Origin of the sequence: Brevibacillus fluminis (assembly GCF_003710825.1) — a bacterium.
In the GTDB taxonomy this organism is placed as follows: domain Bacteria; phylum Bacillota; class Bacilli; order Brevibacillales; family Brevibacillaceae; genus Brevibacillus_D; species Brevibacillus_D fluminis.
The window spans coordinates 57,672-114,170 of sequence record NZ_RHHQ01000022.1 but is presented as its reverse complement, the minus strand read 5'-3'; the positions used below and the strand labels follow the sequence as shown (position 1 = coordinate 114,170).

The following is a 56,499-nucleotide window of genomic DNA, read 5'->3' as shown; positions in this document are numbered from 1 at the left end:
ATGACAGCTACGGCCCAGATCCCGTACTTAAAGTTGGTGATTCCGGCTAGTGCCTCTAACAATGGTACGTGTCGTCCAATGATGTAAGTAAGGATAACCAAAGTAAATAGACCGCTTCCTGTCGGGCTATCTGGCACAAATATCCGAAATATGGCCGGTTCCGTTGCTTCCAATTGGGCTTTATACCAAATAAAGCCGTAAATGGTTCCGCCTAGATTGATGAAAAAGAGAATCCACAGGAACCATGATTTCCCCAACGAATCCGAAAACCACTCCCACATCCATCTCATCTGAATCGTCTCCCATGTTGAAGATATGTATTCTTCTGAAAAAAGGCTATTAGAAAGACAGGAAAGCAAAAGCTGACCGATTTGATCAGGCCAGCTTTTGCTTGATGAGCCTATTTTAAAGAAGCAAGGTATTCGGCAAGTTTTTTGCGGTCTTCATCGCTACCTTTGAACATGCCTGGTGGCATTCCGCCCTTACCATTTTTAATTACTTCTTCAATTTGGGAAGCATCCAGTTGGGCACCGATCTTTTGCAAGTTCGGACCCATCATGCCTTCCATGTTTTGCCCATGGCAACCCTTACAACTTTGCTGAGCGGTCCACAGTTGATCCGGTTTGAAGCTTGGATCAGCTTTGGCAGCTGGCGCTGCAGCAGAGCCTCCGCCGGAATGGCTGGCTGCCGGTGCGTGTTTGTTGTGCTCATCCATCGCAGCCCATGTCAAGTAGAACAGGCCCACCAAGGAGACCAACATGATTCCTGTCGCAACCGGGCGACGGGAAGGACGGCGTTCTTTACCTCCATCCAACCAAGGAGCAAGCAACAAGCCACCGAAAGCAACGAGTGGTACACCGATGATACCGATCATTACCCAGTCACCGGAAGCCCACGGATATTTCAAAAGCTGGTACAGAAACAGGAAGTACCAGTCAGGCAACGGAACGAACGACGTATCGTTCGGATTCGCCTTATCCGTCAGCGGCGATGGATGAGATACGGTCAAGATCAGGTACGCGACCAGACCAACCGCAGCAACCATCCACTCTTTCAACAGGAAGTTCGGCATAAATGGTTCCGATTTTCCTGGGAAATCCGCATAAGACGGGGAAATGTTTGGGATGCGCTTCGCTCTCACACGTGAGTCTCCAACGAAGGTAGCATCTTTATCGACTTTTGCCATGCTATTTCCTCCTTAATGTCGAAGACACATTATAGCGGTCCGGAAATACCTTGTACCCGGATCATCACGAAGTGCGCACCTAGCAAACCAAGCAAAGCGCCTGGCAGGAAGAATACGTGAATCGCAAAGAAGCGAGCCAGCGTTTGCGCACCTACGATATCGCCGCCGGTGAGTAACACTTTAAGATAAGGACCAATTAGTGGTACCGTGTCAGCGATTTGCAGACCTACTTTGGTTGCAAAATACGCTGTGTTGTCCCAAGGCAAGAGATAGCCTGTGAAACCAAGGCCCAACATGATGAAGAAAATCAGCATACCGACAACCCAGTTCATTTCACGCGGACGTTTGAACGAACCGGTGAAGAACACGCGCAGCGTATGTAAGAACATCATAACAATGACCAAGCTCGCTCCCCAGTGATGCATGCCGCGCACGATTACACCGAAAGCAACCTCGTTTTGAAGATATTTGACGGATTCATAAGCATTAATAATGTCTGGAACATAATACATGGTCAAGAACATACCAGACAGGATTTGGATTACTGTGATGAAGAACGTCAATCCGCCAAAGCAGTATACGAACGCGGAGAAATGGTGCGCCGGGTTCACGTGCTCTGGTACTTCATGGTCAGCAATATCACGCCACATCGGGGTAATATTGAGCCGTTCATCCACCCAGTCATAAACTTTCTGGATCATGTTAGCCGTTCACCCCCGGTCGAGGATTTGGAATGATTTTACCTAAATAGAGCTTGCCGTCTTTCACTTCCGACTCGTATTCGTCTAGCGATTTCAGAGGCGGGGTGTTCAAAATGTGTTCGCCTTTCACGGAGTAACGACCCATATGGCATGGGCAGAAATACTCGTTTGGGTGCTCTGGGCTCGTATTCCAGTCTACGGTACAGCCCAAATGCTTACAGACTGGAGACAGAGCCAGAATTTGACCCTTTTCATCCTTGGTGACCCAAGCCGTCATTGTTGTTTCCGTTTCATACCAACCGTCCTTGGTGTGAACCTTGAATTCAACACGCTTCGGATCTGCTCCGAATTCATCAGGGCTTCCAACTGCCACTCTATCTCCACCAGCTGAATGCTTCAGCACTGGGTCGATCGCAAAACGGATCATTGGCGTAATCATGCCAGCAGCAAGAAAGCCGCCCGTTCCCATGAGAGCATAGTTCAAGAACGTGCGTCTTGAAATTTCGCGTTTTCCACTTCCACTCATCCTATTTTCCCTCCTTATCCTGTAAAGTTACGCAACGAAGGATTCCACATACACAAGCAAAATTCATATACTAGGTCAGTTCCAATAATAGCTAACGCCCTAGTCGTATGTCAAGAATATCAGGGAACAAGACCCTTCATATATATGGCTTAGATTAATTTTGTTGAGAAATTGTCAAAATTACCCTCACCATATAATGCTAGTTGGATTGATTTCTTTTGTAGTATGACCCAAAACTGAAAACGCTATCGATTTCCCTGCCAATTTTTTAAGATCGTTTGGCACAATACATCGACAGTGATGTCAAAACGCACGCTTGATTCAAGATCTTCGTCGCCCACCGTTAAGATCTCTACTTTTGCTTCTGCATCGGTCGCTTCTGGCAGCAGTGAATGCCCGGTGAATCGCAGGATAAAATAGTAACCGAACGAACCTGGCACCTTCCATGCGCCGCCCTTTTCCCCCGTTTGGTACGTAAGCGGATACAAGAGCACGCGGCCTTTTAAGCGTTGCTCGACCGCAACTGCAAGCTTCATTAAATACCCCATGCGTAGGACATGCTCTGGTATGTCCACATTCTCGTCGTAATAATAAGAAGGGAGCAGTGCGGTATCCACATATGGCCGCAACTCCTCCCACTTTTCTACATCATCCCATATCCATTGCATCAAGCTCTCCTCATTTCATGAAAATCTGCAGTTAGATTAACATGAATTGGAGTGGCAAGCAATCATCCTGAAACAGATTGTTCATACGCAAGAATCGTGCGCAGCTCGTTGGTGAGGGTAAGAAAATGCTCCCGATTCCGTTTTTCCAGAGCCAGATCGATTTCATCGTAGAGCGATCTCTTACGGAACTGTCTGACCTGCTCATCGATAATCATTTCCGATAACAATCCTGACACCAAATTACTTCTCAGGTAATGCGAGCTCTCCATTGCAATCCCTCATTTCAACAAAATAATCGTTTCAGTAAAGCCGTTATATGTCTGTAACCAAGTTAGTGACGATTCTGTGCTTGCATACACCCATTCCTCATCCGCGCGCTGCCCTACCTTCAGAAGCCCAAGGTGAACCATCATTTTAAGCACGCGCTGCACGAGAATGGCTTCTGGCTCGTCATAGTAAAACGGTTTGAGCCATGGCAGCAAGATTTGTTTCAAGCTCTCCTGTGATACCCACTTTCCACCTGACATCCACGGAATGAGCTGGATGAGCATCGGCAAGTTCGGCACCGCCCGCTTGTACACCCGCTGCCAGAAGCGGATGGCATCATCATAGAGTGTTGGCGACGGCGGCTGACCAAGCAGCGATGCGCCTTGCTCCGTGAGCTGTACGGTCCCAGCTTCTTCCTTGATCCAGCGGTGATAGTAGCAAAAGTCATAGAGTAAAGAAAAGCGATCGGGATACTGGTCAAAATGGAGTCCATAGCCAAAGCGCCATTTTTGCGGTGCCAACGGCTCCTCCTTGACGGATAAAAACGAGAGGAGCTGCGTCTGATAACGCTTGTACATGCCCCCGTCACCTGTCAACGGCACAGGCTCTTTACTGAGAAACGAAAGTAACCTGTAGCAATCATCGACCAGCGCATGGCCTTCATCTCGATACGCCAACACTTCCGGCTCCTCATCTGGCTGCGTCAGCTTCCATCTTGAAATCCACTCACGGATGTATGGCTCACGAATGTCTGTAGGCACTTGATACTGGCCGATCGGTTTGTTTTTCGCAGGAAAAATCCACCCGCGCCGTAACGCATTCGCAATCAACTTGCGTCCCTGCTCCTGTTTCTTCTCCTTCAGGTGATGGAGTACAACTCCCGTTTTCGCCATCAAGTCTTCCAGTGAAACGACAATTCTTTTGTCCAAAAAAAGCAGGAAGAGAAAATGCGCCTCATCTGGAGCCAATCGTTCCACCTCATCGGCGACTGTTTGCCTGCGCCGAAGGTTCTGAAGCAGCGAGGTGATCAATTCATTTTTGGAATGAGGGTTGCACTCGCAGCCGTAATGTACGGCCATCTGATGGAGCTGTCTGATATCCGTAAATACCAATATCTCAGCCAAATTCATCGCAAATCCCTTCCCTCCATTTCGGATATACTCCCATTCTTACCAGTTTTATACATCCTAAACAAAAAGAGAGCATGCATCCCGTAAGATGCACGCTCTCTATACTTGTTCCTCTTCCTCTGCCGCGTTCCAGGAATCGAACAACTGCTGATATTGTTTCGCCTCTTCATAGCGACCCGCTTGTGTCAAAAGAGCGACCAACCGCTTGACATGGTCCAGATCAAAGCCCGACAGCTCGACATATTGCTTCAACGCCTCGATCGCCGCTTCCGTTTTGCCAGCCGACAAATAAATGTCGCTCAACAGCGGATAAGCCGTCACATACTCTTCATCGAGCGCAAGCAGCTGCTCTACATGCTGGCGCGCTTCCTCAAGCCTACCGATATGAAACGACATCAGTCCCGCGCCATACAGCGCTTCTGCTGTCGGATCGAATGCAACCGCCTGTACGTATGCTTCATACGCCTGCTCAAACTGGCCCAATTGCGCCAAGGTTCTTCCGTGGAATAACAGCGAAGCTGCGTTCGGTTCATCAAGCTGCTGTAAGTATTGCCCCGCCAAACTGAATTGTCCGGCACGTATGTACATTTCGCTCAAAGCTGCTTTGATTTCTTGGTTATCCGGATCTTTGGACAATGCCGTCTCCAAGTGTTTGGCAGCGACTTCATCCAGATCCTGCATCGCATATAAGTCCGCGAGCAGCAAATACAGCTCGACACCATCGTAGCCTCCCTCGCGCAACGGGAACAGCATGTCTTCAGCCAGTTCAAAGTTCCCTTCATCCAACGCGATCTCTGCCTGCATCAGCGAAAATTCCGCTCTCATCTCGGCATTCAGCTTCGGGTGCTCCAGCATATTCCCTATCAGATCGCTTGCTTCCTGTAAATGGCCCAGCTGGTACCACACATCAGCCAAGTACAGCATGACCTCTGGAATTTCTTTGCCGTGCTCCTGTACTTTTTGCAAGACTTGGATTCCCAGCTCGATCTCGTCGCTCTCGATCTTTTTCACTGCCTCGTCAATGACTTGTAACCATTTTTTCGGCATTTGTCTCTCACCTCCGTCAGTTCGCCTTTGCAACATCTTCGCTGCTGGCGGAAAAGACCGTCAGTCGACGGTCTTTTCATCAATGTGTATATTCAGGCCCTGTTTAACCAGCTCATGGACAACACGGTAATCAGTATACCAAAAAAACTGAGGATTAGACCATGGTTTCCCTTTGACGATTCTGTGTCTTCGTTCGTTGATAACAGTTGCGGGGATGTTGTTTCAAAATCGTTTGGGTTGATCGCCTTCACTGCTTGTGCTTCTGGCTCTACCACATATGTACCATCATCCGTCTGCATGGAAGCTGAGACGACCGGTGCTTTTGCAGAAGCGACCATCGTCAGCGTATCGCCAACCGGCAGCAATGAGCCACTCGCCAAATCCCCCTGGTCACCAGACTGGTGAATGAGCGTGAACGAACAGATCATCAACAAAATAACGGCAGCGCTCGCACTAAGCCAACGCATTCTCGCTGTCAGGGTAAACACTTTTTTACCAATTGGGATCGCCCATTTTTCTTCCGATAAAATCCGCGCCATAACGGCGTCTACGATCGATGGGGCTGACACGGTGGCATAATGATCCTTTTCCACCTTGATCCAATCATTGCTTTCTTGCCAAATCGAATATTCCGCGCGACAAGCAGAGCATCTGCCCAAATGATTGTCAACGCGCCGACGTGTCACCTCTGGCAGTTGATCATCGAGGTATTCAGTTAGCAGCTCCTGTGCTTCATCGCATTTCATGTCTTGTTCATCCCTTCGGCTTCATCCAATCGGTTGTCTAAGAAATAAGATTCCAGCTCTCCCTTGATGCTCTGTCGCGCCCGGAACAAAAGTGACTTCACGGAGCTAACGGTCAGATCAAGGATCGTGGCGATCTCATTGTAATCCATTTGTTCATATTCACGTAAGATCAAAGCCGAACGCTGTTTTTCAGGAAGGCTGTTAATCGCTTGGCGAACCAAAACCTCCCGTTCGTTTTTCAAGATTTGCTGCTCTGGCAAGCGTTCATACGCAACTGCCGGGACTTGCAGCGTATCTTCCAGATACATATCGGAATTGCGGCTTTTGCGTAGCTCGCTCAAAACGGTATTGCGCGCAATGGTGTAAAGCCATGTGGAAAAGGTAGCCTCAACATCACGAAACGATTCAATGCTTTTGTAAGCTTTGTAGAACGTTTCCTGGCAAAGGTCTTCGGCAATATGCTCCAAATGGGCTTGCCGCAGCATATGACTGACGAACGCATGAATTTTTTTCTCGTAGCGGCGAATGATTTCCGCGTAGCTTTCAACGTTACCTTCTTTTATAACACGGATTAACTGGGAATCGGTCATTCTCAGGTATACCCCCTAGGCGATTCCAATCCCCTGTTCGATCTTACTTAATTAGACCAGCAGGGTTTAGAAAAGTTGCGCTTGGTTTAAAAGATTTTTCTAAAAAGCTATGACGATGCATGTAGGTGAAATGTTTCGACATAATACTTGGCAGATGCTAACTATTTTACTATGGCTGATGGGCGAAGAAAAAGCCCCAAATGGGGTTATAGCACGTAGGAAAATGGCTTCAAGCCGCGGAGTAGCTTTCCAGACCCTGGGGTCGCTTGGTGGACTCCATCCTGGTACACCCATCTTCCACGGGACATCACGCGCGCAGGAAGACAGTTTTCGCTAAAATTCAAGTTAGTTGATAAATCAAAATTTGTCAACCATTCATCTTTATGTAAAAAAAATAAATCTGCGTCTGCCCCAGGCAAGATCGCCCCTTTTTGCGGATAGCAGCCCGCCGCTTTCGCTGCATTGGCGCTCGCGAGCCGTGCAATGAGTGGCAGCACATCATCAGGATTCCACGCCCTTCGTTTCGGCGGAAGAACGATTTGTTCCGGACCGCACATGACGGGCAGATAATGATGCCAATGGGCGATCAAATAGGCGAACACCGCGTGGCACTGTTTGACGTCCAGATGGGTGTTTGCATAATAAGGTGCGTTTAAGGATAGATCAAACGGATTGGCATGTCCGATCAAGGAATGGATTCTTCCACGTTGTGTATGATGAAGCCAGCGCCCAATGATCTCTCGGCGCTGTTCGTGTGTGAGTTCCTCCCGGTTGATTATGTTAAGCTCCAGCGAGAGACGGTAAAAGTGCAAAACGGAAGCAAGCTTGTCCCAATTCAGCTTGTCCAGCTCTGCCGCATCTCTCACGCGAACCTGCACCAGCCGGACGCCACCCACACCTGCCAGCTCGCGAACGCGCTTTGGCGTGCATTGCCCGGCTTCCAGGGAGAACTGGCATGCATAATCTAACGGACTATTAAAATGTGTCGCCAGTTGATAGGCTGATTGCTTGTGATCCATCCATGGCTCGAGCGCTATCGTGTCGATCAGCATGGTAATTCCTTTTTGGATGAAGCCGAATATCGTTGCCATATAGTGATCCGCATCGCGAAGCTGGCGAGCTTGCATGCGTGTGAATGACACAAACCCAGGCATGATATAATAATTGCTCGCATCGATTGTTTCTACATACGAAGCATAACGTGGTACCACCGGCTCCGGCGTTTCACAAGAAATCCGCTTCACTTTGCCATCTTGTACCCAAAGGTCGGCCACACGCATTCCATAAGCGGAAACAATCGTTCCGCCTCGTATTTGCAAGATGTCTTGTCCCATTTTTATCCCTCCGCTATGCCTATCACACCTATCATGGTACAAGCATATGAAGGAGATAAAAAAAAAGAACCGCCGTTTATATGTAAGCGCATTCAAACGGCGGCAGCACACCCGTGCTAATTATATTGGATAGGAGTGGAGAGAAACCATACTGTACTTTTAATTATATTCAAATCTTATCAACTGTCAAATATTTTTTTAAAGGACAACCCCGAAAGGTTGTCCTTTATTTTAGGCAGCTTTTATGCCCGCTTCTTATTTGCTTGAAATCGAATCGAGCAAAGCCGCGAAACCAGGGAATGACACATTGATCGCCTCTGCGTTTGCGATCTGCGTCACCCCTTCTGCCGACAAACCGGCGATCGCCATCGCCATCCCGATCCGGTGGTCACCCATGCTATCGATTGAGGCGGCTTTCAGCGATGTTTTACCCTTGATGATCATGCCGTCATCCGTTGGCGTGATGTTCGCCCCGAACTTGGACAACTCGGATACAACCGTCGCAATGCGGTCTGTCTCCTTCACCTTCAATTCTTCGGCATCGCGGATCAGTGTCGTTCCGCTCGCTTGCGAAGCCAATACCGCAATCACTGGGATTTCGTCGATCAACCGCGGAATGATTTCTCCTTCAACGACCGTGCCTGTCAGCTCAGAATGGAATACGTGCAGGTCGGCAACCGGCTCTTCGTTGACCACTCGCTCGTTCACGAGATCGATGCGTCCACCCATCGCGCGAACGACATCGACGATGCCTGTGCGGGTCGGATTCATGCCCACGTTTTCAATGACTAGCGAGCTGCCTGGCACCATCATGACCGCAGCGATCAAGAACGCTGCAGAAGAAATATCCCCTGGGACAGAAATTTCGCGTCCTACCAAACGTTGTCCGCCTTCGACGGAAACCGTGAGCCCGTCGCGAACCACTTGGACGCCGAAAGCAGCGAGCATCCGCTCCGTATGGTCACGGGAAAGATGAGGCTCGTTCACGCTCGTCACACCTTTTGCCTGCAAGCCTGCAAGCAGGATCGCTGATTTGACCTGCGCACTCGCAACTGGAGAATCATACTGTATGCCGCTGAGCTCTGTGCCGCGAATCGCGAGCGGCGTAAACTCGCCGTTTTTGCGGCCGTCGATTTTCGCCCCCATTTGTCGCAGTGGACCTACTACTCGGCGCATCGGACGCTTGGCAATCGATTCATCGCCTTCGAGTACGACATGAAACGGCTGGGTCGACAGGATTCCAGAAATGAGGCGGATCGTGGTCCCTGAATTGCCTACATCCAGCTTCTCTTTCGGCTCCTCAAGCCCAAACCATCCTTTTCCGTGCACGACCACTTGATCGTCCTGCTGTTCAATTTGAATACCCATACGGCGGAAACAGCTGATCGTGCTCAAACAGTCTGCACCAGGCAAAAAGCCGCTGATGGTGGTTGTCCCCTCTGCCAATGCGCCAAACATGACGGCACGGTGTGAAATCGATTTATCCCCAGGGACACGCACGGTCCCTTGAATGCTCTTCACTTTTTGTATGCGTAACAAAAATTCCACGTCCCCTATCGTCTATTCTCTGCGGTACACATTGTACTCGAAGAAGCGCAGCATCGCTTCCCCTTTTTCCAGCTCGTTCTCGTTGCGGAAGGTGATGCGCAGGACGCCGAGCATATCCTCGCGCGCTTCAAGAATTTGCAGATTTGTGATGTTGATGTTTTTGGTCCCGAGCAACGTCGTGATTCTGCCGATCTCGCCCGGGTGGTCGGGAATATCGATGTACAAATCGTAGAGTGCTGGCAGCGCACCTTTTTGACGCTCAGGTAATCCCTCGCGGAAATTGCGCGCTTCGCGGAAAAATCGTTCAATCTCGTCCCCATTACCTTCTGCGACCAAATCGAGGATCTGATCCATCGATCGCTTCCAATCGTCACCCATCTTCAACATGTACTCCCGATTGTTCAGCAGTACATCGCGCCACATCCGCGGATTGCTCGATGCGATCCGGGTGATGTCGCGAAAGCCGCCTGCAGCCAGACGGCGGTGCCATTCGTTCTCCTCGTTGTATCCGCCGACCAAATTGACGAGCAGAGCGGCGATGATATGCGGGAAGTGGCTCACGGCGCCGACGACGCGGTCATGCTCGTGCGCATCCATGACGATTACTTTTGCATTGGTCAAGGAAACGAGCGCTGACAGGCGGGACAGCTTCTCTGCCGGTGTGTTGGGGCCAGGCGTCAATACATAGTAGGCATTTTCGAACAGCCGCTCAAGCGCCGCCTCGACGCCGGACTTATGAGAACCAGCCATCGGGTGCCCACCTATGAAAGTGATGTCAGATGAAAACAGCTCGCCGGCATACTCTACGATGCCGGCTTTGGTGCTGCCCACGTCGGATATTATCACCCCAGGTTTTAACATAAGCGTAGACAATTGATTCAACAAGGCATAAATCTGCTCGACAGGCGTTGCACAGATGATAATGTCGGCCTCGCGCACAGCTGTCTGCAGGTCAGTTGTCCCTGCATGGATCAATCCCTTGTTTAATCCTTTGTCGATAAAGTCCTCCCGAACATCAAAGCCGATAATCCGGTTGTCGGGATCATTGCGCAGTGACAATGCGAGCGAACCGCCGATCAGGCCGATTCCCAGCATTGCGATTGTCGTTTTCATCTCCACGGCCTCTTTCTCTCTTTAAAGTGTGTTAGTGCCCAGTGCGAAAAGATGCCGGTCACGATGCCGGCATCCCATTAGGCCTTACTTATTTACTGACAGTTTCCTGCAGCAGGTTTTCCAATACAGTGAGCAGCTTGGCGTTCTGCTCAGGCGTGCCAACCGTGATCCGTTGGTAGCCTGGGAAGCCCAGCGCTGCGCCGGATCGTACGATCAGTCCGTTTTTCAACAGCTTTTGGAACAGCTCTGTCGAATCTTGCTTGAAATCGACCAAAATGAAGTTGGTTTGCGATGGGTAGTAAGACAAGCCCCACTCATCGAATTTGTCAGTCAGCTGTTTCATGCCTTGGCGGTTCAGCTCGCGGCATTTCGCGACGAACTCCTGGTCGGTAAGCGCTGCGCGGGCAGCTACTTGTGACAAGGAGCCTGTATTGAATGGCTCGCGCACGTGATTCAAGTCGTTGATTACTTTTTCGGAAGCGATTCCGTATCCGATACGCATCGCTGCCAAGCCGTAAATTTTCGAGAACGTGCGGAGAATGATCAGATTCGGATATTTGTCCAAAAGCGGTACCGTTTGCGGATACTCGGCATCCACAACATATTCGTAATACGCTTCATCCAGCACGACCAAGACGTCGGAAGATACTTTGTCCAACAGTTGAAGCAGCTCCGCTTCGGTATTAATTGTACCAGAAGGGTTGTTCGGATTGCACACCCAGAGAACACGGGTTTTCTCGTTGACAGCAGCTGCCATCGCTTCGAGATCGTGCACACCGTTTTTCAAAGGAACTTCAATCAGCTCCGCTCCATCGATCGTTGCATTGGAACGGTATTGGGAAAACGTTTGCGTTGCCATTACCGTATTGACGCCTTCACCCAAATAGGTGCGGCAGATCATTTGCAAAATTTCGTCAGAGCCGTTACCGAAAATCAGCTGCTCCGGCTTGACTTGCAAAAATTTGGCCAAATCCCAGCGCAGCTCCATCGTGCCGCCATCCGGATACAACGCCAGATCGTTCAAATGATCGATGATCGCTTCTTTTGCTTTCAGGGAATAGCCATATGGGTTTTCGTTGGAGGCCAGCTTAATAACCTCTGTCAGCCCCAGTTCACGCTTCACTTCATCGATAGGCTTGCCTGGTTGATACACAGGTACACCTAAGATTCGTTCTTTTGGTAGCATGTATGTCACTCCAAACAGGTTTTTTGGTTATTGTAACGCACTTGCTAAATTTTGTACAAAGGTTTTTACGTTCCCAATTCCTTCTTGGAGGCTTTCTTCCGCTTTCAGCAGAGGTAAATTCCGCTCGATTTCCTGCACGATTGCACTGCCGACAATGACGGCGTCTGCGTACGTAGCGACATCTTTCACTTGCTCCGGTGTAGAGATGCCGAATCCGACCGCGATCGGCGCGTTCGTGCTTTCGCGCACTTTGCCGAGGAATTGGTCTAAGTCACCGCGCAGACTTGAGCGCGTGCCCGTCACGCCGAGCGATGATACGCAATAGAGGAAGCCTTCTGCCTTTTGCCCGATTTTGGCGATCCGCGAATCTGACGTCGGTGCGACCAACGATATTACGTGTAGGTCATGCTCCTTTGCAATCCGCACTGCCTCCTCATTCTCTTCGATTGGCAAGTCTGGAATGATGACGCCATCTGCTCCGTTTGCCGCCAAATCCGCGAAAAAACGCTCCAATCCGTATTGCAGCACGGGATTCACATACGTAAACAGGATTAGCGGAGCCTCGACGCCAGCCTGACGAAGCCGGGAGACGAGCATAATCACATCACGAATGGACACTTGACCAGCTAATGCGCGCTGGGAGGCGCGTTGGATCGTCGGTCCGTCTGCGAGCGGGTCTGAATACGGCACCCCTAGCTCGATGGCATCCGCGCCAGCAGCGATAATCTCTTTCACCAATGCAAAGCTCAGCTCAATCGAAGGATCACCGATAGTCAGAAACGGGATGAACCGTTTCTTCGACCGGTCGGCAAATAGTTGATCAATGCGGTTTGTCGCTTGACTCATCTTAGTGATCCCCCTTCATTTTCTTTTCCAGTGCTTCTTGGATCGTATTCACATCTTTATCGCCGCGGCCGGATAAGCATACAACGATTGCGTAATCTTTGCTTTTGGTCGGTGCAACCTTGATTGTTTCCGCCAATGCATGCGCGCTTTCCAATGCCGGAATGATGCCTTCCGTGCGGCACAACAGTTCCACGGCATGAAGCGCCTCGTCGTCAGTGACTGACGTGTAGTTGACCCGTTCCGTGTCTTTCAAATAGGCATGCTCAGGTCCAACCCCCGGATAATCGAGACCAGCCGAGATGGAATGAGCCTCTTGCACTTGCCCGAACTCATCCTGCAGCAAATAGGTCATCGCGCCGTGAATCACACCTGGGCGGCCTAATGTCAGTGTAACGGCATGCTTCGTCGTATCGATGCCATGTCCAGCAGCCTCTACACCGCGCAGCTTCACATCGTCCTGTAAAAACGGATAAAACATACCGATCGCATTGCTGCCGCCGCCGACGCAAGCAATGACCTCGTCTGGCAGACGTCCCAGCTGCTCCTGTACCTGGCGGCGCGTTTCTTCCCCGATAATCTTTTGGAACTCGCGAACCATGTAAGGGTATGGATGCGGACCCACGACGGACCCGATCACATAAAACGTCTCGTCCACTTGTGAAACCCAATACCGGATCGCCTCATTCGTCGCGTCTTTCAGTGTTCGCGTACCCGACAGAGCCGGCACAACCTCAGCTCCGAGCAGCTTCATCCGGAACACGTTGAGAGCTTGGCGACGAATGTCTTCTTCCCCCATAAACACTTTACAGGAAAGGCCGAGCCGCGCTGCCACCGTCGCGCTCGCCACGCCATGCTGGCCTGCGCCGGTTTCGGCGATGATTGATTTTTTCCCCATTCGCTTCGCCAGCAATCCTTGGCCGAGCGCGTTGTTGAGCTTATGTGCACCTGTATGGTTTAAATCCTCGCGCTTGAGGAAAATACGCGCTCCCCCGAGCGTTTCGCTCAGCTGCTCTGCGTAATAGAGTGGCGTTGGACGGCCGGAGTAGTAACGCAGCAATTGATTCAGCTCGTTCGTGAATGCCGGGTCTTTCTGCGCTTCTGCAAAAGCAGCCTCTAGTTCTTCCAGAGCCGTCATCAGCGTTTCCGGAACAAATTTGCCGCCGAACGATCCGAACCGACCGCTTGCGTCAGGTACGGTTGTTTTAGGAAATATGGTTTGGGACATTTTCTCTCACCCTTTTCATGAATTCTCGAAGCTTCTGTTCATCTTTCACGCCATCGGTTTCGACACCGCTCGAAACATCGATCGCCTGCGGCGCAAAGGAAGCGAGCAGCTCCCCGACATTTTGCCCATCGATACCACCGGCGAAAACGCTTGCCTGACCCGCGGTCTCTTCCATCAGTTGCGGAATCGCCGCCCAATCGAAGCGTTTGCCCGTGCCCCCTGCCATGTCGGCTGAATACGTATCAAACAAATAACCATCTACACTCGGGCGGTATTGCGCAAGCGAGGATGCGGAAAATCCGGGCTTACCCACGGAGATCGCCTTCCACACCTTTTTGCCAAACCGCTCTTTCACTTCCGCGCAAAAAGCCGGACTCTCCTGTCCATGTAGCTGGATCACATCGAGGTTCGCATATCTGAGCACCTCGTCAAGCTCTTCGACCGTCGGATTCACAAAAACTCCGACTGGAACCGGATGATTTTCGACCGCGGCGAGCAAACGTCCTGCTTCCAAGCCGCTGATCTGGCGTTTGCTCGGCGCAAACACGAAGCCGACATAGTCTACCTGCAATTCAACGAGCAGCTGCAACGTCTCTTGCGTGCGGATGCCGCAAATTTTCACATGCGTCATTACGCTTCCCCCGCTTTCGCAGCCGATCGTTCGCCCATCAGTCCAATCACCGCTTGAACGATGTCATCCTGCCGCATGAAATGCTCACCAATCAGCACAGAACGCACTCCTGCCTCTTGCACAAAACACAGATCATCCGGTCCAGCAATGCCACTTTCGCTGACCACCGGAATGCCGGGGATCTGTTTGATCAATTCTGCCGTCGTCGCCAAATCAGTCGTAAACGTGCGAAGATTCCGATTGTTGATACCAAGTAGTTTTGGAGTGACAGCACGATAAACTTTTTCGAGTTCCTCTTGATTGTGTACTTCTATCAATACATCAAGCGTCAGAGATGCCGCCGTTTGGTGCAAGTGGCGCAGCTGCTCTTCATCGAGAATCGCCGCAATCAACAGGATGCAGTCGGCTCCGTTCGCGCGCGCCTCCACAACCTGCAGCTCATCGATGAGAAAATCTTTGCGCAAAAGCGGAACCGATACGGCCTGGCGAATGTCTCGCAAGTAAGAAAGCGAGCCTTGAAAATAGTTCACATCGGTCAATACGGAAATGGCCTCCACTCGTGCCGCTTCATATGCTTTTGCAATTTCTACAGGATGAAAATCTGCACGAATGATCCCTTTAGATGGAGATGCCTTTTTCACCTCTGCGATTACACTCACATTGCGTTCACTTTGGGTCAACGAACGGATATAGCCCCGCGTCGCTCCCATCGCCTCTGCCTGTGTAAGCAGATCGTAGATTCCCGTTGTTTTTTTCAACACCGCGAGCTCTTCTTTTTTCGTTTCGACGATTTTATGAAGCATGCGTCATTCCTCCTGCAACCTCGCGAATCTCGTTCAATTTTGCGATGACGTCTCCACGGTCGATCAGCTCTGCCGCACGGATGACGCCGATTTCCAAGGATGGTACCCGATCAGCCAAATACAGGATCGCTCCGGCATTCAGCAGGACGATATCTCTAGCAGCCCCACGTTTCCCATAAAACACTTCGCGGATGATTGTGGCATTCAATGCGGCATCTCCGCCGCGGAGCGCTTCGAGCTGGTATGTGCCCAGCCCGAACTGCGTTGGTTCAATCGTATAGGTCGTGACCACGCCATCGCGCAGCTCCGCGATTTGGCTTGGCCCGGTTACGGTCAGCTCATCCAATCCGTCATCGCCCGCGACAACAAGAGCACGATCGACACCCAGCTCACCCAACACTTCGGCAATCACAGGCAATAGCTTGCGATCGTAGATGCCGAGCAGCTGCCGTTTGGCCCGTGCCGGGTTGCACAGTGGACCCAGCAAATTAAATACGGTGCGGATCGCCAGCTCCTTGCGCGCGCCTGCCGCGTGTTTCATCGCTTGATGATAGAGCGGGGCAAACAAGAACGCCAGGTTGGTTTGACGCAAGCAATCAGCAGCAGCTTCCGGAGAAAGCGAAATCGGAATTCCCATCGCCTCGAGCACATCGGCACTCCCGCTTTTGCTCGAAACAGCGCGATTGCCATGTTTTGCGATTTCAACACCAGCCGATGCTGCTACGATCGCAGCTGCTGTGGAAATGTTAAACGTGTCGGCACCATCCCCGCCCGTGCCGCACGTATCCACGAGCCGTTCACTGGCGATTGGAAACGAAAGCGCACGCTCACGCATCGCTTGGGCGAACCCGATGATCTCTTCCGTCTGCTCCCCTTTCAACCGCAGGGATGCTAGGAATGCGCCGATTTGCGCCTGTGTCGCAGCGCCGTCCATGATCTCTCCCATCGCCTGGCGTGCCATCTCACGGTTCAAATGAAGTCCTCTGATGATTTGGTTGATCGCTACTTGGAGCATACGTTTTCCCCCTCCCGACGAAACAGTTGCTCTGCCTTTTCCAAAGCCCGGAACATCGCGCTCGCCTTGTTCACCGACTCCTGGTATTCCATCTCGGGAATGGAGTCTGCGACAATTCCGCCGCCTGCCTGGATGTGCGCCTGGTTGTCTTTGAACAAAATGGTCCGAATCGTAATGCACGTATCCATATTGCCGGTAAAGCTGAGGTAGCCGATCGAGCCAGCATACGTATGACGCGCATCCGGCTCAAGCTCAGCGATGATTTCCATCGCACGCAGCTTAGGAGCGCCTGAAACCGTTCCTGCCGGGAAGGCGGACAGCACGGCGTCGAACGGATCGAGGTCGTCGCGCAATTGACCGGAGACGTGTGACACCATGTGCATGACGTGCGAATATTGTTCGATTACCATCTGTTCTTCCACTTTGACCGAACCATACCGTGCAACTCTGCCTACGTCGTTGCGCCCCAGGTCGAGCAGCATCGTATGTTCGGCACGCTCTTTTTCATCAGCAAGCAAATCTTTCGCCAGCTCTTCATCTTCACGTGCCGTTGCGCCGCGTTTGCGCGTGCCTGCGATCGGCCGAATCTCAACCTTGTTATCCTCAACGCGGACCAAAATCTCGGGCGATGTTCCAACCAATGTTGTGTCCGCATACTGCAGGTAGTACATGTAAGGAGACGGGTTCAGCGTTCGCAGTACACGATAGACGGAAAACGGATCGAGCGCAGTATCAACAGTGAAACGCTGCGACAGCACCACCTGGAAGATGTCCCCCGCCGCAATGTAGTCCTTGGCGCGCTCTACCATTTGTTCGAAAGCAGGTTTCGACATGTTCGACTTGATCGTTAGCCTGCTCGCTTGCGCGGCTTCCGATGTCACATGGCGCTTCTGTTCCGGGTGCGCCGCATCATCGGTGATCCGATGAGCCAGTTCCCGAATGCGCTCGCACGTTTGCTTGTATTTTTGTTCCAGCTCTTCAGGCGATTCAGAACCTTCGATGTGCAAATTAACGATCACTTGAATTTCCTGCTTCAAATGGTCAAATGCGATCAGCTCATCGACGAACAGGAAGCGCAGGTCCGGCACATCGAGCACTTCACGCTTATGCGCTGGCAACTCTTCATAGTAATGGAGCGTATTGTATCCGAAAAATCCTACCGCTCCGCCGCTAAAACGAGGGTAATCGGCAAGCTGCGGACTGCGATACTGCTTCATCCTCTCGCGCAACAGCTCAATCGGATTGCCTTCCTGCTTTACGATTGGCGTATCGCGTCGTGACAGAGTAATCGCCGTTCCTTTCGCCTCTAGCGTCTCGAACGGGTTCAGCCCGATGAACGAATAACGCGCCCACCTCGAACCGCCTTCTACACTTTCGAGCAAAAAGGAATTGTCGGTGCGAATTTTCTGATACAACCGGATTGGCGTTTCTTGATCGGCTAATACAGTCATGCGAATGGGAATCATGGAATACTGTGGGGCCAAGGATGTGACCTCTGCAAAAGTGGGGGTAAACATGACAAATCACCTCTTCGTTTTGTACGGAAGAGGGTTGGAGGATGAGAGGAAAGCGGAATGTGTGACATGCAAGGTGTTGCCATACAAGCGCATGACGACCCTTGCAGCACGAAATGCAAAAAAATCCAGGGCGAACCCTGGATTTATAGACCGTGCCTATAAAACCTAGCTTCTCCTCATCTCATCTCTTCTCAACCTGACTCTTCTCAACTGAACTCTGCTCAAACACTCTACTCAAAAAGCTAAGTAACGATTGGTTATTATCTTAATCTAAGGGCACGTGAAAAGTCAACTAACGATTTGCCAAATCCGGACGCAGCTTCACCGCTTCACGCAAGAATACGTGATGGATGTCCTTGTTGCCTTTTTCCGTGTTGATGTGCATCATCACGCGAATGCAGCGTGGCAAGCTGCCAGGAACCGGAATTTCTTGCGCACAGGTGAGTGGCACATCGTCCCACCCTTCCAGGTTGCGTGCGCCCTTGGCAGGAAACGCAGCATTCAAGTCCTCGGTCGTCGTAAAGAGCACGCTGGCTATATCGTCTACTTTCAGATCGTTTCTCGCGACGATTTCACGCACCAGTTCTTCTGTCGCCGACCAAATCTCTTCCGCGCTGTTGGTTTCCACCGTGATGGCTCCTCTTACCGCCCTAACGCTCATTTCTGTCTCCTCCCCGCTGATTCGCGCATTACCTGCAAGATCAACGCTTCATCCACGTTTTTTACGATTTCTACTTTTCCGATTGTTCGTGGCAAAATCAGGTTGAACCGGCCCGCGACACCTTTTTTGTCTCTGCGCATGGCTTCCAATACGTCATATGGATCGAATCCATCCGGCCATTCCGTCGGCAGATGATAACGAGCCAGCAACCGCTTGGTCCGCTCGCTTACACCTTGCTCACACAATCCCATCTTTTCAGCCAGCTCCGAAGCCAGACCCATGCCGATCGATATCGCTTCTCCATGATTGAGCTGGGAATACGCCGCAATTGCTTCAAAGGCATGTCCGAACGTATGGCCCAAATTCAGCAGAGCACGGGTGTCTTGCTCTGTTTCGTCTTCCGAGACGATTTGCGCCTTGATCGCACAACCGCGCTCGATGGCCGTCGCGATCAATTCCGGCTCCAATTGATTCAACGCTTCCGCATTTTCTTCGAGCCAGGCTACAAATTCTTCTGCCGAAATCAACCCGTGCTTGACCACTTCGGCAAATCCTGCAGCGACCTCACGTCTTGGCAAGCTCGTCAACGTATCGGTATCATAGATAACCGCAAGCGGCTGGTGGAAGGCACCGATCAAGTTTTTGCCCAGCTTGTGATTGATCGCAACTTTACCGCCTACAGAACTGTCATGGGCAAGAAGCGTGGTAGGCAGCTGGATGAATGGAATCCCGCGCATGAAAGAGGCCGCGACGAAGCCGGACAGATCGCCGACCACGCCGCCACCCAGCGCCAAAATGACCGATTTCCGGTCCAACCCTGCCGCAATGACTTCACCCATTACGCGTTCAAACACATGGAAGCTCTTAGCTTGCTCGCCGCCAGCCACAACGGATGAATGCACCGTGTAACCTGATTCACGCAATGATTGCAAGAGTGGCTCTAAATAAAGCGGAGCCACGTTTTCATCGGTGATGACATACAACATTTGTTTTACAGACACGCCAGCCTCTGTCAAAAACGCAGGCACGCGGCTCAACAAATTTTTGCCGATATGAATCGGATACGAACGCTCTCCCAGTTCTACACGCAATGTTTTCATCATTAGAATTGCTCCGTGTACGCTTTGTATTGCACTACATTCTCTAGCATGTCGTCCAGCGAGTCAGACGGGAACTTTTCACACATCGCACGTGCGATCTCAAATGCGACCGCAGCCTCTGCCACCACGCTTGCCGCAGGCACAGCGCAGCTGTCAGAACGCTCGATGCTTGCAGAGAACGGCTCCTTCGTATCAATGTCTACGCTCATGAGCGGCTTGTACAGCGTCGGGATTGGCTTCATTACGCCGCGCACGATCAACGGCATGCCATTTGTCATACTGCCTTCCAAACCGCCAGCGCGGTTGGTGCTGCGCGTATAGCCATTTTCCTCGGACCAAACGATTTCATCGTGTACTTGCGATCCAGGCTTGCCCGCTGCTTCGAATCCGATTCCGATTTCAACGCCTTTAAACGCCTGGATGCTTAACACCGCTTGCGCCAGACGGCCGTCAAGTTTGCGATCCCACTGTACATGGCTACCAAGTCCGATCGGCAATCCTTCTACACGTACCTCTACGATACCGCCCAGAGAATCTCCGTCTTCCTTTGCATTGTCGATCAGCTGCATCATTTTTAGCTCAGCGTCTTTGTCCAAGCAGCGAACAGGAGAGTTTTCGGTTACTTCGATCTGTTCGTCGATTGGCAGCTCGATTCGCTCCGCTACTACCTCTCCGATTTGCGTTACCTGTCCGGCAACTTGAATGCCAAATGCTTCAAGCAGCTGACGAGCAACCGCTCCAACAGCTACGCGCATCGTCGTTTCCCGTGCGCTTGAACGCTCGAGGATGTTGCGCATATCGCGCTGATGGTATTTAATCGCACCGTTTAAGTCAGCATGTCCTGGACGTGGGCGGGATACGCGGCGACGGGCTTCGCCCTCCTCCACCGGCTCCACGCTCATGATGTTTTGCCAATGGGTCCAGTCTTTATTTTCAACGACCAGTGTAATCGGCGCCCCTGTTGTCAATCCGTGTCTTACCCCGGACAGCACCTTCACCTGGTCTTTTTCGATTTGCATTCTTCGGCCGCGGCCATGACCTTTTTGACGCCGCTCCAATTGAAAGTTGATTTTCTCCACAGAAAACGGCAGGTTGCTTGGAACCCCTTCAATAATCGCGGTCAGCTGTGGTCCGTGGGATTCCCCTGCTGTTAAGTATCTCATTACTTTCTCCTCCTACCCTCTGCATACCCTTTAATGCTTTTAAGCGTTATCATATCACACCTGTCATCGTGATGAAAACTGCTATTTAGAAAACTTGGCTGCGCCTACGCTTTTAATTGGCGTAGCCTTAGTTGCACTTATGCTGGATCGGAATCGTCTCAGTTCCGGATCTGTATTAGAAAACTTGGCTGCGCCTACGCTTTTATTGGCGTAGCCTTAGTTGCACTTATACTGGATCGGAATGGTCTCAGATACCGATCTGTATTAGAAAACTAGGTCGCGCGCATGTTATTTTGGCGTGGCCTTCATTTCATCTAGAAAACAAAAATGCTTCCCGAAATGGAGAAGCATTTCGCCTTATTTCAGTTCGTTTGCACCGGACGCTGGAAGCGGTCAACCATCAGCAGATCATGCAGCTGCGTTTTTTCCGCGCCCAAAATTTGACCGCACTCTTGCAGGGTAATTAGCCCACGCCGGTACGCTTCTATGACTTTTTGTTTATCCAATGAAAAACCCCCCTTGAAGACTTGGCGAGCCCATTCGCAAGCGAGCCGCTTACAACCTATGCATAAAATGTCTCGGTCTTCTTATTTTTGGAAAGTTCTTGGAGGTATATACTTCCGCACATTGGATTTACTCGATTTTTCGGTAAAAAAATGTATCTTCCACCTCAAATTGATACTGCTGCGGCTGAAAAATCTGCTCGGTGCTACCTACGAACAGGACGCCGCCCGGCTTGAGGGCACGACTGAACTTGTGGTAAAGCTCATGTTTCGCTTCTTCTGTAAAGTATATCATTACATTTCGGCAAATGATCAGGTCAAATCCGCTATCAAATTGTTCCGCCAGCAAGTTGTGCTTTTTAAACTGGATCGGATTTTTCACCTCATCGGCGATCCGATAGCTTAGCGTATCTTTGACGAAATATTTACTGAGCAAATCTTTCGGGCAGTCTTGCAAGGAACGATCCGTATAGATCCCTTGCTTGGCTTTGATCAATGCCCCTTCATCAATATCGGAAGCGATGACCGTCGACTCCCGAAAAAGCTGATTGCGCAGTAAAATGAGCGCAAGCGTATATGGTTCCTCCCCTGTCGAGCAGGCCGCACTCCAGCATTTCAGTCGGCGCGACGTTTTGGACAGACGTGGCAAAATTTTCTTCTCCAGCACATCCCATCGGCTCGGATTGCGAAAAAATTCGGAGACATTGATCGTCATCCGATCCAGAAACTCATAAAACAGTTCTTTGTCTCTTGTGATGGCGTCGAAATAGCTCGTAAAGCTTTGATAGCCTCGTTTGAGACGGAGGGATGTGAGGCGGCGCTTCATTTGCGCCTCCTTGTACAAAGCGAGGTCGATACCTGTTTTTTGTTTAACACTAGCAATAAATTGTAGAAAATCTCTATCTTCCATCCAGTTACTTGCTCCCCCCAGCTTTAATTCCATACCCTGTAGATGCGATTTCGCCTTTTATCGCCATTTCTCCTGCCGTTATGACAAAAAAAGACTCCCGAAATGGGAGTCTTTGTCGATATCTTGAACGATTGATTAGATCCAGCGTTGGATTGTTTTCTCGAAGGAAACAACCTCATCTTGTCCAAACCACAGACCGATTTCACGCTCAGCGCTTTCCGGGGAGTCGGAACCGTGGATGATGTTCATGCCAACAGATACAGCGAAATCGCCGCGGATCGTGCCAGGAGCTGCGTCAACTGGGTTTGTTTTACCCATCATGTTGCGAGCTGTTGTGATTACGTTGTTACCTTGCCATACCATTGCAAATACAGGGCCAGAAGTGATGAAGTCTACCAGCTCACCAAAGAAAGGACGCTCTTTGTGCTCTGCATAGTGTTGTTCAGCCAGCTCACGGCTTACGCTCATCAGTTTGCCGCCAACCAGTGTGAAACCTTTTTTCTCGAAGCGAGCAACGATTTCACCAATCAGATTGCGTTGTACACCGTCAGGTTTAATCATGATAAATGTTTTTTCCATTTGTATAGCCTCCGTCTTGCTTATGTATTTTTTGCGAATAACGCCAACGTGAATTGTATCAAAACTGGCGCTGCCAAGCAACCCTTAGAATTTTCGGCCAATGATGTAATGCCCAATCTCGAGCAAAGACTTCTTCGTTTTGCCGGCTGGCAATGGCTCCAGCTGTTCGCATGCCCTTGCAATGTAGCGTTCAGCCAGCTGGTTGGCATAAGCGATGCCTTCCCCTTTGCGGATGAGACTGATTGCCTCGTCCATGTGGTCGGTCAGCGTATTGTCGCGAATCCAAGCCTGGAGCTTCTCCCGGTCTTTCCCGACCGAAATGCTGTAAAGCGTAGGCAGCGTAATATTGCCTTGGCGCAGGTCGCTGCCCGCTGGTTTGCCCAGCTGCTTTTCCGTCCCGGTGAAATCGAGAATATCGTCGGTAATTTGGAATGCCATGCCCACATTGTAGCCGTACAAAAACATGCGGCGCACGATATCAGGCGACGCATCCGATGCGACAGCGCCCAACTGGCAGGAAATCGCGATCAACAACGCCGTCTTCCGCTTGATCCGACGCAAATAATTTTTCAGCCCTTGATCAAAATTGTACAAGTCGCGAACCTGCTCGATCTCGCCTTTGCACATCACATTGATCGCTTTGGCCAAAATCTGGTGGATCTGCGGATTTGTCAGCTCAGACGCGATTTGCAGCGCTTTGGCAAAAATGTAATCGCCCGCATACATCGCAACCTTGTTGTCCCATTTTGCCCGGACCGTCTGGCTGCCACGGCGCGTCATCGAGTCATCGACCACGTCATCATGCACCAACGTCGCCATGTGGATGAGCTCAAGCGGTACCGCGACGCGTTTGAGCTTTTCTATGTCATAGTTTCCCCACTTACCGCCTAAGAGCACAAAAACAGGGCGAATCCGCTTGCCCCCTGCCTTCAAGAGATGGGTAGACGATTTGTACATCTCGTCGTACGACGTATCGATCGCACGCTCCAGCTCTTTTTCAATATATTGCACATCACCTTTTAATTGGAGATAGATATCAACAAGGTTCATTCATCCACACCTAATTCGTTATCGTCGTTTTCGAATGGGCAGTACCGTCCCAAAGCGTCACTTTTACCGGTGAAGGCAAAAGCCCCATTTCGTATGCGCATTGAAAATAATGTTCCAATCCTTTGCGGTCTTGCTCCGTGAAATGATAGGACAAACCTCGGAAATAAACGTCCCACCCTTCAGCATTGCCGCCGTATCGCTCGATCGCTCCCTCAATCAAGCGATCGAAAAGTTCCAGGCTTTTCGTTTTGCTAGCTAAAAAAGCAGCGTGAACATCCGCAAGCAGCGCTGCGTTCTCCTCGATCGCCGCCTTACGGACCGCCCAGACGGCAAATGTCATCGGGTATCCGGTTTGGTTTTTCCACAGTTCCGCTAGATCATATACATGGTACTCTTTGTGGTTGCGGTATGCAAGCAATGCGTCATCCCCGATTAAAAGACAGGCATCTGCATGCTGCATCATTGTCTGCAAATCCGGCTCCTCAGTCTTGTAGCTGACCTGTAGCCCCAAAAACTTTTGCAAGATGATTTTCAGCAAATTGACAGACGTCGCAGACGTATTGGTGAGCGAAACCGTCGCGCCGTTCAGTTCTTCCATCGGACGCTTGCTGAACAAATAGATAGAGCGCACTTTCCCGTCTGCCGTCACCGAAAGGCCCGGCAATGCGAAATAATCGTCAGCATGCTCGCCATAGCTGAACGACGAAATAGGGCCGACATCAATGTTGCCTGCGGCCATCTCGCGATTTAGCTGGGCCGGAACTTGCTGAAAAAAATCGATACGGTCGCAAAACCGTTCCTGATCAAAAAACAAATAGACTGGTAGCGTATTGCTGTAGGAAATCTGGCCGATGCGCAAGTGCTTTTTCATCGCGCATTACTCCCCCCAACGTCGGAACAAACTATGCGGAATATCAAGAGCATCCAGCGTTTTGCCGACGACAAAGTTCACGATGTCATCCAGCGTCCTCGGCTTTTGATAGTATCCTGGCATGGCCGGCAAAATTTTTACGCCCAATTGACTGAGCGTCAGCATGTTTTGCAGATGAATCGCGTTAAGCGGTGTCTCGCGAGGAACGAGCACCAGCTTGCGCCCTTCCTTGATGCAAACGTCCGCCACCCGTTCAAGCAGATTGCCAGATGCGCCATGGGCAACACCAGAAAGCGTCCCCATCGAACACGGGACGATTACCATGCCGTCGCCTCGATGGGAACCACTAGCCGCCGGACAGGAAAAATCACGTAGCGTCCAGTAATGCAGGCGACCCGGTCGATCACCTTGAAACGTCTGTGCGATCAACCGCTCCCGATCGGACGTATCCAGCTCGAGTTCATCGTGAAACACTTGCCAACCAGCTTCCGTAATGATGAGATGCACGGTATGCCCGGCGGCCAATAGCTCCTGCACAAGTCGAACGCCATAGATGGCCCCGCTCGCCCCCGTAATCCCCACTGTCAGATTTTTCACAGGACCGGTCATGAAATCACCCGATCAATCATAGTGAAAACAAACATGACGCAGCTCAAGATACCATTCATTGGGAAAAAGGCGATATTAACTTTGGACAGATCGTTCGGTTTGACCAAGCGGTGCTCATAAATCAAAATCAAAGCAGAAATGATCACGCCCAGCAGGAACCAAACGGAAAGCGATGCCATCAAATAAAACGTGAACAAGCCGATTACGGTAATCGCATGGCACACACGCGCAATCATCAAGGCTTTGGAAATCCCGAAACGACTTGGTACCGAATGCAGGCCCGCGTTTTTATCGAACTCGAAATCTTGGCACGCATACACGATATCAAAGCCGGTTGTCCAGAGCGCAACGGATATGAACAGCACGATCGCAGCCAAATCGACTTGGCCAGTCGTTCCGATCCAACCGCCCAGCGGCCCGAATCCAATCGCAATCCCGAGGACAAAATGGCACAGCCATGTAAAACGTTTCATATACGAGTATAGAATGAGGACAAAAACAGCCAACGGCAACAATTCCATCGACAGCATGTTTAATTGCGAGGCTGCGATAAACAGCAAGACAAACGACACGACAATAAAAAGGACCACTGCCTTCACCGAAATTAATCCGGCCGGAATCGCGCGCATCGCCGTCCGGGGATTTCTCCCGTCAATGTAGCGGTCAATCAAGCGGTTCAGCGACATTGCTGCCGAACGTGCCCCTACCATCGCTACCGTCACCCAAAGGATTTCCCACCAGGTCGGCCACGTGCCTTCCACGACCAGATTCCCGAGGACCGCACCCATAAAAGCAAACGGCAACGCAAAGAGCGTATGCTCAAATTTGATCATTTCGAATAGGATCTTCACTTTGTTTATCATGCTTTGCACTTCCGTTCTGTCATAACCATTCTCGTCTGGTTCTTAAGATTTTGTACCGATGTGCAGCGCCGCAACGCCGCCCATGAAAAGCTTGACCTGCACAGGTTGCAAACCAGCAGCCTGGAACATTTCGGCCAATTTCTTGCTGTCTGGGAAATTGGTCAACGACTGCGGAAGCCACGCGTACTCCTGGTATTTGTTTACCGTCATTTTCGCGATCTGCGGCAAAATCTTGTAAAAATAAAAGTAAAAGAGCTTGCGGTACGGAATAAACGGCGGCTTGGACACCTCAAGGGACACGACTTTTCCACCTGGCTTGACCACTCGCGTCATTTCATTCAGCACGCGCTGAACGTCCGGAACGTTGCGCAGCGCAAAGCCGATCGTCGCATAATCAAATGTATTGTCATCATAAGGCAAATTCATCGCGTCCGCATTGACCAGCTCGATCCCCTCGTGAATCCCGAGTTGCTCGATTTTGTATGCGCCTACATCCAGCATGTTTTGGCTGAAATCAAGGCCAACCACGTTGCCAGTTTTGCCGACGGCATCCGCCAGGCTGATGGTCCAATCGCATGTCCCGCACGCGATATCGATTGCGGCTTGTCCGGGCTGCACATTCAGCTGCTTCATTGTATAGTTGCGCCATGCCACATGGCTGCCGAAGCTGATCACATTGTTCATGCGATCATATTCATCCGCAATGCTTTCGAACACGGAATGGACAAATTCTGCTTTTTGCTTCATCTGTTCTTGATTCACAGGCACCTACAACTCCTCGACTAAGCGTTTCAACCGGCTTACGCGGTGCATGATGCGCGAGGTTACCCAAGAAACAGCCCGTTGATTTTCGATCGATTGGAAGCTGCGCACCATTTGTTCACACACACCAAGCCATTCCATCGCCTTTGCTTCGACCGATGTCAGCACTTGTGCCACAGGCGAATCGCTTTTTGGTGTCAAGTAGCGGGAAAAGCCAAACGGAAGCCGTTGACCCCATTGCAGTTGCTCCCATTCGCCAACCATGCCTTCTACTGCTGACGTCTGTTCAAACAAAGACTTCCAAAACTTCTCCACCGACGCATCGATGGAAAAATGCTCGACAAAGCGGATATAAAGCGCCGTATCAATCGTTTTCCGGAGGGATACATAGCTCTCCCATGTCAATTGATTTGATTTTTCGAGCAGGTATAACCGCATCTTCGCCTCATTCACCACTTGAATCGATTCTGATAAAATGCGGATCGCCATAACTTCCCCTGCTTTCGCCAACAGATGGTAGTAATGGCTGCTGAACAAATCGCCTGCCAACACCGTCAATTGACGGTTTCGGTCTGCGGTCTCGCCAGCTTCGTAGTGGGTTTTCACCGTTTCATGGGTATCGAGGCCGAGCTGCATCAGACCTGTCGCTGTACACAATGTTTTAGCGCGCTCCGAACCCAGTCCCGCATCGCATAAAAAAACAAACAGAAGGGCAAGCCGATTTTCCGCAAGGCCAGGATAATCGACATACTCCTTCAAAAACGGAACGGATGCAAGCCGTCCGATCCGCTCATTAATTTCCTGCATGTCTTCCGCTAAAGAGAGTGCATACTTGCTCATGAAGCTCCTCCAAACTGAAAAGGCTTCTCCTTGAAGCCTTTGACCTAAGCTGTTACTGCTTTCCATTCATCAAGTTCCAGTATAGCATACAAATCAATCAGGGACTAATGTTCTCATGAAAAAAGGGATCAATCCGTACCTGAAAGCTGCTTTCCACATAGCTCTTAATCGCTGGTAAATCGTTCGGGTCAATCGGCTCGCCTTCTTGCAGCGGCCGTTTTGCGGAGATGGCGACAAGCAGCTTGGCTGGTTGATCAACCGGTTCTTCCATCAACCGGAAATTCAGCTGCTGTACGTTTTTGGTCAAGGCCAGCGCCTGATGCACCAACAAATAAAAGTCGCGGTACGCTTGCTCTAGCAGTGCAGGCTGATTTTCTGAGACTAGCAAATCGACATAAATCGACTGTTCCTCCCACTTTACACGCTTAATATTATAATGAGTTGGCAGGAAAGTAAATAAATCTACCACATTTTGCTTCGTCAGGACAAGCGGCTGGTTTTGTCGAAAAGTAGGCACCGCGTTTGGGTTATTCGAACGTATCGAAGGTAAAAACGACAACAGCATTGCCAGCAATGCAGACATCATAACGGCCGCCAGGAGATTGCGGGGCATAGACATCCCTCCCTCACTCCCATTCTACAAATAAAAAAGGCAGGCTATGCCTGCTCTTTTTCATTAAATACGCTCTTTTATTCGGTAGTATCGATTACGCCGTGGCGGGTAAGAATGACTGCTTTACCGCGAACTTTAATGGCGGATGTATGCTCGGTAAACTGTGCCAGCATAACCTCGCCTTTGTCGAGCTTTTCTGTATGGTGGAAACGGGTATCCGTGCCTCTGGTCAAGCCAATCACATGAACGCCATTTTCTTTGGCTTTAATCACAAAAAAATCTTGGTTCGTTGCCATTTGATCCCCATCCTTATTGTGTTCCACAGCTTTTCCCCCTAACGGATTACCTTGTTTCATTCAAGCGACCGGTGATTTTTGCAACATACTTTTGCGTTTCGAGTGGCAATTCACCGGCTTTGGCGTCAAAGTCGCGATCCGTAGCGATTCCCAAACGATCGATCCGACCTGGGCCAGCATTGTAAGCAGCTAACGCCACTTTTACATTTCCATGATATTTTTGCAGCAAACCGCCGAGATATTTAGTTCCTCCCGTAATATTTTGCACGGGGTTGAATGAGTCATTCACATTCATGGAACTGGCAGTCGCGTCCATCAGCTGCATCAACCCTTTTGCACCAGCTCCCGAGATGGCGTTCGGGTTGAAGTTCGATTCGGCGCGAATCACTTCCGAAACGAGGTTATTGTCGACGTGAAAGCGTGCCGCAATCCGTTTTACTGCATCCATAATCTCCGATTTTCCTGCTGGTGCTGATTGGCCAAAACCGCTCCCCATAGCGGATGGAGAGTTGTCATCCGATAACGTGGGAGACCCATCCAGATCTGCCAGCACTTCCTCTGCAGAAATGACGCGTTGATATTTCGAAAGTTCCGTGTCCAATAGATCACTGAACATCTGGTCGGAGAAAGCTCCATCGCCACTCGCGTTTTGCGTAAGATCCGAGCCGAGCGCGTTCGAAGTTGTTCCGTTTATGCTTGCATATGTATTTGCAGGTAAAAAACGCAGGTCCATTTTCATCATTCACCAGCCTGTCCGTCTACTCTACTTTTCATTATAGTGGAATCGCCGTATATCGCCAAGTTCTCTTTTCAAAGGCACTTCAATCGCATCCGATAAAAAAGCACCTCCCCTGCACATAAGGTTACAGGCGGAGATGCTGCTATCGTCGCAATCGTATGTAAATAGAAAATGGTCGGAATGCAGGGATTCGAACCCTGGACCTCACCCACCCCAAGGGTGCGCGCTACCGGGCTGCGCCACATCCCGACGAACAATTTCAGTATAGGTAATCTTTACAAAAAAGTCAATATCCATCTAGAGTAATTTCGATGAGAGTGAAAAGAAAGGCACGTTTCTTTTTCTTCGAAAAACGTACCCTTCTATCGTTCTCCCGGTTGGCGCTTAGTCCTTGATCAGGCTGAGCACTTCTGCGCGTTGCGCCGTATCCGTCTCGAACGTACCTCTAGCTGCCGATGTGACAGTTTTGGCACCCGGCTTCTTCACGCCACGCATGGTCATGCACATATGCTCTGCCTCAACTACCACAAGCACACCATGTGGCTGAAGCTTTTTCATGATAGCGTCCGCCACGGTGGAAGTAATGCGCTCTTGCAGCTGCGGACGACGCGAAACCGTTTCCACAGCGCGGGCGAGCTTACTCAAGCCAACGACTCGGCCTCCCTTTGGAATATAGGCGACATGTGCTTTCCCGAAGAACGGCACCAAATGGTGTTCGCACATCGAGTAGAACGGAATATCTTTAACCAATACCAGCTCTTCATGATTTTCACTGAAGATGGTTTCAAAATACTGTTCCTCATCCACTCGCAAGCCCTCAAAGGCTTCTGCATACATTTTCGCTACGCGTTTCGGCGTATCCAACAAGCCTTCGCGATCAGGGTCTTCGCCTACTGCTTCCAGAATCATCCGGACCGCTTGCTTAATCTTTTCATGATCTACACTCATGATTCTACCTCCCTAAACTCCCAGCCAAACAGCAAGAAACTGCCTTCTCTTAGTAACCAAGCCCATCTTACCATAATGCTACAAAAAAAAGCAAAATTTTAGCGGTTGACCGAAAGTGAAAGAAAAAAGCGTCCGAATGAAATATTCGAACGCCTTTTTTGTATGTAGCCATTTCTGGTTTTTGTGTGAGAACTACAATTACTTAATGGAGTCCTTCAACTGCTTACCAGGTTTGAACGCTGGGATCTTGCTGGAAGCAATTTCGATTTCTTCACCAGTTTGTGGGTTACGACCTTTACGAGCCGCACGCTCACGAACTTCGAAGTTACCGAAACCGATCAGTTGAACTTTGTCTCCTTCTTTCAGAGCCTCAGCAATCGCATCGAGAACGGCATCAACCGCTTTCGTTGCATCTTTCTTCGTCAGTTCGGTGGTTTCTGCAACCTTTGAGATCAATTCTGTTTTATTCATTTCTTGTTCACCTCCCCTCAAAGGAATGGTATATGGTATTACATGTGTTTACCGAAAAGTGGGTTCTTATACGCATTTCATGCGGTTTTTCGCGATCTGACAAGCTTATAGTAATACACCACTCATTCAAATTCAAGCATTTCATGCCGAAGAGGATGCAAAAAACGCAAAAAAGGACTCCAGTTCTGGAGCCTTTTTCGCGTAAGCACGATTTTTGGACGTTGGTCCTATAGGATGATTGCGATCAATCCGCCCGATCCTTCGTTGATGATCCGTCCCAATGTCTCTTGCAGCTTGTAGCGGGCGTTGTCTGGCATCATGGTGATTTTGGCTTGGATTCCTTCGCGCACGATCGAGTGGAGCGAACGCCCGAAAATATCGGAATTCCAGATCGCGAGCGGATCTTTGTCGAAATCCTGCATCAAGTAGCGAACGAGCTCTTCCGACTGTTTCTCCGTTCCGATGATCGGAGCGAACTCCGACTCCACATCCACACGGATCATATGGATCGACGGAGCAGTTGCCTTCAGACGAACCCCGAAACGTGGACCTTGGCGGATCATCTCCGGTTCATCCAGCGTCATTTCATGCAGTGACGGAGCTGCGATTCCATAGCCTGTGGACCGCACCATGTGCAACGCTTCCGCTACCTGGTCGTACTCTCGCTTGGCATGGGCAAATTCCTGCATGATTTTGAGCAAATGGTCTTTCCCGCGAATCTCAACGCCCACAATTTCCATCAAAATGCGGTCGTACAGGTCGTCTGGCGCGTACAAGTCGATCTCAGCGATCCCTTGCCCCATATTCATTCCCGCCAAAGCCGCCCTGTCGACAAACTCATAATCACTGAATAAGCCGACGACGCGGTCCACATCGCGCAGACGTCGTATATCTTTCACCGTGTCACGCACGGCTTCTTCATAATTTTGGCGAAGCCAGTGTCCATTTTCTAGTACCATGACCCAACTTGGCAGATTCACATTCACTTCATGAACCGGGAACTCAAACAACACTTCGCGCAGGAGCAGCAGTACTTCCGATTCGGACATATGGTCCACCGAGAGCGCCACAACCGGCACATCGTATTTTTCCTGCAGTTCCATGCGCAACGCTTGCGCTTCATCCGAGCGTGGTCGCGTCGAGTTAACCAGGATAACGAACGGTTTGCCCACTTCTTTCAGCTCACTTACAACGCGCTCCTCCGCCTGAATGTAACCTTGGCGAGGAATTTCCGCAATGGAGCCGTCCGTTGTGACGACGATCCCGATGGTCGAATGCTCCTGAATCACTTTGCGCGTACCAAGCTCTGCCGCTTCTTCGAAGGGCACCGGTTCTTCATACCACGGAGTGTTTACCATCCGCGGGCCATTTTCGTCTTCAAATCCTTTTGCACCTTGAACCGTATATCCGACGCAGTCAACGAGGCGAACGTTAATGCTCAAGCCTTCTGCAACGCTGATTTGCACGGCTTGATTCGGCACGAACTTAGGCTCAGTGGTCATGATGGTTTTGCCTGACGCACTTTGCGGCAATTCGTCGGTTGCACGGATTTTTTCGGCTTCGGATGCAATGTTCGGGATGACGACCTGCTCCATAAAACGCTTGATAAAGGTAGACTTACCTGTACGAACAGGTCCTACGACCCCGAGATAGATGTCGCCTCCCGTACGCTCTGCAATGTCTTTAAAGATGTCGATACGTTCCACCTTCGATGACCTCCTTCTGATTGTCTATTTTACTCTATGAGCTTTTTTTTGAATTATCCCTCTCTTGTGATAACGGGAGAGATTCTCGCACTAGAAACTTGGACAATAACAATATATGTGTGTATGAAAAAGATAGAACAGGAAACAAAACAAAAAAAACGATCCCTTGTGTTTAGAGGGATCGCATTGGTTTCGTTATTGCAATTTTAGCAGTACAGGGTCGCCGTTTTCCATTGTGTACGGAAACGATTTGGCCGGAACGAACATGGATTCACGTGCCATTACGTAGCGTGGGTCCGTATCCTTTGTAACCTGCGCTTTCGTGCCGCGTAGGATGCTGGCGATATCGGATGCGTAGTCGATGCCCACGTCTCCTTTTTCGTTCATGATAAGCGGCAGGAATGTCTGAGAGACCAAGCTGTTCACCTGGACCTCTTTCATGCGGATGGCATCATAATCAATCGTGTAATAGCCATTGCCAAGCTCCTGTTTGGTAGGCAGCTGGTTTTTTGAGCCCACGTAGCGGTTGACGGCCTGCTGCACATCCGCTACCTGGCTCACCATACTGAGGTTGATCAAGCGTACGGTCGGCTTCGTTTCGACATCGATCAGGACATACATGTAAACGCCGCCTTTTTCAAACGCATTGGCGGGCACATCTGGTATGTATTTAGGCATCATTTTGGTGAAATCGATCTCATATTTTTCAAAAATTGGTGTATCCAGCTTTTTTGTCACGATCGGGAGCACGCCCGTTTCTTGATGAAACTGGTCGATCGCCTTTTGCGTCGCTTCGAGATAAAACGTGCTCGGCACCTGATTTTCCGCTCGTCGCTCTTTCGGATACATACATCCCGACAACAGGATGGATACCAAAATAATTAGTAATACTTGGGTTACGATTGTAGCTTTGCGTGCGTTCAACGTCAAAATCCTCCTACAGCCACTCATTGTCTTCCTCGTCCTGCTGTCGCTTCAGTGCAGCAGCCACGATCGATTTTAATTTTGCTTCCGGGATGCGAACCGTACAATCCGCCCCCGTCGTTTGTGTCTGGCAAGCAAGGCGCATGCCTCGGGCCAGATCGGCTTCGCTCAGTTTGCGCTGCTCAAGCGCTGTGGACTCGCTCACTGCACCGCCCTCCACAAAGACTTTACACATCAGGCAAGAGGCGTGGCCACCACAGCGCTGCGGGATGATGACACGAGCATTTCGCGCAGCCGCGATCAGCGTGAGCCCTGGGCGAACTTTGATGGTCTTGCCACTCGGAAGAAAGGTCAGTTTCGCCACGACGTCGTCCCCCTCTAGTATGGTTTGTGAACCAATTCGACTTTGCCGGGGGATTTGATCTGGATTTGGCATCCTAAGCGAAAACCTTCTTGCCGCTCTGCTTTTCGCAACCGAAGCTTCTCTGCATCGGTGATGTCATTGAGAAATTCGGCACCAGCCAGCACCTTTGTCCGGCATTGAGCGCAAATCCCCCGTTCACAAGAATGTCCCCACGGGATTTTTTGTTTTTTGGCCAGCTTGACGATCGGCTCGCCAATGGTTGCCTCCGTTTCATAGAGTCCTTGTCTAGTATGAAGAATTAGCTGACCCATTTTGCTCCTCCTTTACGCAAACACAACGATGAGAATCATAATAAAGGTGGAAAACAGCATGAGACCGGCCACGATTTTCAATACAAGGCTAATCACTGCTTTTTGCAATTTTCGGGCGTAGATCATCATGAAATTGCAAATAAACATAAAGGCCATGGCTAGGAAAGAGATATACATTTTTGTCATGGGATCGATGGTCATCAGTCGCACAGCATCCTTTTCTAAATGTTTACAGACGATATGGATAAGAGTCGTGTTCATTATAGCACATTTTATGGGGTAAGAACCTAGTTTCAACCAGCGGCATAGACTATCATAACGACTTGCCTATGGAGGGAAGACACGATGAAAGCAAACAAATGGCGCAATCCATACGCGCCCTTGGGCAAGAAGCCCGTTCAGGCAACCCAGGCTCGCATGAGTCAGCCTGCAGCCGCCACCTCGGCGCCACGCAAGCTCCCACTGCTGCCACTCCCAATCGATGTCCGCGCGTCCGTCATGCGTATGCGCAATAACATTAAAGGAATCAGCACGACCATCCGCCAAATGGAAGAGACGATGGATACGTTGTATGGCGCTGTGGAGCTTTTCCAATCGTTCGGACGCAAATCGACGGATCAACCCGAGGATATCCAGCCTGCAAAAACTCGGCGAAAAAGAAGTAGTGGCAGCGGAGTCAATGGAAACAGTGGACCTAGCGTGCAGGCATCGCGCAAGCAAGCTGCCGAGTCACCAGAATCCGTTCCGTCGGAAGGCAATGGCATTGAGAATTTGCTGGCGAACATCGACATCGGGCAAGTGCTCTCACTGCTTCAATCTCCGCTCGTGCAAAGCTTGATTCAGCAAAATCTCACCACCGCTTCTTCCACCTCGACAAAACGAAAAAAAGAGGGATAATCCCTCTTTTTTTTCGTTTGACGTTACACTCAGATCAGCCATGTCCCTGTAGAGCCATGATTGTTCTTAGTCATACTGTATGTGGAATTTGAATACGGGTAACAGGCATATGCGCCCATTTCACTGAACAATCACTCACGATAGCAAATTTTTCAGGGTGGAAAGATCATTCGGATTGAATTTGTTTTCGCGGAAAAGCTGAATGATTTTTTCTTCCTTTTCTGGTGTAACGGGAGTGCCGCTGATCGCTGCCAATGTTTTGATCATTTGACGCAGCTTCTCTTCATCTTGAAAGTCGCTTTTTTTCATACCGTTTGCAAGGTTTTTTAACTGGCTTTCATCCATGCCACCCGGAAGTTTACCCTGCAGCTTGTCAAACAGTTGACGCGAGAAATTTTTCATAAACAGCCTCCTCCTTAGAGCCCACACATTTCATTCGTATCGTATGTAGGCACTGGAGGGAAGGTGAAAAAACCTTTGCCCGAAAGCAAAGGTTTTCGCGCTACATCCGGTAGCGGATAATATCTTCCATCTCAAAGGTGCGTCCGCGGCCCATCAGCTCTTCGACCACTTGCCGCACTGACTTCCCTTCAAACAAAACGCTGTAAATCCCGCGCGTAATCGGCATTTCGACGCCTTCCCGTTCAGCTAGTGTCTTGGCTGCACTAGTCGTGCGTACGCCTTCTACGACCATGACCAGCTCTGCCAACGCCTCTTCAACCGTCTTCCCTTGTCCAAGGAGATAGCCTGCCCGCCAGTTGCGGCTGTGCTTGCTCGTGCATGTCGCCACGAGATCGCCCACTCCGGCCAAACCGGAAAAAGTCAATGGATTTGCCCCCATCTTCACGCCGAGCCGGCCAATTTCAGCGAGGCCTCGTGTCAAGAGCGCTGCTTTGGCATTGTCACCGAAGCCAAGACCATCGGACAATCCGGCGCCCAGTGCGATGATGTTTTTCAACGAGCCAGCAACCTCCGCTCCGATCATATCTGCATTCGTGTATACGCGGAACGCCCCGTTCATCAGCAAATCTTGTGCAGCGAGCATCGCGTCGTGCGATTTCGATGAAACCACGACCGTGGTTGGCGATCTCCGGATCACTTCCTCCGCATGGCTAGGCCCCGTCAGTACGACGATTCTCTCGGCAATCTCCGCAGGAACTTCTTCCGCAATGACTTCGGACATCCGCTTCAACGTATCTTGTTCCAGCCCTTTCGTGGCATGGATCAAGAGCACGTCTGGCTCCAAATAAGAGGCTAGCTGACTGACCACCGCACGCATCGCATGCGACGGCGTGACGAGCAGCACATACTTTTTGCCTGACACGACTTCCGCCAAATCTGTGCATGCTCGGATCGCCTCCGGCAGCACCTCGTTGGGTAAATATTTTTCATTCGTATGCTTTACATTGATTTGCTCGGCGATTTCCGCACTCCGTACCCAAAGAGTGACATCATGTCCATTGTCCGCACATACCGAGGCGAGCGCCGTTCCCCAGCTGCCCGCACCAACAACTGCAATTGATTTTGACAAAACGCATCCTCCTTACTGTAATGGTGTTCGTTGGGATTTATCGCCAAGCTTCCGTTCTTTTCCTTGCACCAAATTCACAATGTTGGAGGAATGACGAACGTAAGCAAACACCGTAATCAGCAAGCTGACCAACGGATAGATCGGATGGTCGGTCAAGAACCAGAGCAGAACGGGCAAGAGCGTGACGAACACGAGCGACCCGAGTGATACGTAACGAGTAATGGCAATCACGATAACGGTGATGACCGCCGCGATCAAAAAAGCCAACGGCGAAAGGCCAAGCGCGACCCCGAGGGTGGTCGCAATTCCTTTTCCGCCCCGAAAACCGAAAAAGATCGGCCAGTTATGCCCCACAATCGCGAATATTCCGGCAAACGCATACGAGACGGGATCGCCACCGGTGATCCAGTGCGCAATCCCCATCGCTGCAAGGCCTTTCAACGCGTCAAGCACCAACACCAAGATCCCTGGCCCTTTTCCGAGCACCCGGAGCGTATTGGTCGCACCCGCATTTCCGCTTCCGTGGGACCGTATGTCAATGCCGGCTATTTGTTTTGCAATCAAGTAACTAAAGCTGATGGAACCGATTAAGTAGCTGATAATGACCGCAATCACAAATCCCATTTGACTCTTCCTCTCCCTATGTCTTTTTGCGCGTCAAAATGCGAATCGGAGTACCTTCAAAGACGAACGCTTCTCGAATTTTATTTTCAATATAACGCTCATAGGAGAAGTGCATCAATTCTGGATCATTCACGAACAAAACAAAGGTTGGCGGTTTGACAGCCACTTGTGTCGTATAGTTGATTTTGAGACGTTTGCCGCGATCCGATGGAGGCGGTGTCATGATCGTCGCGTCTGTCACGAGATCGTTGAGCGTCGCTGTAGGCACGCGCATCGTGTGAGCTTCTGCCACTTGGTTGACCTTTGGCAAAATCGTGTGCACGCGCTGCTTGCTTTTGGCGGAAACGAAAAGGATCGGCGCATAGCTCAAGTATTTGAACTCTTCGCGAATCAACTCGGTGAAGCGCTGCATCGTCTTGTCGTCTTTTTCCACGGCATCCCATTTGTTGACCACGATGATGACTGCGCGGCCCGCTTCGTGAGCATATCCGGCAATTTTTTTGTCCTGCTCAATGATTCCTTCTTCGCCATTGATCACGACCAAAACAACGTCGGACTCCTCAATCGCCTTCAGCGCCCGCATCACGCTGTATTTCTCTGTCGATTCGTACACTTTTCCTTTTTTGCGCATCCCTGCTGTATCGACCAGGACATATTCCTGCCCGTCCCGCTCAAACGGCGTGTCAATCGCATCGCGCGTAGTACCGGCGATCTCCGAGACAATGACGCGTTCTTCGCCCAAAATCGCATTTGTCAAGGACGATTTCCCGACATTCGGACGACCAATGATCGATACGCGAATAACATCGTCCCTGTCTGCTTCTTCATCCTGAGCAGGAAAATGGCGAATCACCTCGTCAAGCAAATCACCGAGTCCAAGCCCATGAGCGCCAGAAATCGGGAAAGGCTCCCCAACGCCAAGCTGGTAAAAATCATAGATTTCATTGCGCATTTCAAAGTTGTCCACTTTGTTGACGCCAAGCACGATCGGTTTACCCGTACGATTGAGCATGCGCGCAAGCTCGAGGTCCGCGTCGGTCACGCCCGTGCGGCTATCCGTCATCATGATGATAACATCGGCCTCGTCAATCGCAAGCTCCGCTTGATATCTCATCTGGGTCAGAATGGCGTCCACGTCGCCAAACTCGATCCCACCGGTATCAATGATGTGAAAGTAGCGGTTCAACCATTCCGATTTGCTATAAAGACGGTCGCGCGTCACGCCCGGCGTATCTTCTACGATGGCGATCCGTTCGCCTACAAGACGGTTAAAAATGGTGGACTTGCCGACATTCGGCCTGCCCACGATAGCAACTACTGGCAATCCCATTGTATTCAACACTCTCTCTCACTACTGATTTACGGACATTCCTGCTAATCATACCACACTCGGGATAGTAAACAAAACCCAACGCAAGCAGGTAATAAGCTGCGCTCAGCGATGGCGGACGATTACCAGCGTTTCCCCGGTGATTTCATGAACCATGCCATCGAGAATCTTTTCAAGCGTGAACGCTACTTTTTGCAAGTCATCCGCCGTATCGACGACAAAAATCGGTGCGCCGCCTCCGATTTTTTCTTTTTGCAGTGTCACAATCGCTATGATCTGGTTTTCCATGCGTCAACCACCATCCCGTTTTTTCGCCTGTGCCTTTTTTGGCATGCGAATCGCGCTCTCCAATATTGGAACCGAGGAAAGGACTTTCATTGCCATATCCTCATCCTTGGACATCGGAAGTAGAAATACACCGAGCCTACCCGTTTTTAAATCACGTTTGATCAGCGGTGTAAGCGATGGCTCTCCCTCATCGGTATAAACGCCCAAAATCGTAGACGCATCGTGTAAAATCGCTTGTCTCTGTCCTGGATGGGCCAATGTCACCACAGCGTTGTCGTTTTTAGGGACGAGGATAAATCCCATGCCATGAGTTGAAAGCTGCCGCTGCGCATCGGTCGAGCCTACGTTCATGATGTAAATGTCCTCGACAAGAAGATTCCTTCCGTCGACCACCACGTTTGCCGGCACGATTTCTGCAATATGATGGAGGTTGTTGCCCGTTTTCAGCTTCAAGGCAAGCAGTATGATTAATACGGCTGCGATTATCCCGCCCCACCAGGAAAAAAACACAGTTGCAAACGTGCTGACGAGTGAGGTGAGAATCACCATGTAATTGCGCCCTTCGAAAACCATTGCGATCCCTTCAATATACGTCCCTCCGCGCGGCACAAGCTCATGCTTGTCGATTTCATTCAACGTATTGCGCTCCATGTTCCGCACATCGCGGAATTGCTGGGCGGCCAGCGTGATAAAGGTGATCGCCGTATACTCTTGCTTCAATAGCGACGGGACGAAAACTGTTCCTAAAAGCGAGGCGATAACCCCGAGCGCGATATGGATGATCCGCCCGTGCGGATAGGTCGGGTATTGACGGTAGTCGGTCCGCAGCATAAGCAAGCGGCAGACGAGACCTGCCGTGAAGCCGATGATGATCGGCAGGATCATGGGGTTGGATACGATTTTGCTCATCATCATAAGGCATCACCTGTGGGATTGTAATTTGGATTTAATCGAGCCGACGAGTCGGGAATGGATGATGGCGGCTACGACGGTCCACGCCAGTGACCAGGTCAGAACGGACAGCCATAGGACATCCTGGCTGAAAGGGCTCCCGATCGCAAACGGCGTCACTTTTCCCCACAGTGAAAGCGAGTGGGAAATATCAAATAAGGTCACGGAAAAAAACAATAAAAACACCTGTTCTTCCGCATGGCGAGCAAACAAAAAAACCAACACCGTCAGCAGCAATGGCAAGATGAGTGTCTCATCCGCAAACATAAGCACCGGGTCCCAAATAAATAGACGTTTGATACAAAAAAGCACGCTCGTCATGGTAATGACGGCAGCCGCCAAATAACTGGCTTGTCCCGGACGAACCAGACACGTCCACATCCAGGCGGAAATAATCATGGGCACGATCGTTCCGCTGACATTTACTTCAATCGGCAGCACGTACATGCGCCAGTTCGAAAAAGCAGAAAGCAGGCAGGCTGCCAAAACGGCGAGCGTCGTTGCCTGTGTCAAACGAAAGCGTGCTAGCAAGCGGTTATAGCTGCCCATCCAGACGAGACAGATCAAGCACCACTGGACAACCATTGCGGCAATTCCCTCGTTCATCGCATGCTCCTTGGAAACAGTGTGCAACTCTGTTGAAAGTATGCCACATTTGCCAAGCAATCATGAATGAAGCCTTACATTTCTTCTTTGCGCAAAGCATATCGCCGCAAATCAATGGCGCGCTGTTCGGCCCAACGCGCTGTATCACCGCCAATTACTACGGAGGCACTGCCTAGCTCACTCAGTGTTCGTGCGCCAAGCGCAACCATGGCAATTTTTAATTCATGATGCAGCCGATCGACACGATCTAGGCAAGCTTGCATGGCCAGAGTCTTCACCATGCGCAAAAAAACGCCTGCCATTCCGACCGCAGATGCCCCGAGCGCAATTGACTTGGCCACATCCAGTCCGTGACGCAAACCGCCGGAAGCGATCAGCGACGTGCCTTTGAGGTTAATTTCCCCTGCCTCCAGCAGGCTTTGCACCGTACTCAGCCCCCAAGTATCAAACATGTCATACGCTTCCGGATTGCGTCTGTTTTCGATTTTGGCAAAATTGGTTCCACCAGAGCCCCCGATATCAATGGAGGCTACCCCTACTTCCACCAACTGGCGGATGGACGTGCGTGCCATACCAAAACCAACCTCTTTCACAATTACCGGCACAGAAAGGTGATCTGCAATTCGCGCAATGGACTCCAAGTATCCTTCAAACGTACGGTCGCCTTCGGGCATCAAGAGCTCCTGCATCACATTCAGATGAATTTGCAGCGCATCCGCCTCAATCATCGCAATGGCTCGCTCCGCCAGTTCCAACGTGCACTCCGCCCCCAAATTGGCGATCACGATGCCGTGTGGATTCACCTGGCGAACGATACGGTACGTTTTTGTTAGGGAAGGATCACGTAGCGCTGCCATTTGCGAGCCTACTGCCATCGCCAACCCTTTTTCACGAGCGATGAGGGCCAGCTTACCGTTGATGTCCTCTGCTTCTGCCACACCGCCGGTCATCGCATTAACGAAAATAGGTGATGAAAGCTTTAACGATCCAAGGAACGTCTGCATCGATAAGTTTACATAAGATATATTAGGTAAACTGTTCGGGATGAATGAAACATCCTCGAAGCCGTGTGTGCCTGCTTGCCCTGTAGTCAGCGCGTGCTCAATATGGTCCAGTTTGCGTGACGATCGACTCATTTTGCATTTCCTACCTTCCTGCTGATTACCCGTTTGTAACAATGTCATTCACAAACGAGCGAAAGTTTTCTAATAGAAAAGGGATACGCGCTTGCGTACCCCTCCCCATTATCGCCGCTTATTATTTGAATTTGTCCTTCAGATCGCCGAACAGGTCTCCCAACGTAACGCCGAGAGATTGATTGTTCTCTTGTTGGAATTGCTGATGTTCACGGCGGCTCGCTTGTTCCACTTGCTCCACTTTTTCTTCTTCGAGCGCGCGAATGCTCAGGCTTACGCGTTGTTCAGCCGGATTCACTTCCAGTACTTTCACATTGACCGTTTGGCCTTCTTTCAGTACCTCGTTAGGCGATTTCACGTGACGGTTGGCAATTTGGGATACGTGAACCAGCCCTTCAACACCAGGAGCGATTTCTACAAATGCACCGAAGCTTGCCAAACGCTTGACACTGCCGCTAACAATGTCGCCTTTTTTGAACTTCTCTGCAGCAATTGCCCAAGGGCCTTGTTGGGTTTCTTTAATGCTCAGGCTGATGCGCTCGTTGTCTTTATCGACCTTGAGTACTTTCACCTGCACTTTGTCGCCTTCCTTGACCACATCCGAAGGTTTATCAACACGATTCCATGCGAGTTCGGAGATGTGCACCAAGCCGTCCACGCCGCCGATGTCGACAAATACACCGAAATCCGTCAGGCGTTGCACGGTGCCTTCCAATACTTGACCTGGCTGAATGCCACCGATCACAGATTGTTTTTTATTTTTGGCCTCTTCTTCCAGAACCGCTTTATGGGAGAGGATCGCCTTGTTTTTCTCTTTGTCAAGCTCCATCACTTTCAGCTTGAGGGTTTTGCCTTTGTAGTCGGAGAAGTCTTCGATGAAAGACAGACCAACCATGGACGCAGGAATGAAACCGCGAAGTCCGACATCAACGACAAGGCCGCCTTTAACGATGTCTTTGACAATTGCTTCGATGATTTCGCCTGATTCCAGTTTAGCCGCGAGGTCATCCCAAGCTTTTTCGCCAGCAACCGCTTTTTTGGAAACAACCAATTCTTCTTTTTCATCATTGAGCTTGGTAACTTTCACTTCGAATTCGTCGCCAACAGCAACGGCATCGGATACTTTGTCAACGTGAAGGGCAGCGAGTTCGCTGATCGGAATTAGCCCGTCGTATTTGTAACCTACATCTACCAGAGCTTGCTTGTCTTCTACTTTGGTGACTTTCGCTTTCACCACATCTCCAACCGCGAGAGTTTTTACATCTACACTATTAAACTCTTCCATCAACACGAACCTCCTTGACCATCTTCAAAAATTAGGATCCTATAAAAAGGTTTACTCTAATAGGATAGCATATATTGGTAGCCTATGCCTATGGCGTACGCTCATCAAAAGAAATTGACAGCTAGACATGTATAGTATACTTCCAAGTCCTGCTTTCAATACCAATTCATTTTGCCTTATGCGCATCAATCAATTCCTTAATATGCTGCATGATCAGATCTGTCGCTTCCCGCATTGATTCGGAATCGACCTTCTTCTCCCGAATCGCCGTCATGTCGATCGGCTTGCCGTAGATGATTGTGATCGGCTTCAAGAAACGCCAAGGGCCGATGATGGCGACAGGCACCACCTCTGCCTTGGACTTGAGCGCAAACATCGCGCTTCCGCTTTGAGCGCGCCCCAGTTCACCGTTTTTGCTGCGGGTCCCTTCAGGAAAAATACCTAAAATCTCGCCATCTTCTAAAATTTTCAGCGTCGTGCGGATCGCATTGCGATCCCCCGCTCCCCGTTTGACAGGGAAAGTGCCGAACTTTTTCAACAAAAACGAGAGCACAGGAACGTGGAACAGCTCTTCTTTCGCCATAAACCGCACCTGGCGTTCAATGCCGCTTCCCAATAGGGGCGGATCGATATTGCCGATGTGATTGCAGCACAAGATGACCGCGCCCGTCTTTGGAACATTTTCTCGTCCGATTACCCGCCAGCGGAAGCACGTTGCGATCAATAAGCGGCAGATGCCGCGAAAAAACGTATAATAGCTCATTTCGCGCTCTCACCTGTTTTCTGGCATATATGTAGAATTTGATCAACGATTTGCTCGATCGAACGGCCTGTCGTATCGACCAAAATCGCATCTTCTGCTTGCTTAAGCGGTGCTACCTCCCGCTCGGAATCGCGCTTGTCGCGCTCGGCAATTTCCTCCATCAGCGCTTCCAAGGATGTTTCCACACCTTTTTGCTGAAGCTCTGCCAAGCGGCGCGTCGCCCGTTCCTCGATCGAAGCGGTCAGAAAGATTTTTACATCCGCATCTGGTAAGACATGTGTGCCGATATCGCGGCCGTCCATAATGACGTTGCCTTCCTCTGCCAATGCGCGCTGCAGGTCAAGCATCAACGCACGAACACGTGGATGTCCCGCAACAATGGAGGCAAGCTGGCTCATCTGCGGTGTGCGAATTTCTGCGGTGATGTCTTCCTCATTCCACCACACACGCTGTGCATCTCCCTGATCGTCCCGCTGCAGCTTGATGCGGTTTTTTTCCAGGAGCGTGGAAACCGCATGCTCATCGATAGCTGCAAGCCCCTCTTGTTGTGATGCCCATGCCAATGCACGGTACATGGCTCCTGTATCAATATAGACAAAGCGTAACTTGGCAGCAACCTGCTTCGCTACTGTGCTCTTTCCTGCGCCAGCAGGGCCGTCAATCGCAATTTTCATCTGGCTATCACCTATTTCTGCAAAATATGTGCCGATCCTTCCCATTTGACCGTCTCATTAAGCAAGAAGCGGATGGGGAGTAGATGGACCGCACACTGTCCGACAATAAAAAGAAGAACAAGTCCAATAATAAAGCGTGTGATCAACTTTTCGACGCGCGCGGATAAACGGATGAATCGCGCCTCGTAATCTTCCGAACGTTTCATCTTTATCCCTCTTTTTTTTAAGAGGCAATCTGCTTATTCGGTAATTCCTTTTTTGCGTAGCTCAAGCTGGCGCTCGTAACAGGCTCGTACCACTTTTGCCTGATCGCTTTCGTGAATGTTGACGAATTTGACGGAAACCCATTGCATATTCGGGACGTCTTCCAGCTTTTTTATGCGGGTTACTTCCCCTTCCGCCTGGGCATGCATGATCGTGCCGTTTTTCAACGGAATGACCAGCCATAGCATGAGCGGATCGTGCTCCTTCAATCGATATTGGTCGGAGCAGGTAAAAGAAAGACCACCGCCGCTAATATCCGAGGTTCTCGCTAAGAAGTGGTAGTTACGGACCGTATCGGTCGTTTTGACCGAAATCTCCAGCTGCACATCGACCCGCAAGTAGTTGCGCCGCTGCGTGCGGGTAATCTCCTGCACAGGCGGCAGCTTCAATAGCAGAACGGGAATGTTGTCGGTGCGATAGCCGCTGATGGTCGATCGAAAATCGTACCGCGAGCCGTCCTCACCCATAAACCAGATGCTGACTTCCATCCCTTCGGGTATGCGGTATCCGCGTCCTGATTCCTCTTCAATTGGTACCTCAATAGCAAGTAGATCCCCTGTTATATCGGACACTCTCGTTTTATAGACCAGCTTTGCTTTTTCTTCCTGAAGCGTAACGAGATTCATGCGTAGGATCTGTCCTACCTGCGGATAGGTGCTCAATGTTCTTCCCCCTTTGTTTCCAATCCCCCTCTCATTATACACACCTTTTTGTCGATACGGCAAATAGAGGAAGGGGATTGCGGCCCCCCTCCCCATCGCTTTCGTTACTTTGCTCCCGGCTGCCCCGTGCCTCGATGAACGTCCATTTTGACGACTTCTTCTTCGTCCCCTGTGAGCGCATTGATATAAATCATGTAGGTGTCTTTCTCAAAACGGCCGGTGAATTCGTAGCACAACACTTCTTTCCCGTCCGCCTTCCCTTCGATCAACGCCATCCGCTGATCGGTCACGCGCACTTTCGGATTGAGCATGGTACGTGCTTTTTCTGCCGTCACCTTTGCTTTTGGTAGAATACGCTGTTTATGATTGAACAGATACTCGGTCGCATGGAACCCGTTGACATCGCCAGTATCGAGGGCGACTTTAACCGTGACAGCGTCTGGATAGATCAACACATTGTCCTGCTTGGGAACAAACGTGAAGACTCCTAGGCCGTCGTACAAATCGCTTTCGACCGCTTCCATGTTTGGATAGTCATGCGCGTGCAAAAACTTTTTCCCGCTCTCTTCCGCAGCCGCTAGCGAGATTGCTGGTTTACCAATCGTCCGTTCATTCAACAGCCAGACGACTTTTCCCGCCCGCTTGGTCACCTCGACGTTGATCGGGCTTTTCAGCTCCCTGCTCGTCACTCTGACGCTGTACGCGCTGTATTCCTCGGACTTCCCGTTGTTTTCAACATCTACTTTGACGTTTTTCCCATGCATGCCAATGAAATCAAGCGCGATTCGCCCCGCTTCCTCAGGCGTTACAAGTTTGCCGGAGATTCCCTTGACGCGTTGTTTCTTTTTATGATCCAGACTATTAATCGCGACACCCCAGTCTAAATCCTGGTACTCGTTCACCCGTTTTTCAATCGTTTGAAAGCCGTCGACGATGGTATTATCCGACTTTTTATCATCCGAGGCGAGCGCACTCTCCACATCCATCCAGCGCAGCTGATTATCGATGACTTTTGTCTGCACTTTGTTGAGTTCGCCTTGGATTTCCTTGGAGTGTTTGTACAGCCCCTCCAACGTTTTGTACTCTTTTTCCGTGAGCGGCTGCTTATTCAGATCCCGAACCGCTACCCCGTAGGAAAAGTCGGCAACTCTAGCGAGGAACTCCTCGGTTTTGCTAAACGACATTAGCGTCAGCGGTAGCTGCCCCACATCGTTTTGCGCCGCATACGCAAGACGCCAAACGTTTGTCAGCGACGGTGTCATCTGCTTACGCGTGTTTACGACCAGCGATTTGCCTAGCTCATCCTGCAATTTGTCGAGATGGTAATTCAAGTCATGGAACGCCCGTTGGTATTGGTTTTCCGCTTTGATCAGGACCGAGTTTTTCTCATTGTGCTCCTGGTATCCCCAAACACCTGCTCCGACCAAAGCTACGATCGCAACCGGCAGAAGTACCCGTGCTGTTGCTCCATAGATCACACTGTTGTCCCCCTATCTCATGTCTTGCTATCGGCAAAAAATATGTTTTCCGATTTTCTTCACCTGCGGCCTGCTCCATATCCACTGAGAGGTTGCCGTTTGCGGATTGAAATAATAGGTGCATCCCCCTGTAGGGTCCAACCCTTTGATTGCATCATTGACCGCTTTGCTTGCCGTCTCATTGGGAGCGAGCCAGATCTGCCCATCGGCAACAGCTGTGAAGGCACGTGGTTCAAAGATTACGCCCGCTGCAGTATTGGGAAACGCCGGGCTTTTGACCCGATTCAATATGACGGCTGCGACCGCTACTTGTCCCACGTACGGTTCCCCACGCGACTCGCCGTAGACGGCATTGGCCATGAGTTTGCGGTCATTCGCCGAAAGCTGTGTGGCATGAAACGCTATTTGCGTGTTAGCTGTGCCCGCCTTTTTCGCAGGTGCTGCCCATTCCATCACAGGCGCTGCCGATTGCAGCAACCCTTTATCCCCCTGCTTTGACGCTATGTAATACACGCCGGCCAATCCTCCCAGAGCAAGGCAGGTGACGAGCCCAAGGATTTTCCATCGTAACGCTCGCACGCAAGAATCCCTCCTGTTACAAAAAGTAGCGTCGATGGAAATAGTGTTCGTGTCTGATTGGCTTATTATGCAAAAATAGGCGCACGCCGACATTTTCCTGCACCCAGGGAACGGCGTGGGCTAACGCATTTTTTTCGCAATGTCTCGTTACGTATCATGTGCTGCAAATAAAAAAGAAGCCTCCCAAAAGGAAGCTCCTATTATATATGAGCTGGATGTCACGCTGGCACATTCGCCATGACGCCATCACAGACAACATATCCGGTATTATTCTTGTTCCTGTTGCACGATGAACAGCTCGATTTCATGCTTTCGCAATGCGGCTAAAATGTCCTCATGTGGCATACGGTCCGTGATGATCATATCAATCCAATCCAAGCCTGCCACTTTATGGAACAGCTTCAGACCGAATTTGGTCTGGTCCGCGAGCACGATCACCTGGTCCGCGCATTTGAGCATTTCACGGAGCTGGTAGCTCTCTTCCTCTGTCGCGTGAAAAATCCCTTCTGCATTGAGACCGCAAACACCGATCAGCAATTTGTCCACCTGATAGTCCGAGAGCATTTCGATCGAGCGCGGCCCAAGGACATAGCGATCTTGTGCCTGCAGCATCCCGCCGAGCATGTAAATGCTCACAGATGGTTTCTCAGCCAAAATGTTAGCTGTGGCGATCGAATTGGTTACGACGACATTATCGCGTGTCTGCATCGCCTCCGCCGCAAATTGAACAGTGGTCGAGGCATCCATGATGAGATAGTCGCCATCTTTCAGCAGTGAAGCTGCGCGTTGCCCAATTAGCCGTTTGACGTCAGACTTAAGCTGAATGCGCTCCTTGTAATGGATTGATTTCTTCGTCAATGTGGGCAATATGGCTCCGCCCCGCGTCCGAAGGATGGCCCCCTGCTCTTCGAGCTTTACCAGATCGCGCCTTGCCGTATCGCGCGAAACGCCGTAGCGGTCAATGATATCTTGTACGCTGATGCGTTGGTGCTCTTGCAAATCGCGTAATATCTCGACGAGTCGTTCTTCCTGAAACATGTGATGTTCAACCTCTTTTCGTAACAGCTTGCTGCTGTTGCATTTTTATAATAAGTGATTGTAAGTGATTTTTCAATACATTTATAAGCAATAATAAGTAATTACAAGCAAATAAAAACGACTTTCCGCTGAGTTTCGCGTGAAAGCCGTTTCTGTATTGGTTTTTCCTATGGTAGTTCTTCAATGTCAAAATAACGGTCATTGCTGCACAAACACTGCTTAAAACCAGTTTCCACCTTGCCTTCGCTTCCTTTTTTTCCGCGCAAGGTGAATTTTTCTCCACATTCGTTGCACCGTATCATCACTTTTGTTCGCTGAGTCTTAAACACGGAAAGTCTCCTCCTTATTCACCTTCCTAGTATGGACGAGACTACCCGTTTTTAGAAGCGAACTCGTGAGCCAAACGTACTTTTCTCAAACCATTCCACCACAAAATCACCATAAACGGAATGATCAGCCATAACCAATATTCCGTCGTTAAAAAGATCAAGTTGTAACTCGCATGCAGCACGATCGGCAGTAACAGCGAAACGACCAGACGGATCGATTTGGCTTTGCCTGGTTTGGAAAACTTGGAGAGCCCCATGTAATAGCCCATCCAAATGCCAAATAAGGCATGGCTCGACACAGGCAGCAGCGCACGCCAAAAAGCAACGTCCAACCCGTTCAAAATCAGGTAAAACAAATTTTCCAGGGTGGCGAACCCTAATGATACCGCAACCGAATAGACAATCCCGTCGTATGGCTCGTCAAACTCCACATGTTTGTAGGCTGAATGGTACACCACCAGCCACTTGAAAAATTCTTCAATTAATGCGGACGAGATCACCGCTTGAAAAAACGCCTGATTCAAGTCCCATTCATTTTGAATAATATACTGAAGGAGCATGATGGGAAATACGAGGAGAATCCCGAACAAAAAGGTTCGTACCACCATGGAAATCGGTTCAGGCTGCAAATGATCGCGCAAATACACGTAGCTTAAAATCGCAATGCCCGGCGCGATCGCAGCTCCCACGATTGCAAGCATAGTGAAAATGACTCCTTTACATATACGTGCTTTCATCGTACCATGTAGATTAGTTTTTTAAAACTGGCAACAGGAGAGAATGGAATGAAAAAAGTACTGGTGATCAACACGGGCGGTACCATTGCCATGTCCGTGGATGAAGCAGAGGGCGTAAAACCGCTTGATGAAGAAGCCGTTACCAAAATACTCCCTCACCTTCATCAATTGGCAGAAGTGAAAATGATGAACTACGTGAACTTACCCAGCCCTCACATGACACCTGCTGTCATGAACCAGCTCCGCCAGTTGATTGAACAAGAAACAGCCACACACGAGTATGATGGCGTGGTTGTCACCCACGGAACGGATACTCTTGAAGAGACAGCCTATTTTCTCGATCTTACCCTTTCGTTGACGTTGCCTGTCGTCGTAACCGGCGCGATGCGATCCAGCAATGAGCTGGGAGCGGACGGGCCTGTCAATTTGATTTCCGCCGTCCGTACCGCGATTGACCCGGCAAGCTCAGGAAAAGGCGTTCTCGTCGTCTTCAATGATGAAATCCACGCCGCTCGTCACGTTACGAAAACGCATACGAGCAATGTGGCGACGTTCCAGTCACCGCAGTATGGACCGATTGGTACCATCAGCAAAAAGCACGTTCATTACCACCATGCGCCATTGGATCGCGAGCATTATTCAATTGCTCATGCAAATGCGAATATTCCGCTTTGCAAAGCTGTCGCTGGAATGGACCCGCGCTGGCTGCAATTTTTGCTTGATGATGCCATTGACGGCGTCGTCATCGAAGCGTTGGGACTCGGCAACCTCCCACCTGCGATCGTGCCTGTTCTTGCGCAATTGATTGAAAAAGGAACGCCAATCGTCATGGTTTCGCGCTGCTTTAACGGACAAGTGCAAGATGTGTACGACTACGAGGGTGGCGGCAAAAAGCTGAAGCAATTGGGCGTCATCTTCTCCAATGGGCTGAATGGCCAAAAAGCGCGCCTGAAGCTGATGGTGACTCTTCAAACGACAAACGATTTCAAGCAGCTTCAAGAAATGTTCGAGCACTAATTCTTTTGAATGAATGACAAACAAAAAACCTCTCAGGATCACTCCGTGAGAGGTTTTTTCGTTCTGGTTTAGACCCAGCCGCGGAAGCGGGATGCTTCTGCCATTTTGCGTGCGCCCACCATGTAAGCAGCCAAACGCATGTCGACACGGCGAGTTTGGGAAAGGGAATATACGTTTTCGAAGGATTTGACCATCACTTTCTCCAACTTCTCTTCCACTTCTTCTTCCGTCCAGTAGTAACCTTGGTTGTTTTGTACCCATTCAAAGTACGAAACGGTTACGCCACCAGCGCTTGCCAGTACGTCAGGCACCAGCAGGATGCCGCGCTCGGTGAGGATTTTGGTTGCTTCCAAAGTCGTAGGCCCGTTTGCTGCTTCACAAACGATGGAAGCTTTGATGTTATGCGCATTTTCCGCAGTGATTTGGTTCTCGATCGCTGCAGGTACCAAAATGTCGCAATCCAACTCCAACAGCTCTTTGTTCGTAATCGTGTTGGTGAACAGCTTGGTGACAGTACCGAAGGAATCGCGGCGATCCAGCAAGTAATCAATATCCAAGCCGTTTGGATCATGCAGTGCACCGTACGCATCGGAGATACCGACCACTTTCGCCCCGGCATCATGCAGGAACTTGGACAGGTAGCTTCCGGCATTACCGAACCCTTGTACCACCACGCGGGCGTTTTTCAGGTCGATGTTGCGGCGTTTCAGCGCTTCGCGGATGCAGATGGTTACCCCTTTTGCCGTAGCGGTTTCACGACCATGCGAACCGCCAAGTGCAATCGGTTTGCCAGTGATGAAGCCCGGCGAATCGAACTCACGGATGCGACTGTACTCATCCATCATCCACGCCATGATTTGAGAGTTTGTAAATACGTCTGGTGCTGGAATGTCTTTGGTCGGACCAACGATTTGGCTCACCGCACGAACATACCCGCGGCTCAAACGCTCTAATTCACGGAAAGACATCTCGCGAGGATCGCAAATGATGCCGCCTTTACCGCCGCCGTATGGCAAATCAACGATACCGGCTTTCAGGCTCATCCAAATAGAGAGCGCTTTCACTTCATCCTCACTAACCTCAGGATGGAAGCGAATTCCTCCTTTTGTTGGGCCAACAGCATCATTATGTTGTGCGCGATAGCCTGTAAATACTTTTACCTCACCGTTATCCATGCGAACTGGGATACGAACAGTTAGTACGCGCAACGGCTCCTTCAACAGTTCGTACATCGATTCTTGGTAACCTAATTTCTCTAACGCCTCTTTGATCACCGTTTGCGTCGAAGTTAGGAGATTCAGACTCTCCGTTTGCTTCTCCGTACCTTGGGTGTTTCCGGTTACCACTTCGTGATTACCCATTTTGTACCACCTCAAAAATGTAATCGGTCAATCCATCGTTAAGTATACACGCTTGCTTGGGGAAAGAGAAGCATTAAATTACTCTGTAAATAGTTTCGCTCATTTCAGAAAACTCTTGAAATCACAAGGGTTTTCCCTAATTCGGTTTTTGTGAGCTCGACCTGCTTTCAATCTTGTATAATACATTTATAGAATAACCCACATCCTTTCAATTCTTGCATAGGAGGTTCGTTAATGATGTCTGCCAAACGCATATTGCTTGTGTTCGCACACCCTGACGATGAAACATTTGCAACCGGCATCACGATTGCCAAATACCACAACGAACACCAAGCCGAGATTACTTTGCTGTGCGCCACACGAGGCCAAGCAGGCAAGCCTGGAGAGCCTCCGCTCTGTACACAAGACGAGCTCCCGTTCTTTCGGGAGGGTGAGCTTTTGAACGCTGCCCGCCTGCTCGGCATCAACAAAGTGCAGCTGCTCGATTATGAAGATAAGCATTTGTCCGATGTACCACGAGCCGAGCTTGCTGCGCACATCGTCTCCGCGATTCAGACGACAAAGCCTCAGGTGGTCATCACTTTTGCCTCCCACGGCATCTCCGGGCATCCGGATCACAAGGCGATCTCTGCCGCGACAGATGAAGCCGTTTCGTCGATTCCAGCTGGCGACAATTCGGTACGCAAGCTTTATCACGTGACACGGTCATCCGCCCTCCCGACTCCAGCGGGCCGTCAGATATTTACTGATTCACCAGAAGCGATTACCACCGAGATTACCTCCGCCGATGCAGCTGTCGTGGTCGGCGAAGCGCTGCGCGCCCACAAGACCCAGCACCTTTCTGTGAACGCAGTTTTTCCTGGCGTTTTGGAGGGGGATACACGCAATGTACCGATAACCAACTCATATTTGCTCAAATGGACCAACATCCCAGAATACACGCTGAATGGTAAGGAAGACGATTTGTTCACCGGAATCGAATAAGAAAAAAGAAAAAGCATCCCGGGCACACTGCACTTGCAGCGGCATGGGATGCTTTGTTTTTGTGTAGGCTTGCTTTTATCGGAATCGTCTACAAATTTCTTTGACAGCATCATCTGCAATGACAACCTTCCCGTACTCTTCGAGTACGTACACTGTCGTCGGCGTCGCTTCGCCATATTCGGATAATATTGCGATAAGCTTGTTGTAGCGCTCCTCATCGAGGTCGACCTCTTCAAGTACAAGATAATATTTCCCTTGATAGAAGTAGGCGGAACCACCATTTGTCAGCATCGCGTTAATACGGTGCGAGGCTTCGACCATATGTTCAAAGTCACGAAAGGAATAAAGAATCAAATCGCTCTCTTCAAGCGTTACTTCCATCTCGTAGACATCTTCGTCGTATTCTTCCTCTTTCTCGTTTTTGGCACCCGATTTGCCACGGGTGACAATCACGACCATCCCCTGTGCCGGCAAGGCAAATACCTCTACAGCGACCGGTCCGGACACCTCAAAGCCCAGTTCATGGTACGCCTGTTCCATCATGTCATTGAACAGTTCATGTACTTTCGGAATGTCACGCCACATGTCCTCTTTCTCGATACCTCGCTCCGAAAGATCGTCAAACGTTAAAAAGATCCGTATCTTGTCTTGGCCAAGGCGTTCTACACGCATGACTGTCCCTCCTCGCCATCCAGTCGTATTACAGGGTATGAATCCTCTCCTGTAATGGTTCTCCGCATCTTCATCGATGTGCTTGTTTCACAGCAGCGCATCTGACATGAAAAAGAGAGAACGAATTTTCTCCTATCATACCATAATTTTGGACAAGACAATAGGGCAACCACCCCTTCAAGCGCGTCCAGTGTTTCGCCAAAATGTTTGGTGAAGATTCGACGATTGTCGTTTTCTGCGCTTTCCCAGGAAACGCGAATCACCCTTTCCCAGGAAAAGCTTCTTTTTCAAAGCTTATGTGTTTTTACCCACAAATAGGCAAGACTAAAGCGGTGATACGATACGTAGGAGGGACTTCCCATGCAGCCAACTGATCGCATTCTGCTCATGCTGGCTTCACTTTGCATTGCTGCAGGCTGTTCGCAGCAAACTGTTCATGTATTTAAAGAACAAGCGCTTCCGGTTTCCGTCAGCCAGACAGAAATACCACCGCTTGCTCCTCAACCCGTTCAAGCTGTTGCGCAGCGATATGTGGTCCACTCTTCCGATTACCGCATCCATGCGCACTTCACGGACCATCAGCAAAAAATCGCGCTTCTCACGTTTGATGATGGACCTTTGGGAGCAACGACAAAACACATTCTCGAAGTGCTTGATCAGCACAACGCAAAAGCAATTTGGTTTGTCAACGGAATTCAGCTCGCGAAAAGGCATCCGGATGGAAGCTACACGATCAAAGCGAACAAGGCTGACCTGTTGCTTGATATCGAAAAACGCGGGCATTTAATTGGTAACCACAGCTTTACGCATCCGAATCTCAGAAAAATTTCTGCCGAAAAACAACGTGAGGAAATCGAAAGTACCAGCCAGATCATTGAAGACATTACAGGTAAAAAACCCCTTTATTTTCGGCCGCCATACGGCGCCTTCACTCCTGTCTCAGAGGAAGTTTGCCGCAAAAATGGCATGCAGTCCATCAATTGGTCTGTCGGTTCGCTTGACTGGGAACCCCGCGTCTACAAAAAGCCGCACGCGATCTCGAAACAAGTCTCAGCCACCATCCACCCTGGAGCGACAATATTATTTCATGACCGCACGTGGACAGCTGACGAGCTGGATGAAGTCCTGACTGAGTTGGAAAAAAAGGGGTACCGTTTTGTCATCCCCACTGAGTTAGAGCCGCAGTGATGGTTGCCCGGTTCGCCCAAATCAATTCCTCCCTACAAATATATGGCGTTTCCACGAACGGGTGCTAGCCCAACGAAGAAAATCATTGACTTCACGTAATTGCTCGGATCACTTCCTGTTTATCGAAGAAAAAAAGAACGGCCCTCAGCCGTTCCCCTTTGCCATCTCTAACAGGCGCTTATGTATCCAGATAGCTGCTTGCGAGCCGTCTCCCAGCGATATCGTAACCTGCTGCGAATGGGCCACCACATCTCCGGCTGCCCATATGTTGCGGTAGGTGGTCTCTTTTGTCCGAGGATTGGCCAAAATATGCCCGGTATCCAGTCTCTGCAGATCAAAACCAGCGAGCAATGATGTTTGCAGCTTGGCACCCGGAAAAGCGAGAAACCCTTTTTCCACCGCAATGCCGATCCCAGATGCCAATTCGACTCGTTTTAATCTGCCTTCCTCTTGTTCGATTTGAACAATTGGTTCATGGTGAATCGGGATCGCTTCCTGCACGAGGTACACTTGCTCCGGTTCTCCGACCTTCGCCCCGTCATGGTTGACAATCGTGATCGTTTTCGTGAAATAACGCAGTGTTTTTGCCATTTGAACCGCGTGATTGCCGGATCCGATCACAAGTGCATGCTGATTGACGATCTCATAGCCATCGCAATCTGGGCAAATAAAAATACTCTCCCCAAGGCAAGGGTCCATCCCTTTAATGGTCGGGAATGGGTCCTTGATCCCGCTGCTAAGCAAAATTGTTTTGGCCAAAAACTCTACTGGCTCCTGGTCCAATCCAGTCAGTTCGGCTCGAAACCGTCCATCTTCATTTTGTGTTAGCGAGTTGACCGTACCGGAGAAAAATGAGACACCAAACTGCCTTGCCTGTTGCTCTCCCAATGAGCGCAGCTGCTGCCCGCTTACCCCGTCCGGATAGCCCAGGATGTTGCGGTAGTTTTTCGCGATCGTCGATCTTCCAACCCCATTATCAGCCACGGCAACGTGATGCAGGCTGCGTCCTAATTGAATGGCTGCTTGCAGTCCAGCCAATCCGCCGCCAATAATCAAGGTGTCGAACTCCAGAACTGTCGCCATGATGACCTCCGTTGTTTGCGATTCTCCTTAGGATAGCCGGAATCGGTCAACTTATGATCATTTGGACACGGGGATGTAAAGCACTTTGCCAATCGGCAGCGCGTTGTCCGGAGATAAACCGTTGAACGCGGCGATCTTACGTACGCTGCTTTGGTTGCCATAGTATTTGCGGGAAAGCTGGAACAATGTCTCGCCTTTCTGGACGACGTGTCGGATCGATTCAATTTTTGGTTTTGGTTTTTCACTTTTTTCTACAGGCTGTGTTTTCTCAGTAGTAGGCATTGGGTTAGCTTGCTGCGGTGATGGTGTTGCAGCTGATTGTGATGCGGGCTTTGCCGCTGGTGTAGGTGTCTGGGGTGCAGGAGCTTTCTTCACATCTGTTGGTTTTGGTGAAGCTGGAGTTGTTACTACTGACTCGCTTGTACTTGCTGCTTGTTGATTGGTGCTTGTTTTTTCAACAGGGCTTGCGACCACTCCAGCTGAAACTGGAACTGCTTCCGATGCAGCTGGTTCCTTACGCTCGCCGGATTCTTCCACACTGCTTTGCGAGCTTTGGACGATGTGCAACCCTTCTTTTGTGTCGCTGTTTTGCGCGAGTATCAATTCATACAGAATGAATAAGATAAAAATGCTGCCAAACAGGATCACCCCCATCGTAAG

At 50.2% G+C, this 56,499-nt stretch carries 66 protein-coding genes, 1 tRNA gene and 1 pseudogene (2 of these 68 running past the window's edge); 4 read left to right on the top strand and 64 right to left on the bottom strand.

Translation table 11 applies throughout. The features are described 5' to 3' along the window. From EDM56_RS25400 to EDM56_RS31960, 43 genes are all read right to left on the bottom strand, one after another. On the bottom strand, positions 1-290 hold the beginning of the coding sequence (locus tag EDM56_RS25400) for a DUF1405 domain-containing protein (protein ID WP_122920740.1). It extends 313 nt beyond the left edge of the window; only the first 290 of its 603 coding nucleotides appear in the window; it begins with the start codon at positions 288-290; the stop codon falls past the left edge of the window. 110 nt (positions 291-400) lie between these two features. Continuing rightward, positions 401-1,186 carry a menaquinol-cytochrome c reductase cytochrome b/c subunit gene (locus EDM56_RS25395; RefSeq protein ID WP_122920739.1) on the bottom strand — a complete coding sequence of 262 codons (786 nt, stop codon included), beginning with the start codon at positions 1,184-1,186 and terminating at the stop codon, positions 401-403. 29 nt (positions 1,187-1,215) lie between these two features. Further along, entirely contained in the window at positions 1,216-1,887 is a 672-nt protein-coding gene (gene qcrB, locus EDM56_RS25390) for a menaquinol-cytochrome c reductase cytochrome b subunit (RefSeq protein ID WP_122920738.1), read from the bottom strand. A 1-nt stretch (position 1,888) separates the two neighbouring features. Next, complete coding sequence (locus EDM56_RS25385; RefSeq protein ID WP_122920737.1) at positions 1,889-2,413, bottom strand: Rieske (2Fe-2S) protein; 525 nt, start codon at positions 2,411-2,413, stop codon at positions 1,889-1,891. Positions 2,414-2,658: 245 nt separating this feature from the next. Further along, positions 2,659-3,081 (bottom strand): DUF2487 family protein, encoded by a 423-nt coding sequence (locus EDM56_RS25380; protein ID WP_122920736.1) that lies wholly within the window; start codon positions 3,079-3,081, stop codon positions 2,659-2,661. A 62-nt stretch (positions 3,082-3,143) separates the two neighbouring features. Further along, positions 3,144-3,317, bottom strand: a complete 174-nt coding sequence (locus tag EDM56_RS25375; protein WP_342772415.1) for an IDEAL domain-containing protein — start codon at positions 3,315-3,317, stop codon at positions 3,144-3,146. A gap of 42 nt (positions 3,318-3,359) precedes the next feature. Next, entirely contained in the window at positions 3,360-4,478 is a 1,119-nt protein-coding gene (locus EDM56_RS25370; RefSeq protein ID WP_122920734.1) for a hypothetical protein, read from the bottom strand. A 99-nt stretch (positions 4,479-4,577) separates the two neighbouring features. Further along, a complete protein-coding gene (locus EDM56_RS25365) occupies positions 4,578-5,525 on the bottom strand; it encodes a tetratricopeptide repeat protein (RefSeq protein ID WP_122920733.1) in 948 nt (315 codons plus the stop codon). A gap of 92 nt (positions 5,526-5,617) precedes the next feature. Continuing rightward, a complete protein-coding gene (locus EDM56_RS25360; protein WP_122920732.1) occupies positions 5,618-6,271 on the bottom strand; it encodes an anti-sigma factor family protein in 654 nt (217 codons plus the stop codon). After that, the gene (locus EDM56_RS25355) at positions 6,268-6,861 is read right to left on the bottom strand and encodes an RNA polymerase sigma factor (protein ID WP_122920731.1); all 594 of its coding nucleotides are present in this window, start codon (positions 6,859-6,861) and stop codon (positions 6,268-6,270) included. Before EDM56_RS25355 ends, EDM56_RS25360 begins: the two co-directional genes overlap by 4 nt. Before the next feature lie 206 nt (positions 6,862-7,067). Continuing rightward, positions 7,068-8,195, bottom strand: a complete 1,128-nt coding sequence (locus EDM56_RS25350; protein WP_122920730.1) for an amidohydrolase family protein — start codon at positions 8,193-8,195, stop codon at positions 7,068-7,070. Between the two features lie 255 nt (positions 8,196-8,450). Further along, a complete protein-coding gene (aroA, locus tag EDM56_RS25345) occupies positions 8,451-9,734 on the bottom strand; it encodes a 3-phosphoshikimate 1-carboxyvinyltransferase (protein WP_122920729.1) in 1,284 nt (427 codons plus the stop codon). 21 nt (positions 9,735-9,755) lie between these two features. Then, positions 9,756-10,856: a prephenate dehydrogenase gene (locus tag EDM56_RS25340; RefSeq protein ID WP_122920728.1), complete on the bottom strand. Its 1,101-nt coding sequence runs from the start codon at positions 10,854-10,856 to the stop codon at positions 9,756-9,758. 88 nt (positions 10,857-10,944) lie between these two features. After that, positions 10,945-12,042, bottom strand: coding sequence for a histidinol-phosphate transaminase (gene hisC / locus EDM56_RS25335; RefSeq protein ID WP_122920727.1), 1,098 nt, complete (start codon positions 12,040-12,042; stop codon positions 10,945-10,947). Between the two features lie 27 nt (positions 12,043-12,069). Beyond that, entirely contained in the window at positions 12,070-12,888 is an 819-nt protein-coding gene (gene trpA, locus EDM56_RS25330; protein ID WP_122920726.1) for a tryptophan synthase subunit alpha, read from the bottom strand. Position 12,889: 1 nt separating this feature from the next. After that, positions 12,890-14,113 (bottom strand): tryptophan synthase subunit beta, encoded by a 1,224-nt coding sequence (gene trpB / locus EDM56_RS25325; protein ID WP_122920725.1) that lies wholly within the window; start codon positions 14,111-14,113, stop codon positions 12,890-12,892. After that, complete coding sequence (locus tag EDM56_RS25320) at positions 14,091-14,744, bottom strand: phosphoribosylanthranilate isomerase (RefSeq protein ID WP_122920724.1); 654 nt, start codon at positions 14,742-14,744, stop codon at positions 14,091-14,093. Before EDM56_RS25320 ends, trpB begins: the two co-directional genes overlap by 23 nt. After that, a complete protein-coding gene (gene trpC, locus EDM56_RS25315; RefSeq protein WP_122920723.1) occupies positions 14,744-15,547 on the bottom strand; it encodes an indole-3-glycerol phosphate synthase TrpC in 804 nt (267 codons plus the stop codon). The genes EDM56_RS25320 and trpC overlap by 1 nt, the downstream gene beginning before the upstream one ends. Beyond that, a complete protein-coding gene (gene trpD, locus EDM56_RS25310; protein ID WP_122920722.1) occupies positions 15,537-16,562 on the bottom strand; it encodes an anthranilate phosphoribosyltransferase in 1,026 nt (341 codons plus the stop codon). Before trpD ends, trpC begins: the two co-directional genes overlap by 11 nt. Continuing rightward, positions 16,550-18,079, bottom strand: a complete 1,530-nt coding sequence (gene trpE, locus EDM56_RS25305; RefSeq protein ID WP_122920721.1) for an anthranilate synthase component I — start codon at positions 18,077-18,079, stop codon at positions 16,550-16,552. The genes trpD and trpE overlap by 13 nt, the downstream gene beginning before the upstream one ends. A 292-nt stretch (positions 18,080-18,371) precedes the next feature. Further along, positions 18,372-18,740 carry a chorismate mutase gene (gene aroH, locus EDM56_RS25300; RefSeq protein WP_122920720.1) on the bottom strand — a complete coding sequence of 123 codons (369 nt, stop codon included), beginning with the start codon at positions 18,738-18,740 and terminating at the stop codon, positions 18,372-18,374. Then, positions 18,737-19,840, bottom strand: coding sequence for a 3-dehydroquinate synthase (aroB, locus tag EDM56_RS25295; protein ID WP_122920786.1), 1,104 nt, complete (start codon positions 19,838-19,840; stop codon positions 18,737-18,739). Before aroB ends, aroH begins: the two co-directional genes overlap by 4 nt. 2 nt (positions 19,841-19,842) lie before the next feature. Next, positions 19,843-21,003, bottom strand: coding sequence for a chorismate synthase (gene aroC, locus EDM56_RS25290; protein ID WP_122920719.1), 1,161 nt, complete (start codon positions 21,001-21,003; stop codon positions 19,843-19,845). Between the two features lie 362 nt (positions 21,004-21,365). Then, a complete protein-coding gene (locus EDM56_RS31595; protein WP_183192583.1) occupies positions 21,366-21,509 on the bottom strand; it encodes a hypothetical protein in 144 nt (47 codons plus the stop codon). Positions 21,510-21,636: 127 nt separating this feature from the next. Then, positions 21,637-22,416: a CheR family methyltransferase gene (locus tag EDM56_RS25285; protein WP_122920718.1), complete on the bottom strand. Its 780-nt coding sequence runs from the start codon at positions 22,414-22,416 to the stop codon at positions 21,637-21,639. 135 nt (positions 22,417-22,551) lie between these two features. Beyond that, complete coding sequence (ndk, locus tag EDM56_RS25280) at positions 22,552-22,995, bottom strand: nucleoside-diphosphate kinase (RefSeq protein WP_122920717.1); 444 nt, start codon at positions 22,993-22,995, stop codon at positions 22,552-22,554. A gap of 84 nt (positions 22,996-23,079) precedes the next feature. Beyond that, complete coding sequence (locus EDM56_RS25275) at positions 23,080-24,045, bottom strand: polyprenyl synthetase family protein (RefSeq protein WP_122920716.1); 966 nt, start codon at positions 24,043-24,045, stop codon at positions 23,080-23,082. Between the two features lie 10 nt (positions 24,046-24,055). Then, positions 24,056-24,916 (bottom strand): menaquinone biosynthetic enzyme MqnA/MqnD family protein, encoded by an 861-nt coding sequence (locus EDM56_RS25270; protein ID WP_122920715.1) that lies wholly within the window; start codon positions 24,914-24,916, stop codon positions 24,056-24,058. A gap of 6 nt (positions 24,917-24,922) precedes the next feature. Beyond that, on the bottom strand, positions 24,923-25,525 hold the full coding sequence (locus EDM56_RS25265) for a UbiX family flavin prenyltransferase (RefSeq protein ID WP_122920714.1): 603 nt from the start codon (positions 25,523-25,525) through the stop codon (positions 24,923-24,925). Then, on the bottom strand, positions 25,522-26,388 hold the full coding sequence (locus EDM56_RS25260; RefSeq protein ID WP_122920713.1) for a UbiA-like polyprenyltransferase: 867 nt from the start codon (positions 26,386-26,388) through the stop codon (positions 25,522-25,524). The genes EDM56_RS25265 and EDM56_RS25260 overlap by 4 nt, the downstream gene beginning before the upstream one ends. A 42-nt stretch (positions 26,389-26,430) precedes the next feature. Next, positions 26,431-27,150 (bottom strand): demethylmenaquinone methyltransferase, encoded by a 720-nt coding sequence (locus EDM56_RS25255; protein ID WP_122920785.1) that lies wholly within the window; start codon positions 27,148-27,150, stop codon positions 26,431-26,433. Positions 27,151-27,156: 6 nt separating this feature from the next. Continuing rightward, positions 27,157-27,990, bottom strand: coding sequence for a heptaprenyl diphosphate synthase component 1 (locus EDM56_RS25250; protein ID WP_122920712.1), 834 nt, complete (start codon positions 27,988-27,990; stop codon positions 27,157-27,159). Between the two features lie 97 nt (positions 27,991-28,087). Continuing rightward, the gene (locus EDM56_RS25245) at positions 28,088-28,603 is read right to left on the bottom strand and encodes a hypothetical protein (RefSeq protein WP_122920711.1); all 516 of its coding nucleotides are present in this window, start codon (positions 28,601-28,603) and stop codon (positions 28,088-28,090) included. A 77-nt stretch (positions 28,604-28,680) separates the two neighbouring features. Next, a complete protein-coding gene (mtrB, locus tag EDM56_RS25240) occupies positions 28,681-28,899 on the bottom strand; it encodes a trp RNA-binding attenuation protein MtrB (RefSeq protein ID WP_122920784.1) in 219 nt (72 codons plus the stop codon). A gap of 46 nt (positions 28,900-28,945) precedes the next feature. Next, positions 28,946-29,641 carry a lytic transglycosylase domain-containing protein gene (locus tag EDM56_RS25235; protein WP_246009529.1) on the bottom strand — a complete coding sequence of 232 codons (696 nt, stop codon included), beginning with the start codon at positions 29,639-29,641 and terminating at the stop codon, positions 28,946-28,948. Between the two features lie 169 nt (positions 29,642-29,810). Then, positions 29,811-29,887: transfer RNA gene (locus EDM56_RS25230), tRNA-Pro, on the bottom strand. A 135-nt stretch (positions 29,888-30,022) separates the two neighbouring features. Further along, the gene (folE, locus tag EDM56_RS25225) at positions 30,023-30,589 is read right to left on the bottom strand and encodes a GTP cyclohydrolase I FolE (RefSeq protein WP_183192587.1); all 567 of its coding nucleotides are present in this window, start codon (positions 30,587-30,589) and stop codon (positions 30,023-30,025) included. Positions 30,590-30,784: 195 nt separating this feature from the next. Beyond that, positions 30,785-31,057, bottom strand: a complete 273-nt coding sequence (locus EDM56_RS25220; RefSeq protein ID WP_122920708.1) for an HU family DNA-binding protein — start codon at positions 31,055-31,057, stop codon at positions 30,785-30,787. Between the two features lie 227 nt (positions 31,058-31,284). Continuing rightward, positions 31,285-32,763 carry a stage IV sporulation protein A gene (spoIVA, locus tag EDM56_RS25215; protein ID WP_122920707.1) on the bottom strand — a complete coding sequence of 493 codons (1,479 nt, stop codon included), beginning with the start codon at positions 32,761-32,763 and terminating at the stop codon, positions 31,285-31,287. 195 nt (positions 32,764-32,958) lie between these two features. Then, on the bottom strand, positions 32,959-33,687 hold the full coding sequence (locus EDM56_RS25210; RefSeq protein WP_425456359.1) for a hypothetical protein: 729 nt from the start codon (positions 33,685-33,687) through the stop codon (positions 32,959-32,961). A gap of 13 nt (positions 33,688-33,700) precedes the next feature. Beyond that, positions 33,701-34,051 (bottom strand): 2Fe-2S iron-sulfur cluster-binding protein, encoded by a 351-nt coding sequence (locus EDM56_RS25205; protein ID WP_122920705.1) that lies wholly within the window; start codon positions 34,049-34,051, stop codon positions 33,701-33,703. A gap of 14 nt (positions 34,052-34,065) precedes the next feature. Next, entirely contained in the window at positions 34,066-34,362 is a 297-nt protein-coding gene (locus EDM56_RS25200) for a 2Fe-2S iron-sulfur cluster-binding protein (protein ID WP_122920704.1), read from the bottom strand. A gap of 12 nt (positions 34,363-34,374) precedes the next feature. Beyond that, positions 34,375-34,539 (bottom strand): DUF2768 family protein, encoded by a 165-nt coding sequence (locus tag EDM56_RS31960; protein WP_281274988.1) that lies wholly within the window; start codon positions 34,537-34,539, stop codon positions 34,375-34,377. Positions 34,540-34,707: 168 nt separating this feature from the next. Between EDM56_RS31960 and EDM56_RS25190 the strand changes: the two genes are divergently transcribed. Further along, on the top strand, positions 34,708-35,259 hold the full coding sequence (locus tag EDM56_RS25190) for a hypothetical protein (RefSeq protein WP_122920702.1): 552 nt from the start codon (positions 34,708-34,710) through the stop codon (positions 35,257-35,259). 135 nt (positions 35,260-35,394) lie between these two features. On the opposite strand, the gene EDM56_RS25185 is transcribed toward EDM56_RS25190, so the two are convergent. The 17 genes and pseudogenes from EDM56_RS25185 to prsW all read right to left on the bottom strand — a co-directional run bounded on the left by EDM56_RS25185 (position 35,395) and on the right by prsW (position 49,498). Next, entirely contained in the window at positions 35,395-35,661 is a 267-nt protein-coding gene (locus tag EDM56_RS25185) for a stage VI sporulation protein F (RefSeq protein ID WP_122920701.1), read from the bottom strand. 100 nt (positions 35,662-35,761) lie between these two features. Then, positions 35,762-36,790, bottom strand: coding sequence for an NAD(P)H-dependent glycerol-3-phosphate dehydrogenase (locus tag EDM56_RS25180; protein WP_122920700.1), 1,029 nt, complete (start codon positions 36,788-36,790; stop codon positions 35,762-35,764). 12 nt (positions 36,791-36,802) lie between these two features. Beyond that, a complete protein-coding gene (gene plsY, locus EDM56_RS25175; RefSeq protein WP_122920699.1) occupies positions 36,803-37,414 on the bottom strand; it encodes a glycerol-3-phosphate 1-O-acyltransferase PlsY in 612 nt (203 codons plus the stop codon). Between the two features lie 16 nt (positions 37,415-37,430). Then, positions 37,431-38,744 (bottom strand): ribosome biogenesis GTPase Der, encoded by a 1,314-nt coding sequence (gene der / locus EDM56_RS25170; protein ID WP_122920698.1) that lies wholly within the window; start codon positions 38,742-38,744, stop codon positions 37,431-37,433. Between the two features lie 105 nt (positions 38,745-38,849). Next, positions 38,850-39,032 (bottom strand): capping complex subunit for YIEGIA, encoded by a 183-nt coding sequence (locus EDM56_RS25165; RefSeq protein WP_122920697.1) that lies wholly within the window; start codon positions 39,030-39,032, stop codon positions 38,850-38,852. Between the two features lie 3 nt (positions 39,033-39,035). Then, positions 39,036-39,944: a YIEGIA family protein gene (locus EDM56_RS25160; RefSeq protein ID WP_122920783.1), complete on the bottom strand. Its 909-nt coding sequence runs from the start codon at positions 39,942-39,944 to the stop codon at positions 39,036-39,038. Positions 39,945-39,953: 9 nt separating this feature from the next. After that, positions 39,954-40,589: a YphA family membrane protein gene (locus EDM56_RS25155; RefSeq protein WP_122920696.1), complete on the bottom strand. Its 636-nt coding sequence runs from the start codon at positions 40,587-40,589 to the stop codon at positions 39,954-39,956. A gap of 74 nt (positions 40,590-40,663) precedes the next feature. After that, positions 40,664-41,725: a type 2 isopentenyl-diphosphate Delta-isomerase gene (gene fni / locus EDM56_RS25150; RefSeq protein ID WP_122920695.1), complete on the bottom strand. Its 1,062-nt coding sequence runs from the start codon at positions 41,723-41,725 to the stop codon at positions 40,664-40,666. A 121-nt stretch (positions 41,726-41,846) separates the two neighbouring features. After that, on the bottom strand, positions 41,847-43,010 hold the full coding sequence (gene rpsA / locus EDM56_RS25145) for a 30S ribosomal protein S1 (protein WP_122920694.1): 1,164 nt from the start codon (positions 43,008-43,010) through the stop codon (positions 41,847-41,849). 166 nt (positions 43,011-43,176) lie between these two features. After that, complete coding sequence (locus EDM56_RS25140) at positions 43,177-43,773, bottom strand: lysophospholipid acyltransferase family protein (RefSeq protein ID WP_122920693.1); 597 nt, start codon at positions 43,771-43,773, stop codon at positions 43,177-43,179. Continuing rightward, positions 43,770-44,447 carry a (d)CMP kinase gene (cmk, locus tag EDM56_RS25135; protein WP_122920692.1) on the bottom strand — a complete coding sequence of 226 codons (678 nt, stop codon included), beginning with the start codon at positions 44,445-44,447 and terminating at the stop codon, positions 43,770-43,772. Before cmk ends, EDM56_RS25140 begins: the two co-directional genes overlap by 4 nt. Before the next feature lie 11 nt (positions 44,448-44,458). Next, entirely contained in the window at positions 44,459-44,653 is a 195-nt protein-coding gene (locus EDM56_RS25130; protein WP_122920691.1) for a hypothetical protein, read from the bottom strand. Positions 44,654-44,686: 33 nt separating this feature from the next. Continuing rightward, the gene (locus EDM56_RS25125) at positions 44,687-45,373 is read right to left on the bottom strand and encodes a flagellar brake protein (RefSeq protein WP_246009528.1); all 687 of its coding nucleotides are present in this window, start codon (positions 45,371-45,373) and stop codon (positions 44,687-44,689) included. Positions 45,374-45,477: 104 nt separating this feature from the next. Further along, positions 45,478-46,851, bottom strand: coding sequence for a germination protein YpeB (gene ypeB, locus EDM56_RS25120; protein WP_122920689.1), 1,374 nt, complete (start codon positions 46,849-46,851; stop codon positions 45,478-45,480). Positions 46,852-46,878: 27 nt separating this feature from the next. Next, a pseudogene (locus EDM56_RS25115) lies at positions 46,879-47,232 on the bottom strand (cell wall hydrolase); the annotation flags it as partial. 465 nt (positions 47,233-47,697) lie between these two features. Then, complete coding sequence (locus tag EDM56_RS25110; protein WP_281274987.1) at positions 47,698-48,495, bottom strand: DeoR/GlpR family DNA-binding transcription regulator; 798 nt, start codon at positions 48,493-48,495, stop codon at positions 47,698-47,700. A 343-nt stretch (positions 48,496-48,838) separates the two neighbouring features. Beyond that, positions 48,839-49,498, bottom strand: coding sequence for a glutamic-type intramembrane protease PrsW (prsW, locus tag EDM56_RS25105; RefSeq protein WP_122920687.1), 660 nt, complete (start codon positions 49,496-49,498; stop codon positions 48,839-48,841). Between the two features lie 84 nt (positions 49,499-49,582). On the opposite strand from prsW, the gene EDM56_RS25100 reads away from it, so the two are divergent. Further along, positions 49,583-50,551 carry an asparaginase gene (locus EDM56_RS25100; protein ID WP_122920686.1) on the top strand — a complete coding sequence of 323 codons (969 nt, stop codon included), beginning with the start codon at positions 49,583-49,585 and terminating at the stop codon, positions 50,549-50,551. 68 nt (positions 50,552-50,619) lie between these two features. Here EDM56_RS25100 and EDM56_RS25095 read toward each other — a convergent pair whose 3' ends face one another. Then, entirely contained in the window at positions 50,620-51,912 is a 1,293-nt protein-coding gene (locus EDM56_RS25095) for a Glu/Leu/Phe/Val family dehydrogenase (RefSeq protein WP_122920685.1), read from the bottom strand. A 234-nt stretch (positions 51,913-52,146) separates the two neighbouring features. Here EDM56_RS25095 and EDM56_RS25090 point away from each other — a divergent pair, with 234 nt between their 5' ends. Then, entirely contained in the window at positions 52,147-52,896 is a 750-nt protein-coding gene (locus EDM56_RS25090; protein WP_342772414.1) for a PIG-L deacetylase family protein, read from the top strand. A gap of 75 nt (positions 52,897-52,971) precedes the next feature. Here the strand turns inward: EDM56_RS25090 and EDM56_RS25085 are convergent, their stop codons facing one another. Next, positions 52,972-53,568: a genetic competence negative regulator gene (locus EDM56_RS25085; RefSeq protein WP_122920684.1), complete on the bottom strand. Its 597-nt coding sequence runs from the start codon at positions 53,566-53,568 to the stop codon at positions 52,972-52,974. Positions 53,569-53,928: 360 nt separating this feature from the next. Here EDM56_RS25085 and EDM56_RS25080 point away from each other — a divergent pair, with 360 nt between their 5' ends. After that, on the top strand, positions 53,929-54,756 hold the full coding sequence (locus EDM56_RS25080) for a polysaccharide deacetylase family protein (RefSeq protein WP_122920683.1): 828 nt from the start codon (positions 53,929-53,931) through the stop codon (positions 54,754-54,756). A 144-nt stretch (positions 54,757-54,900) separates the two neighbouring features. On the opposite strand, the gene EDM56_RS25075 is transcribed toward EDM56_RS25080, so the two are convergent. Beyond that, on the bottom strand, positions 54,901-55,839 hold the full coding sequence (locus EDM56_RS25075) for an NAD(P)/FAD-dependent oxidoreductase (RefSeq protein WP_246009527.1): 939 nt from the start codon (positions 55,837-55,839) through the stop codon (positions 54,901-54,903). 57 nt (positions 55,840-55,896) lie between these two features. Further along, positions 55,897-56,499: the 3' portion of a LysM peptidoglycan-binding domain-containing protein gene (locus tag EDM56_RS25070; protein ID WP_122920682.1), read on the bottom strand. Its footprint extends 63 nt past the window's final position; 603 of the gene's 666 nt are visible here — the last part of the coding sequence; the start codon falls outside the window, past its right edge — the gene reads right to left on this strand; the stop codon is at positions 55,897-55,899.

Bases quoted from the DNA above. Each gene is read 5' to 3' on its own strand.
- EDM56_RS25360 (WP_122920732.1), bottom strand. From the start codon at position 6,271: ATGAAATGCGATGAAGCACAGGAGCTGCTAACTGAATACCTCGATGAT.
- EDM56_RS25095 (WP_122920685.1), bottom strand. From the start codon at position 51,912: ATGGGTAATCACGAAGTGGTAACCGGAAACACCCAAGGTACGGAGAAG.
- EDM56_RS25340 (WP_122920728.1), bottom strand. From the start codon at position 10,856: ATGAAAACGACAATCGCAATGCTGGGAATCGGCCTGATCGGCGGTTCG.
- mtrB (WP_122920784.1), bottom strand. From the start codon at position 28,899: ATGGCAACGAACCAAGATTTTTTTGTGATTAAAGCCAAAGAAAATGGC.
- EDM56_RS25265 (WP_122920714.1), bottom strand. From the start codon at position 25,525: ATGACCGGTCCTGTGAAAAATCTGACAGTGGGGATTACGGGGGCGAGC.
- EDM56_RS25130 (WP_122920691.1), bottom strand. From the start codon at position 44,653: ATGAAACGTTCGGAAGATTACGAGGCGCGATTCATCCGTTTATCCGCG.
- trpE (WP_122920721.1), bottom strand. From the start codon at position 18,079: ATGTTTACCCCCACTTTTGCAGAGGTCACATCCTTGGCCCCACAGTAT.
- ndk (WP_122920717.1), bottom strand. From the start codon at position 22,995: ATGGAAAAAACATTTATCATGATTAAACCTGACGGTGTACAACGCAAT.
- EDM56_RS25190 (WP_122920702.1), top strand. From the start codon at position 34,708: ATGAAAGCAAACAAATGGCGCAATCCATACGCGCCCTTGGGCAAGAAG.
- der (WP_122920698.1), bottom strand. From the start codon at position 38,744: ATGGGATTGCCAGTAGTTGCTATCGTGGGCAGGCCGAATGTCGGCAAG.
- EDM56_RS25355 (WP_122920731.1), bottom strand. From the start codon at position 6,861: ATGACCGATTCCCAGTTAATCCGTGTTATAAAAGAAGGTAACGTTGAA.
- EDM56_RS25160 (WP_122920783.1), bottom strand. From the start codon at position 39,944: ATGATGAGCAAAATCGTATCCAACCCCATGATCCTGCCGATCATCATC.
- EDM56_RS25165 (WP_122920697.1), bottom strand. From the start codon at position 39,032: ATGGAAAACCAGATCATAGCGATTGTGACACTGCAAAAAGAAAAAATC.
- cmk (WP_122920692.1), bottom strand. From the start codon at position 44,447: ATGAAAATTGCGATTGACGGCCCTGCTGGCGCAGGAAAGAGCACAGTA.
- EDM56_RS25155 (WP_122920696.1), bottom strand. From the start codon at position 40,589: ATGAACGAGGGAATTGCCGCAATGGTTGTCCAGTGGTGCTTGATCTGT.
- EDM56_RS25140 (WP_122920693.1), bottom strand. From the start codon at position 43,773: ATGAGCTATTATACGTTTTTTCGCGGCATCTGCCGCTTATTGATCGCA.
- EDM56_RS25350 (WP_122920730.1), bottom strand. From the start codon at position 8,195: ATGGGACAAGACATCTTGCAAATACGAGGCGGAACGATTGTTTCCGCT.
- EDM56_RS25080 (WP_122920683.1), top strand. From the start codon at position 53,929: ATGCAGCCAACTGATCGCATTCTGCTCATGCTGGCTTCACTTTGCATT.
- EDM56_RS25260 (WP_122920713.1), bottom strand. From the start codon at position 26,388: ATGATAAACAAAGTGAAGATCCTATTCGAAATGATCAAATTTGAGCAT.
- trpD (WP_122920722.1), bottom strand. From the start codon at position 16,562: ATGCTCCAAGTAGCGATCAACCAAATCATCAGAGGACTTCATTTGAAC.
- trpB (WP_122920725.1), bottom strand. From the start codon at position 14,113: ATGTCCCAAACCATATTTCCTAAAACAACCGTACCTGACGCAAGCGGT.
- EDM56_RS25370 (WP_122920734.1), bottom strand. From the start codon at position 4,478: ATGAATTTGGCTGAGATATTGGTATTTACGGATATCAGACAGCTCCAT.
- EDM56_RS25380 (WP_122920736.1), bottom strand. From the start codon at position 3,081: ATGCAATGGATATGGGATGATGTAGAAAAGTGGGAGGAGTTGCGGCCA.
- EDM56_RS25075 (WP_246009527.1), bottom strand. From the start codon at position 55,839: ATGGCGACAGTTCTGGAGTTCGACACCTTGATTATTGGCGGCGGATTG.
- aroH (WP_122920720.1), bottom strand. From the start codon at position 18,740: ATGAGCGTTAGGGCGGTAAGAGGAGCCATCACGGTGGAAACCAACAGC.
- EDM56_RS25200 (WP_122920704.1), bottom strand. From the start codon at position 34,362: ATGGGTCAGCTAATTCTTCATACTAGACAAGGACTCTATGAAACGGAG.
- EDM56_RS25385 (WP_122920737.1), bottom strand. From the start codon at position 2,413: ATGAGTGGAAGTGGAAAACGCGAAATTTCAAGACGCACGTTCTTGAAC.
- prsW (WP_122920687.1), bottom strand. From the start codon at position 49,498: ATGCTTGCAATCGTGGGAGCTGCGATCGCGCCGGGCATTGCGATTTTA.
- EDM56_RS25235 (WP_246009529.1), bottom strand. From the start codon at position 29,641: ATGATGAAAATGGACCTGCGTTTTTTACCTGCAAATACATATGCAAGC.
- EDM56_RS25270 (WP_122920715.1), bottom strand. From the start codon at position 24,916: ATGAAAAAGCACTTGCGCATCGGCCAGATTTCCTACAGCAATACGCTA.
- trpA (WP_122920726.1), bottom strand. From the start codon at position 12,888: ATGAGTCAAGCGACAAACCGCATTGATCAACTATTTGCCGACCGGTCG.
- EDM56_RS25245 (WP_122920711.1), bottom strand. From the start codon at position 28,603: ATGCCCCGCAATCTCCTGGCGGCCGTTATGATGTCTGCATTGCTGGCA.
- fni (WP_122920695.1), bottom strand. From the start codon at position 41,725: ATGAGTCGATCGTCACGCAAACTGGACCATATTGAGCACGCGCTGACT.
- EDM56_RS25395 (WP_122920739.1), bottom strand. From the start codon at position 1,186: ATGGCAAAAGTCGATAAAGATGCTACCTTCGTTGGAGACTCACGTGTG.
- EDM56_RS25090 (WP_342772414.1), top strand. From the start codon at position 52,147: ATGATGTCTGCCAAACGCATATTGCTTGTGTTCGCACACCCTGACGAT.
- aroC (WP_122920719.1), bottom strand. From the start codon at position 21,003: ATGAGATACTTAACAGCAGGGGAATCCCACGGACCACAGCTGACCGCG.
- EDM56_RS25100 (WP_122920686.1), top strand. From the start codon at position 49,583: ATGAAAAAAGTACTGGTGATCAACACGGGCGGTACCATTGCCATGTCC.
- EDM56_RS25320 (WP_122920724.1), bottom strand. From the start codon at position 14,744: ATGACGCATGTGAAAATTTGCGGCATCCGCACGCAAGAGACGTTGCAG.
- EDM56_RS25250 (WP_122920712.1), bottom strand. From the start codon at position 27,990: ATGAGCAAGTATGCACTCTCTTTAGCGGAAGACATGCAGGAAATTAAT.
- plsY (WP_122920699.1), bottom strand. From the start codon at position 37,414: ATGGGATTTGTGATTGCGGTCATTATCAGCTACTTAATCGGTTCCATC.
- EDM56_RS25285 (WP_122920718.1), bottom strand. From the start codon at position 22,416: ATGGAAGATAGAGATTTTCTACAATTTATTGCTAGTGTTAAACAAAAA.
- EDM56_RS25085 (WP_122920684.1), bottom strand. From the start codon at position 53,568: ATGCGTGTAGAACGCCTTGGCCAAGACAAGATACGGATCTTTTTAACG.
- aroB (WP_122920786.1), bottom strand. From the start codon at position 19,840: ATGAAAACATTGCGTGTAGAACTGGGAGAGCGTTCGTATCCGATTCAT.
- EDM56_RS25185 (WP_122920701.1), bottom strand. From the start codon at position 35,661: ATGAAAAATTTCTCGCGTCAACTGTTTGACAAGCTGCAGGGTAAACTT.
- EDM56_RS25365 (WP_122920733.1), bottom strand. From the start codon at position 5,525: ATGCCGAAAAAATGGTTACAAGTCATTGACGAGGCAGTGAAAAAGATC.
- qcrB (WP_122920738.1), bottom strand. From the start codon at position 1,887: ATGATCCAGAAAGTTTATGACTGGGTGGATGAACGGCTCAATATTACC.
- EDM56_RS31960 (WP_281274988.1), bottom strand. From the start codon at position 34,539: ATGTATATCTCTTTCCTAGCCATGGCCTTTATGTTTATTTGCAATTTC.
- rpsA (WP_122920694.1), bottom strand. From the start codon at position 43,010: ATGGAAGAGTTTAATAGTGTAGATGTAAAAACTCTCGCGGTTGGAGAT.
- hisC (WP_122920727.1), bottom strand. From the start codon at position 12,042: ATGCTACCAAAAGAACGAATCTTAGGTGTACCTGTGTATCAACCAGGC.
- trpC (WP_122920723.1), bottom strand. From the start codon at position 15,547: ATGCTTCATAAAATCGTCGAAACGAAAAAAGAAGAGCTCGCGGTGTTG.
- EDM56_RS25275 (WP_122920716.1), bottom strand. From the start codon at position 24,045: ATGAACCTTGTTGATATCTATCTCCAATTAAAAGGTGATGTGCAATAT.
- EDM56_RS25220 (WP_122920708.1), bottom strand. From the start codon at position 31,057: ATGAATAAAACAGAATTGATCTCAAAGGTTGCAGAAACCACCGAACTG.